General features: G+C 45.5%; 70 protein-coding genes and 1 other annotated feature (2 of these 71 running past the window's edge). Of the genes, 68 read left to right on the top strand and 2 right to left on the bottom strand.

Annotated elements, in window-relative coordinates:
• The 67 genes from clpC to KAI37_RS22675 form a co-directional block, all read left to right on the top strand.
• Positions 1-1,911: the 3' portion of an ATP-dependent protease ATP-binding subunit ClpC gene (gene clpC / locus KAI37_RS23005; protein ID WP_023990572.1), read on the top strand. The gene continues 534 nt to the left of window position 1, outside the view; only the last 1,911 of its 2,445 coding nucleotides appear in the window; its start codon lies beyond the left edge, outside the window; it ends in the stop codon at positions 1,909-1,911.
• Positions 1,912-2,151: 240 nt separating this feature from the next.
• Positions 2,152-3,525: a DNA repair protein RadA gene (gene radA, locus KAI37_RS23000; RefSeq protein ID WP_013312184.1), complete on the top strand. Its 1,374-nt coding sequence runs from the start codon at positions 2,152-2,154 to the stop codon at positions 3,523-3,525.
• Positions 3,526-3,537: 12 nt separating this feature from the next.
• Positions 3,538-4,614 (top strand): DNA integrity scanning diadenylate cyclase DisA, encoded by a 1,077-nt coding sequence (gene disA / locus KAI37_RS22995; protein ID WP_013312183.1) that lies wholly within the window; start codon positions 3,538-3,540, stop codon positions 4,612-4,614.
• 54 nt (positions 4,615-4,668) lie between these two features.
• The gene (gene pssA, locus KAI37_RS22990) at positions 4,669-5,415 is read left to right on the top strand and encodes a CDP-diacylglycerol--serine O-phosphatidyltransferase (RefSeq protein ID WP_013312182.1); all 747 of its coding nucleotides are present in this window, start codon (positions 4,669-4,671) and stop codon (positions 5,413-5,415) included.
• Positions 5,416-5,613: 198 nt separating this feature from the next.
• Entirely contained in the window at positions 5,614-6,699 is a 1,086-nt protein-coding gene (locus tag KAI37_RS22985) for a PIN/TRAM domain-containing protein (protein WP_076294714.1), read from the top strand.
• Between the two features lie 70 nt (positions 6,700-6,769).
• Entirely contained in the window at positions 6,770-7,468 is a 699-nt protein-coding gene (gene ispD, locus KAI37_RS22980) for a 2-C-methyl-D-erythritol 4-phosphate cytidylyltransferase (protein ID WP_053326187.1), read from the top strand.
• A complete protein-coding gene (gene ispF, locus KAI37_RS22975; protein WP_071643188.1) occupies positions 7,465-7,941 on the top strand; it encodes a 2-C-methyl-D-erythritol 2,4-cyclodiphosphate synthase in 477 nt (158 codons plus the stop codon). Before ispD ends, ispF begins: the two co-directional genes overlap by 4 nt.
• A gap of 39 nt (positions 7,942-7,980) precedes the next feature.
• The gene (gene gltX, locus KAI37_RS22970) at positions 7,981-9,441 is read left to right on the top strand and encodes a glutamate--tRNA ligase (protein ID WP_076294715.1); all 1,461 of its coding nucleotides are present in this window, start codon (positions 7,981-7,983) and stop codon (positions 9,439-9,441) included.
• Between the two features lie 486 nt (positions 9,442-9,927).
• A complete protein-coding gene (cysE, locus tag KAI37_RS22965; RefSeq protein WP_076294716.1) occupies positions 9,928-10,608 on the top strand; it encodes a serine O-acetyltransferase in 681 nt (226 codons plus the stop codon).
• Between the two features lie 24 nt (positions 10,609-10,632).
• Entirely contained in the window at positions 10,633-12,036 is a 1,404-nt protein-coding gene (gene cysS, locus KAI37_RS22960) for a cysteine--tRNA ligase (RefSeq protein WP_076294717.1), read from the top strand.
• Positions 12,033-12,491 (top strand): Mini-ribonuclease 3, encoded by a 459-nt coding sequence (locus KAI37_RS22955; protein ID WP_104495561.1) that lies wholly within the window; start codon positions 12,033-12,035, stop codon positions 12,489-12,491. The genes cysS and KAI37_RS22955 overlap by 4 nt, the downstream gene beginning before the upstream one ends.
• Positions 12,492-12,546: 55 nt before the next feature.
• Entirely contained in the window at positions 12,547-13,293 is a 747-nt protein-coding gene (gene rlmB / locus KAI37_RS22950) for a 23S rRNA (guanosine(2251)-2'-O)-methyltransferase RlmB (RefSeq protein ID WP_013312173.1), read from the top strand.
• 4 nt (positions 13,294-13,297) lie between these two features.
• Positions 13,298-13,819, top strand: coding sequence for an NYN domain-containing protein (locus tag KAI37_RS22945; RefSeq protein WP_076294718.1), 522 nt, complete (start codon positions 13,298-13,300; stop codon positions 13,817-13,819).
• A 162-nt stretch (positions 13,820-13,981) separates the two neighbouring features.
• Positions 13,982-14,626 (top strand): RNA polymerase sporulation sigma factor SigH, encoded by a 645-nt coding sequence (sigH, locus tag KAI37_RS22940; RefSeq protein WP_016324748.1) that lies wholly within the window; start codon positions 13,982-13,984, stop codon positions 14,624-14,626.
• Between the two features lie 334 nt (positions 14,627-14,960).
• A complete protein-coding gene (gene rpmG, locus KAI37_RS22935) occupies positions 14,961-15,110 on the top strand; it encodes a 50S ribosomal protein L33 (RefSeq protein WP_023990562.1) in 150 nt (49 codons plus the stop codon).
• 20 nt (positions 15,111-15,130) lie between these two features.
• Positions 15,131-15,322, top strand: coding sequence for a preprotein translocase subunit SecE (gene secE, locus KAI37_RS22930; protein WP_013312170.1), 192 nt, complete (start codon positions 15,131-15,133; stop codon positions 15,320-15,322).
• A gap of 22 nt (positions 15,323-15,344) precedes the next feature.
• On the top strand, positions 15,345-15,878 hold the full coding sequence (gene nusG, locus KAI37_RS22925; protein WP_007432596.1) for a transcription termination/antitermination protein NusG: 534 nt from the start codon (positions 15,345-15,347) through the stop codon (positions 15,876-15,878).
• A gap of 73 nt (positions 15,879-15,951) precedes the next feature.
• A complete protein-coding gene (gene rplK / locus KAI37_RS22920; RefSeq protein WP_007432595.1) occupies positions 15,952-16,377 on the top strand; it encodes a 50S ribosomal protein L11 in 426 nt (141 codons plus the stop codon).
• 87 nt (positions 16,378-16,464) lie between these two features.
• Entirely contained in the window at positions 16,465-17,157 is a 693-nt protein-coding gene (gene rplA / locus KAI37_RS22915) for a 50S ribosomal protein L1 (RefSeq protein WP_013312169.1), read from the top strand.
• A 68-nt stretch (positions 17,158-17,225) separates the two neighbouring features.
• Positions 17,226-17,377, top strand: a sequence feature (ribosomal protein L10 leader region).
• A 74-nt stretch (positions 17,378-17,451) separates the two neighbouring features.
• Positions 17,452-17,955, top strand: coding sequence for a 50S ribosomal protein L10 (gene rplJ, locus KAI37_RS22910; protein ID WP_013312168.1), 504 nt, complete (start codon positions 17,452-17,454; stop codon positions 17,953-17,955).
• 68 nt (positions 17,956-18,023) lie between these two features.
• Positions 18,024-18,389 (top strand): 50S ribosomal protein L7/L12, encoded by a 366-nt coding sequence (gene rplL / locus KAI37_RS22905; RefSeq protein ID WP_010348819.1) that lies wholly within the window; start codon positions 18,024-18,026, stop codon positions 18,387-18,389.
• Positions 18,390-18,537: 148 nt separating this feature from the next.
• Complete coding sequence (locus tag KAI37_RS22900; RefSeq protein WP_220030267.1) at positions 18,538-19,140, top strand: class I SAM-dependent methyltransferase; 603 nt, start codon at positions 18,538-18,540, stop codon at positions 19,138-19,140.
• A 355-nt stretch (positions 19,141-19,495) separates the two neighbouring features.
• Entirely contained in the window at positions 19,496-23,041 is a 3,546-nt protein-coding gene (gene rpoB / locus KAI37_RS22895; protein WP_028542620.1) for a DNA-directed RNA polymerase subunit beta, read from the top strand.
• A 140-nt stretch (positions 23,042-23,181) separates the two neighbouring features.
• Positions 23,182-26,796: a DNA-directed RNA polymerase subunit beta' gene (rpoC, locus tag KAI37_RS22890; protein ID WP_013312165.1), complete on the top strand. Its 3,615-nt coding sequence runs from the start codon at positions 23,182-23,184 to the stop codon at positions 26,794-26,796.
• 216 nt (positions 26,797-27,012) lie between these two features.
• Positions 27,013-27,264: a ribosomal L7Ae/L30e/S12e/Gadd45 family protein gene (locus KAI37_RS22885; protein WP_007432588.1), complete on the top strand. Its 252-nt coding sequence runs from the start codon at positions 27,013-27,015 to the stop codon at positions 27,262-27,264.
• Between the two features lie 144 nt (positions 27,265-27,408).
• On the top strand, positions 27,409-27,831 hold the full coding sequence (gene rpsL, locus KAI37_RS22880) for a 30S ribosomal protein S12 (protein ID WP_007432587.1): 423 nt from the start codon (positions 27,409-27,411) through the stop codon (positions 27,829-27,831).
• Between the two features lie 51 nt (positions 27,832-27,882).
• A complete protein-coding gene (rpsG, locus tag KAI37_RS22875) occupies positions 27,883-28,353 on the top strand; it encodes a 30S ribosomal protein S7 (RefSeq protein ID WP_007432586.1) in 471 nt (156 codons plus the stop codon).
• Positions 28,354-28,400: 47 nt separating this feature from the next.
• Positions 28,401-30,479, top strand: a complete 2,079-nt coding sequence (gene fusA / locus KAI37_RS22870; RefSeq protein WP_023990559.1) for an elongation factor G — start codon at positions 28,401-28,403, stop codon at positions 30,477-30,479.
• A gap of 94 nt (positions 30,480-30,573) precedes the next feature.
• Positions 30,574-31,764: an elongation factor Tu gene (gene tuf / locus KAI37_RS22865; RefSeq protein ID WP_028542619.1), complete on the top strand. Its 1,191-nt coding sequence runs from the start codon at positions 30,574-30,576 to the stop codon at positions 31,762-31,764.
• 338 nt (positions 31,765-32,102) lie between these two features.
• The gene (rpsJ, locus tag KAI37_RS22860) at positions 32,103-32,411 is read left to right on the top strand and encodes a 30S ribosomal protein S10 (RefSeq protein ID WP_005544556.1); all 309 of its coding nucleotides are present in this window, start codon (positions 32,103-32,105) and stop codon (positions 32,409-32,411) included.
• Positions 32,412-32,443: 32 nt separating this feature from the next.
• The gene (gene rplC, locus KAI37_RS22855) at positions 32,444-33,067 is read left to right on the top strand and encodes a 50S ribosomal protein L3 (RefSeq protein WP_013312161.1); all 624 of its coding nucleotides are present in this window, start codon (positions 32,444-32,446) and stop codon (positions 33,065-33,067) included.
• 26 nt (positions 33,068-33,093) lie between these two features.
• The gene (gene rplD / locus KAI37_RS22850) at positions 33,094-33,717 is read left to right on the top strand and encodes a 50S ribosomal protein L4 (protein WP_013312160.1); all 624 of its coding nucleotides are present in this window, start codon (positions 33,094-33,096) and stop codon (positions 33,715-33,717) included.
• Positions 33,717-34,007: a 50S ribosomal protein L23 gene (gene rplW, locus KAI37_RS22845; RefSeq protein ID WP_013312159.1), complete on the top strand. Its 291-nt coding sequence runs from the start codon at positions 33,717-33,719 to the stop codon at positions 34,005-34,007. The genes rplD and rplW overlap by 1 nt, the downstream gene beginning before the upstream one ends.
• A 30-nt stretch (positions 34,008-34,037) precedes the next feature.
• Positions 34,038-34,868, top strand: coding sequence for a 50S ribosomal protein L2 (gene rplB, locus KAI37_RS22840; RefSeq protein WP_013312158.1), 831 nt, complete (start codon positions 34,038-34,040; stop codon positions 34,866-34,868).
• 72 nt (positions 34,869-34,940) lie between these two features.
• Positions 34,941-35,219 carry a 30S ribosomal protein S19 gene (gene rpsS, locus KAI37_RS22835; protein WP_007432579.1) on the top strand — a complete coding sequence of 93 codons (279 nt, stop codon included), beginning with the start codon at positions 34,941-34,943 and terminating at the stop codon, positions 35,217-35,219.
• Between the two features lie 36 nt (positions 35,220-35,255).
• Positions 35,256-35,588, top strand: a complete 333-nt coding sequence (gene rplV / locus KAI37_RS22830; protein WP_013312157.1) for a 50S ribosomal protein L22 — start codon at positions 35,256-35,258, stop codon at positions 35,586-35,588.
• 13 nt (positions 35,589-35,601) lie between these two features.
• Positions 35,602-36,267: a 30S ribosomal protein S3 gene (gene rpsC, locus KAI37_RS22825; RefSeq protein ID WP_013312156.1), complete on the top strand. Its 666-nt coding sequence runs from the start codon at positions 35,602-35,604 to the stop codon at positions 36,265-36,267.
• 2 nt (positions 36,268-36,269) lie between these two features.
• Positions 36,270-36,704, top strand: coding sequence for a 50S ribosomal protein L16 (gene rplP / locus KAI37_RS22820; protein ID WP_007432576.1), 435 nt, complete (start codon positions 36,270-36,272; stop codon positions 36,702-36,704).
• The gene (gene rpmC / locus KAI37_RS22815) at positions 36,694-36,891 is read left to right on the top strand and encodes a 50S ribosomal protein L29 (protein WP_007432575.1); all 198 of its coding nucleotides are present in this window, start codon (positions 36,694-36,696) and stop codon (positions 36,889-36,891) included. The genes rplP and rpmC overlap by 11 nt, the downstream gene beginning before the upstream one ends.
• Positions 36,892-36,941: 50 nt before the next feature.
• Complete coding sequence (rpsQ, locus tag KAI37_RS22810; RefSeq protein WP_007432574.1) at positions 36,942-37,205, top strand: 30S ribosomal protein S17; 264 nt, start codon at positions 36,942-36,944, stop codon at positions 37,203-37,205.
• Between the two features lie 34 nt (positions 37,206-37,239).
• Positions 37,240-37,608: a 50S ribosomal protein L14 gene (gene rplN / locus KAI37_RS22805; RefSeq protein WP_007432573.1), complete on the top strand. Its 369-nt coding sequence runs from the start codon at positions 37,240-37,242 to the stop codon at positions 37,606-37,608.
• Positions 37,609-37,644: 36 nt separating this feature from the next.
• Positions 37,645-37,998, top strand: coding sequence for a 50S ribosomal protein L24 (rplX, locus tag KAI37_RS22800; protein ID WP_013312155.1), 354 nt, complete (start codon positions 37,645-37,647; stop codon positions 37,996-37,998).
• A 31-nt stretch (positions 37,999-38,029) separates the two neighbouring features.
• A complete protein-coding gene (gene rplE / locus KAI37_RS22795) occupies positions 38,030-38,575 on the top strand; it encodes a 50S ribosomal protein L5 (protein ID WP_007432571.1) in 546 nt (181 codons plus the stop codon).
• A 76-nt stretch (positions 38,576-38,651) separates the two neighbouring features.
• Positions 38,652-38,837 carry a type Z 30S ribosomal protein S14 gene (locus KAI37_RS22790; RefSeq protein ID WP_010348808.1) on the top strand — a complete coding sequence of 62 codons (186 nt, stop codon included), beginning with the start codon at positions 38,652-38,654 and terminating at the stop codon, positions 38,835-38,837.
• A gap of 32 nt (positions 38,838-38,869) precedes the next feature.
• Positions 38,870-39,268, top strand: a complete 399-nt coding sequence (gene rpsH, locus KAI37_RS22785; protein WP_007432570.1) for a 30S ribosomal protein S8 — start codon at positions 38,870-38,872, stop codon at positions 39,266-39,268.
• Positions 39,269-39,301: 33 nt separating this feature from the next.
• Positions 39,302-39,844, top strand: coding sequence for a 50S ribosomal protein L6 (gene rplF / locus KAI37_RS22780; RefSeq protein WP_013312152.1), 543 nt, complete (start codon positions 39,302-39,304; stop codon positions 39,842-39,844).
• 115 nt (positions 39,845-39,959) lie between these two features.
• Positions 39,960-40,328, top strand: coding sequence for a 50S ribosomal protein L18 (rplR, locus tag KAI37_RS22775; RefSeq protein WP_007432568.1), 369 nt, complete (start codon positions 39,960-39,962; stop codon positions 40,326-40,328).
• 27 nt (positions 40,329-40,355) lie between these two features.
• A complete protein-coding gene (gene rpsE / locus KAI37_RS22770; protein ID WP_013312151.1) occupies positions 40,356-40,853 on the top strand; it encodes a 30S ribosomal protein S5 in 498 nt (165 codons plus the stop codon).
• Between the two features lie 12 nt (positions 40,854-40,865).
• Positions 40,866-41,051: a 50S ribosomal protein L30 gene (gene rpmD, locus KAI37_RS22765; RefSeq protein ID WP_013312150.1), complete on the top strand. Its 186-nt coding sequence runs from the start codon at positions 40,866-40,868 to the stop codon at positions 41,049-41,051.
• A 43-nt stretch (positions 41,052-41,094) separates the two neighbouring features.
• Entirely contained in the window at positions 41,095-41,535 is a 441-nt protein-coding gene (gene rplO, locus KAI37_RS22760; protein WP_013312149.1) for a 50S ribosomal protein L15, read from the top strand.
• A complete protein-coding gene (gene secY / locus KAI37_RS22755; RefSeq protein WP_061831397.1) occupies positions 41,535-42,833 on the top strand; it encodes a preprotein translocase subunit SecY in 1,299 nt (432 codons plus the stop codon). The genes rplO and secY overlap by 1 nt, the downstream gene beginning before the upstream one ends.
• A 90-nt stretch (positions 42,834-42,923) precedes the next feature.
• Positions 42,924-43,568 (top strand): adenylate kinase, encoded by a 645-nt coding sequence (locus KAI37_RS22750; protein ID WP_013312147.1) that lies wholly within the window; start codon positions 42,924-42,926, stop codon positions 43,566-43,568.
• 5 nt (positions 43,569-43,573) lie between these two features.
• A complete protein-coding gene (locus tag KAI37_RS22745; protein ID WP_049827765.1) occupies positions 43,574-44,113 on the top strand; it encodes a M24 family metallopeptidase in 540 nt (179 codons plus the stop codon).
• A gap of 9 nt (positions 44,114-44,122) precedes the next feature.
• Positions 44,123-44,431: a KOW domain-containing RNA-binding protein gene (locus KAI37_RS22740; RefSeq protein ID WP_013312145.1), complete on the top strand. Its 309-nt coding sequence runs from the start codon at positions 44,123-44,125 to the stop codon at positions 44,429-44,431.
• A 2-nt stretch (positions 44,432-44,433) separates the two neighbouring features.
• A complete protein-coding gene (gene infA, locus KAI37_RS22735; RefSeq protein WP_006212898.1) occupies positions 44,434-44,649 on the top strand; it encodes a translation initiation factor IF-1 in 216 nt (71 codons plus the stop codon).
• A gap of 117 nt (positions 44,650-44,766) precedes the next feature.
• Positions 44,767-44,880: a 50S ribosomal protein L36 gene (gene rpmJ / locus KAI37_RS22730; protein WP_003333770.1), complete on the top strand. Its 114-nt coding sequence runs from the start codon at positions 44,767-44,769 to the stop codon at positions 44,878-44,880.
• A 21-nt stretch (positions 44,881-44,901) separates the two neighbouring features.
• Positions 44,902-45,270 carry a 30S ribosomal protein S13 gene (gene rpsM / locus KAI37_RS22725; protein WP_007432560.1) on the top strand — a complete coding sequence of 123 codons (369 nt, stop codon included), beginning with the start codon at positions 44,902-44,904 and terminating at the stop codon, positions 45,268-45,270.
• A gap of 19 nt (positions 45,271-45,289) precedes the next feature.
• A complete protein-coding gene (gene rpsK, locus KAI37_RS22720) occupies positions 45,290-45,685 on the top strand; it encodes a 30S ribosomal protein S11 (RefSeq protein ID WP_013312144.1) in 396 nt (131 codons plus the stop codon).
• A gap of 135 nt (positions 45,686-45,820) precedes the next feature.
• Positions 45,821-46,765 carry a DNA-directed RNA polymerase subunit alpha gene (locus KAI37_RS22715; RefSeq protein ID WP_007432558.1) on the top strand — a complete coding sequence of 315 codons (945 nt, stop codon included), beginning with the start codon at positions 45,821-45,823 and terminating at the stop codon, positions 46,763-46,765.
• 34 nt (positions 46,766-46,799) lie between these two features.
• Positions 46,800-47,165 (top strand): 50S ribosomal protein L17, encoded by a 366-nt coding sequence (gene rplQ / locus KAI37_RS22710; RefSeq protein ID WP_013312143.1) that lies wholly within the window; start codon positions 46,800-46,802, stop codon positions 47,163-47,165.
• 151 nt (positions 47,166-47,316) lie between these two features.
• Positions 47,317-48,102, top strand: coding sequence for a tRNA pseudouridine(38-40) synthase TruA (gene truA / locus KAI37_RS22705; RefSeq protein ID WP_071643175.1), 786 nt, complete (start codon positions 47,317-47,319; stop codon positions 48,100-48,102).
• Between the two features lie 183 nt (positions 48,103-48,285).
• Positions 48,286-48,723, top strand: a complete 438-nt coding sequence (gene rplM, locus KAI37_RS22700) for a 50S ribosomal protein L13 (protein WP_013312141.1) — start codon at positions 48,286-48,288, stop codon at positions 48,721-48,723.
• Positions 48,724-48,743: 20 nt separating this feature from the next.
• On the top strand, positions 48,744-49,136 hold the full coding sequence (gene rpsI, locus KAI37_RS22695; protein WP_013312140.1) for a 30S ribosomal protein S9: 393 nt from the start codon (positions 48,744-48,746) through the stop codon (positions 49,134-49,136).
• Between the two features lie 1,304 nt (positions 49,137-50,440).
• On the top strand, positions 50,441-51,133 hold the full coding sequence (locus tag KAI37_RS22690) for a phosphoadenylyl-sulfate reductase (RefSeq protein ID WP_068939394.1): 693 nt from the start codon (positions 50,441-50,443) through the stop codon (positions 51,131-51,133).
• 53 nt (positions 51,134-51,186) lie between these two features.
• Entirely contained in the window at positions 51,187-52,356 is a 1,170-nt protein-coding gene (sat, locus tag KAI37_RS22685) for a sulfate adenylyltransferase (protein ID WP_220030266.1), read from the top strand.
• Between the two features lie 68 nt (positions 52,357-52,424).
• Positions 52,425-53,201 (top strand): N-acetylmuramoyl-L-alanine amidase CwlD, encoded by a 777-nt coding sequence (gene cwlD / locus KAI37_RS22680; protein ID WP_069080586.1) that lies wholly within the window; start codon positions 52,425-52,427, stop codon positions 53,199-53,201.
• 60 nt (positions 53,202-53,261) lie between these two features.
• Positions 53,262-54,368 carry an Mrp/NBP35 family ATP-binding protein gene (locus KAI37_RS22675; protein ID WP_076294723.1) on the top strand — a complete coding sequence of 369 codons (1,107 nt, stop codon included), beginning with the start codon at positions 53,262-53,264 and terminating at the stop codon, positions 54,366-54,368.
• Between the two features lie 34 nt (positions 54,369-54,402).
• Here the strand turns inward: KAI37_RS22675 and gerD are convergent, their stop codons facing one another.
• Both gerD and pdaB read right to left on the bottom strand, forming a co-directional pair.
• Positions 54,403-55,137, bottom strand: a complete 735-nt coding sequence (gene gerD, locus KAI37_RS22670) for a spore germination lipoprotein GerD (protein WP_220030263.1) — start codon at positions 55,135-55,137, stop codon at positions 54,403-54,405.
• Between the two features lie 106 nt (positions 55,138-55,243).
• Positions 55,244-56,023: a polysaccharide deacetylase family sporulation protein PdaB gene (gene pdaB / locus KAI37_RS22665; RefSeq protein WP_023990485.1), complete on the bottom strand. Its 780-nt coding sequence runs from the start codon at positions 56,021-56,023 to the stop codon at positions 55,244-55,246.
• 98 nt (positions 56,024-56,121) lie between these two features.
• Here pdaB and KAI37_RS22660 point away from each other — a divergent pair, with 98 nt between their 5' ends.
• On the top strand, positions 56,122-56,239 hold the 5' end (the start) of the coding sequence (locus tag KAI37_RS22660; RefSeq protein WP_220030262.1) for a stage II sporulation protein M. The gene runs 497 nt beyond the window's last position; only the first 118 of its 615 coding nucleotides appear in the window; its start codon is at positions 56,122-56,124; its stop codon lies beyond the right edge, outside the window.

Genomic DNA, 56,239 nt, shown 5'->3' with positions numbered 1-56,239 from the left:
CTGGACCCTGTTATTGGGCGTAGCAAGGAAATTGAACGCGTAATTCAGGTGCTCAGCCGCCGTACAAAGAACAATCCGGTTCTAATCGGTGAGCCTGGGGTAGGTAAAACGGCGATTGCCGAAGGATTGGCCCAAAAAATCATAGCGAATGAGATTCCCGAAACGTTGCGCGACAAGCGCGTAATGACGCTGGATATGGGTTCTGTGGTAGCAGGCACCAAGTATCGTGGTGAATTCGAAGATCGTTTGAAAAAAATTATGGACGAGATTCGTCAAGCGGGTAATATCGTGTTGTTCATTGATGAGCTGCATACGCTGATTGGTGCTGGTGGAGCGGAAGGCGCAATTGATGCGTCCAACATCCTGAAACCTGCTCTGGCACGTGGCGAGCTGCAATGCATCGGTGCGACCACGCTGGATGAATACCGCAAATATATTGAGAAAGATGCTGCTTTGGAACGTCGTTTTCAACCCATTACAGTGGATCAGCCTTCTCCAGAAGAGGCGATTCAAATCTTGTATGGTCTGCGTGACCGTTACGAAGCGCATCACCGTGTAAAGATCACAGATGAGGCTATTGAAGCGGCCGTAAAATTGTCAGATCGTTATATCACCGATCGCTTCCTGCCAGATAAGGCTATTGACCTTATTGATGAAGCGGGCTCCAAAGTAAGGCTGAATTCTTACACTGTACCGCCAAACCTGAAACAGCTGGAAAACCGTCTGGAAGATATCCGTAAGGAAAAGGATTCAGCGGTACAAAGTCAGGAGTTTGAAAAAGCGGCAGCGCTGCGTGATACAGAGCAAAAAATTCGTGAAGAGCTAGACGTGACGAAAAACCAATGGAAAGAACAACAGGGTCGTACAGATTCTGAAGTTACACCAGAGGATATCGCTCAGGTCGTTGCAATCTGGACAGGTGTTCCAGTCAGCAAGCTGAAAGAGGAAGAAACACACCGCTTGTTGAATATGGAAGAGTTGCTGCATGAGCGGGTAATTGGACAGGATGAAGCAGTTAAGGCAGTAAGCCGGGCAATTCGTCGGGCACGTGCCGGACTGAAAGATCCGAAGCGTCCAATCGGTTCCTTTATTTTCCTTGGCCCAACTGGGGTTGGTAAAACAGAGTTGGCACGTGCCTTGGCTGAATCCATGTTTGGAGATGAAAATGCGGTTATCCGTATTGATATGTCCGAATATATGGAGAAGCACTCCACGTCCCGTCTGGTAGGAGCACCTCCAGGGTACGTTGGATACGAAGAAGGCGGTCAACTGACTGAGAAGGTACGTCGTAAGCCATACTCTGTTGTGTTGCTGGATGAAATTGAAAAAGCACACCCAGAAGTATTCAATATTCTTCTACAAGTGCTGGAAGATGGTCGTCTAACAGATTCCAAAGGTCGTGTCGTCGATTTCCGTAACACACTCATCATCCTAACATCTAATGTTGGTGCACAGGCGATTAAACGTAACTCCACGCTTGGTTTTACAGCTGTAGTGGACGCCGGGGCGGATTACGATAATATGAAGGGCAAAGTGATGGATGAACTGAAGAAAAGCTTCCGTCCTGAGTTCTTGAACCGGATTGATGAAATTATCGTTTTCCATTCTCTCGAAGAAAAACATATTGCCGAAATTGTGTCACTCATGTCTGAGGAGCTGCGTAAGCGCCTGAATGAGTATGAGGTGGACTTCGAGTTGACAGACAACGCTAAAAAATTCCTTGCCAAGGAAGGCTTTGATCCAGCGTATGGTGCGCGTCCATTGCGTCGTGCAATCCAGAAGCATATTGAAGATCGCCTGTCCGAGGAACTGTTGACTGGCAATATTACTAAAGGTGACTCTCTCTTCATTGATGAGGAGAATGGCGCATTGACTGTAACGAAAAAGGATAATGTATCTGCCAAGTCCTAAAGCAGTTTACTAAATAAATAGTAGAAAAGGGTGTCTCGCAGGCTGAAAAGCTATTGCGAAGACACCCTTTTTGTGTATAAAACACGGTGAAAAGGTTGGGTAAATGCTTTGGGAAAGTTTGTGATATTGCTTTACGTCCGCCAAGCTTCAATGGTAAACTTTTATTGTTACAGCTCTTTCTGGGCTGTATGAACATAAATTTGACATCATCGTCGTCAATAAGGAGCCAAGGAATAAAGTATGGCTAAAGTGAAAACTAAATTTTCCTGTACGGAATGTGGTTATGAATCGCCCAAATGGTACGGAAAATGTCCTGGATGCCAGGCATGGAATTCCATGGTCGAAGAAACGGAAAGCGTTGTAAAAACTCAAGGAATGGGGTCTTCCCTTCTTACTCATAGCACAAAAGACAAGCCACTCCCTATTATAGAGGTGGAGAGTGGCAAAGAAACACGAATTTTGACGGGAATTGGAGAATTGAATCGAGTACTCGGTGGAGGTGTGGTGCCGGGTTCACTCGTTTTGGTGGGCGGTGATCCGGGAATCGGTAAATCTACGCTTATGCTGCAAACATCTAATGAGCTAGCTTTAACTGGTTTAAAGGTGCTATACGTGTCTGGTGAGGAATCTGTCCGTCAAACGAAACTACGTGCAGATCGGCTCGGTGCCTTGTCCCCCAGCCTATACGTATTATGTGAGACGAATTTGGAGACGATTGAAGAAGCGGTGGACAGCTTGAAGCCGGAGTTTTTGGTCATCGACTCGATACAGACCGTATATTTGCCTGAGGTGACGAGTGCACCAGGTAGTGTGGCTCAGGTGCGGGAGTGTACTTCACGCTTTATGCGAATTGCCAAGGGGCTAGGTATTGCTACAGTATTGGTAGGACATGTGACCAAGGAAGGAGCCATTGCAGGTCCACGTTTGTTGGAACATATGGTTGATTGTGTGCTTTATTTTGAAGGAGAGCGTCATCATACGTATCGGCTTTTGCGTGCAGTTAAAAACCGTTTCGGTTCTACAAATGAAATTGGTATTTTTGAAATGGCTGAAAGCGGTTTGCGTGAGGTGTCAAATCCTTCTGAACTATTCCTGTCTGAACGACCACTGGGGGTGGCGGGTTCTACTGTTGTAGCCAGTATGGAAGGAACCCGACCTGTATTGGTTGAACTGCAAGCATTGATTGCAGCTACGCATTTTCCATCTCCGCGCCGAATGGGCACAGGAGTCGACCATCATCGAATGGGATTAATCATAGCCGTGCTAGAAAAGCGGATGGGCATGTTTTTGCAAAACCAGGACGCTTATCTCAACGTAGCCGGAGGCGTGAAGTTGGATGAACCGGCGGTGGATTTGGCTATCGCTGTGAGCATTGCTTCCAGCTTTAGGGATGCTCCTACCAAGCCGTACGATGTGATTTTTGGCGAGGTGGGACTGACAGGTGAGGTACGTGCGGTATCCCGAGCAGAACAGCGAGTACGGGAAGCGGAGAAACTAGGTTTCAAACGGGTGATCATGCCGGAGAAAAGCTTGAAGGGCTGGACACATCCGAAAGGGATTCAAATTATAGGAGTAGGAACGGTGGCAGATGCACTGGCAGCCGCATTAGATTAGGGGGCATTGAGAATGAAAGAAGCGAGCCAACTGGATAAAATGAACGATTTGCTGCGGCTTGTGGCACCGGGAACTCCCTTTCGCGACGGGTTGGAAAACGTTTTGCGTGCCAAAACGGGTGCTCTTCTGGTCGTTGGCTATAGCCCAGAAGTTATGGAAGTCGTGGATGGCGGTTTCTCCATTAATTGTGATTTTTCGCCTAACTATTTGTATGAGTTGGCTAAAATGGATGGCGCAATCATATTGAGCGAGGATTTAAAACGAATTTTATATGCCAATACGCAACTGATTCCGGACTCCTCCATTTCTTCAATTGAAACAGGAATTCGGCATCGGACAGCAGAACGAGTTGCAAAGCAGACTGGCAAACTAGTGGTGTCTATTTCCCAGCGGCGTAATATTATTACCTTGTATCAGGGGACCTTACGGTATGCGCTCAAGGAAATCGGGGTTATTTTGACGAAAGCCAATCAGGCTATTCAGACGTTAGAAAAATATAGATCCGTGTTGGGGCAAGCCTCTACGAATTTGACAGCTTCTGAATTTGAAGAGCTGGTTACCATGCCGGAGGTCGTTAATGTCATCCAGCGGATCGAAATGGTGCTGCGCATCAAAATGGAGATCAAACGATTTATTAATGAGCTCGGAAATGAGGGCCGTCTGATTAGTATGCAGATGGAAGAGCTTGTCAGCAATATTGAGGAAGAAGCATGGTTGCTGTATAAGGATTATGCCAAAGACGATAGCGACGAGAAGATTCGCGAGATTATATTGGGACTCAAACGTTCTACGGACGACGAACTGTTGGATGTAAATCATATCGTACGTTTACTAGGCTACCCTTCTTCAGCTGCGACATCAGAGGAATATATTGCTGCACGCGGCTATCGGGTGCTTAACAAGATACCACGTTTGCCGAATGTGATTATTCATAATCTGGTGGAGCGGTTTGGACGTTTTCCACATGTCATCACAGCAACGATAGAAGAACTGGATGAAGTGGATGGTATTGGAGAGGTTCGTGCGCGTACGATTAAAGAAGGTCTTAAACGTTTGCAGGAACAAGTTTTCATTGACAGGCAAATGTAAATGTAATACAGTGAAAGGATTATAATGGAACAATTCATACATTGAGGTGAAGAGATGATTACCAAATCAATTCCGAACATGTGTACCTTAGGTAACTTGTTTCTCGGAATGATCGCCATTTTATTGGCTGTAGACGGAAAATACAGTCTTGCCGCTATTATGGTTATTGTCGCCATGTTGTTGGACGGACTGGATGGAAGGATGGCCCGGGTCCTGAATGCCCAAAGCGAATTCGGTAAAGAACTGGACTCCTTATCAGATATGATATCTTTTGGCGTTGCTCCCGCAGTTATTATGTACATGGTTGCTTTTCATGATGCGAATTCTGCTCTCGCTTGGACGGTTACTGCTATTTTCCCGATGTGCGGAGCGTTGCGTTTGGCTCGCTTTAACGTACGGCCTGGTGTACCAGGTTATTTTACGGGTTTGCCAATTCCGGCAGCAGGTGGCGTATTAGCCACTTTGTCCTTATTCCATAACGATATTTCTTTGTTATACATGTCGATTGCCATGTTGCTGGTCTCTTATTTGATGGTCAGCTCCATGAAATATCCGAATTTTAAAAAGGTTGGCCTCCCGAAAAAAGCAATTTGGGTGGCTCCATGGGTCGTAATTGCAGCGGTGGTGTTGGCTGTTAAATTCCCTGATCAGCTGTCGAAGCTGATTTTTGTACCGCTGGTGCTGTATGCATTGTATGGTATGAAGCTGAACATTCGTAAGCTATCACGCAGACGTGGACGTGATCGGGAGCGTTCCAGTCAGGAAGAACAGGACGATCAATATCGTCATTCACAGCGTTAGTATCAAGCAGAAACAAGAATAAGAATAAGCATTTATTTCCTTGAATCATTTCAGGGAGATAAATGCTTTTTTTATGCATAAAAAGTGAAAACACAGGGTTAGTTATGTTGAAAATGGATCATACTGGTAATACAAATGCTATGTATCCAATAAATAGCAGACTATATGAAAAGAAAACAAAGGAGGTATAGAGACTCAATGTGGAGAAAGGCTATTTTAACTTTTACAGGATTGTGCGGAGCATGGTTTGGCTATACGTTATACCAGCGGGTAGGAGGCATTGTATCGTGGATGCCACAATGGTTGAGTGATGGATCTTTACCAGGAATGGTTGTTTGGATGATGGCGGGAGCAGTGCTATTTATGGCTGGATGCTCATTCGCAGGGGCATCTGTGGCGAATCGATTGCAGCAGGGCATTGAAGGCTTGGTGCGAATTCCGATGAACGAAATGATGGCAGGTGTGATCGGCTTAGCGGTGGGATTGATACTTTCCTTAGCAGTTTACCCGCTTTTTTCATGGTTGGGGGCTCCGGGTCAACTTATCCAGACGGCTGTTACCGTGATATGCGGATATGTAGGATTAATGGTTGGACTAGAAAAGCGTGACGAGTTGTCATCCTTTTGGAGTTCTGGTTTTTTTGGTCGGGGAACGGGTGTAGAAGAACGCAAGCTGGAGGAACACAAAATATTGGACACCAGCGTCATTATAGATGGGCGTATTGCGGATATTTGCAAGACGGGTTTTATTGAAGGAACGATTGTAATTCCTGAATTTGTGCTGGAGGAGCTTCAGCATATTGCAGATTCATCAGATTTGCTTAAGCGTAATCGTGGACGGCGGGGTTTGGATATTTTGAATAAAATCCAAAAAGAACTGGATGTGAATGTGCTCATTTACGAAGGTGACTTTGAGGAGATTTCAGAGGTCGACAGTAAGTTGGTCAAGCTGGCAAAGGTGTTACAGGGTAAAGTTGTAACTAATGATTTTAACCTGAATAAAGTATGCGAACTTCAAGGTGTATCGGTGCTGAATATTAACGATTTGGCGAATGCAGTGAAGCCTGTCGTACTGCCCGGTGAGGAAATTATGGTGCAGATTATTAAAGACGGCAAGGAGCATGGGCAGGGTGTAGCCTATCTGGATGATGGCACGATGATTGTTGTAGAAGGCGGGCGTGACTATATTGGCTCTCTGATGGAGGTGCTGGTCACGAGTGTACTTCAGACCTCAGCCGGCCGTATGATCTTTGCCAAACCGAAATTATTGGAAAAAGCTCAATAAACGCGGTATGATGAAGTAGATGTGTTATCATACGGATCGTCCAAGTGCGATCAGGGCAGGAGTTATTTGAATGAACAATCGGGTAGGAGTTGTCATTGTGGCAGCAGGGCGCGGCTCCCGTATGGGGACGCAGGAGAGCAAGCAATTTCTGCTTTTGCGGGACAAGCCCATCTTCATACATACACTTGAAATATTCGCAGCTATGCCCGAAGTGGATGAAATGGTGATGGTGACTGGGACAGGAGATGTGGAACGTTGCCGAGATTGGATTCATCAATACAAAATCGGTAAAAATGTACGGGTGGTGGCTGGTGGCAGTGAACGCCAGCATTCGGTTTATCGCGGTCTGCGCCACTTACAAGCGGATTGGGTGATGGTGCATGATGGTGTGCGTCCACTAATTCAACCTGAGCTTGTACGTTCATGCCTTGAGGCAGCCCAGCGTACTGGTGCTTCTGTAGCGGCAGTACCTGTAAAGGATACAGTCAAGCAAGTGAACGGGGATGGTATCATTACAGCAACGCCGGATCGCCGAAGTCTGTGGAGTATTCAAACGCCACAGACTTTTCGTCTTTCCGATCTGCTGCGAGCCTATGAGGAAGCGGAGCAGTCGGGCTTCTTGGGAACAGATGATTCTATGCTGATAGAGCGGCTAGGAATTCCGGTTACTGTCGTTCAAGGCAGCTACAAGAACATCAAAATTACTACGCCTGAGGATTTGGATATGGCGGCATTATGGGTAAAAACAGAGGGAGAGGATATCAAGTGATCAGAGTGGGACAAGGATTTGACGTCCACCAGCTGGTGGACGGAAGGCCATGCATCATCGGAGGTGTGAATATTCCGTATGAAAAAGGTTTGTTGGGCCATTCCGATGCAGACGTGCTGCTGCATGCCATTAGCGATGCCATCTTGGGCGCGCTTGGCTTGGGAGACATCGGGAAGCATTTTCCGGATAATGACCCAGAATTTAAGGATGCCGACAGTCTTAAGCTACTGGAGCATGTGTGGGGACTAGCTAAAGAGCGAGGATATCGCTTGGGGAATATTGATTCTACGATTATCGCACAAAAGCCCAAAATGGCATCTTATATTCCGCAGATGAATGAAGTCATCGCTCGGGCGCTGGAAGCAGAGGAGCTATCCCAGGTGAACGTCAAGGCGACCACGACAGAGCAACTCGGGTTTCCCGGCCGGGGTGAAGGAATCGCCGCTCAATCGGTTGTCTGTCTTATTAAGTAAATGCTATCATCTTGAGTAATTCAATTTGGAGGAGATTATATGAACACGGAAGTTCGTGTACGTTATGCACCAAGCCCTACAGGGCATCTGCACATTGGAAATGCCAGAACGGCATTATTTAATTATTTGTTTGCCCGCAATCAAGGTGGGAAATTTATTATTCGTATCGAAGACACAGATGTGAAGCGCAATATTGAGGGCGGAGAAGAAAGCCAACTTAAATATTTGAAATGGTTGGGTATGGACTGGGATGAGAGCGTAGACGTGGGAGGCGAGTTTGGACCTTATCGTCAGACTGAACGCTTGGACATATATAAAACGTACTGGCAGGATTTGCTGGACCGTGGTTTGGCTTACCGTTGTTACTGCACTGAAGAAGAGCTGGAGCGCGAGCGTGAAGAGCAGACGGCACGTGGGGAGACACCACGCTATTCTGGGAAACATCGTGATCTAACAGAAGAACAGTGCCAGGCATTTGAAGCAGAGGGCCGTGTACCAAGTATTCGTTTTCGCGTACCGGAAGATCGTGAATATACGTTTGACGATATCGTAAAAGGTCAAATTACGTTCAATTCCAAGGAAAGCGGCGATTTTGTTATCGTCAAAAAGGATGGTATTCCGACATATAACTTCGCAGTAGCAGTTGACGATTATTTAATGAAAATATCGCATGTACTACGGGGCGAAGACCATGTTTCCAATACACCGCGGCAGTTGATGATCTTTGAAGCTCTTGGCTGGGAGCCGCCACGCTTCGGTCATATGACGCTGATTGTAGGCGAGGATCACAAAAAGCTCAGTAAGCGTAACGAATCCATTATTCAGTTCATGGAGCAGTATGACAAGTTGGGCTATTTGCCAGAAGCTATATTCAACTTCATTGCACTGCTGGGCTGGTCCCCGGAAGGCGAAGAAGAAATCTATGATCGGGAACAACTGATTTCGATTTTCGATCCTAATCGTTTGTCCAAAAGTCCAGCTGTGTTTGATACAAATAAGCTTGCTTACCTGAACAATCACTATATTAAAAAGGCTGATCCTGAGCGAATTGCCAGCATGGCGATTCCACATCTCCAGGCAGCGGGACTGTTGCCGACTGAACTGTCTGCGGAACAACTGGATTGGGCTAAGGCCCTTGTTCGCTTATACCAGGAACAGATGACTTCTGCATCCGATATTGTAGCGTTGTCTGAGTTGTTTTTCCGTTCACATCTGGAACTGGATGCTGAAGCAGCAGCTGTATTGGCCGAAGAGCAGGTTCCTGAGGTACTTAGAGCTTTTGCAGGTAAAGTTGAAACGAGCGAGGAATTTACAGCTCCACAAATGGCTAAGCTGATCAAGGAAGTTCAAAAGGAAACTGGTTTTAAGGGAAAACAACTATTCATGCCGATTCGTGTGGCTCTTACAGGGCAAACGCATGGACGGGATCTGAATGAAACTATCTTTTTGCTCGGACGTGACAAGGTACTGGATCGTCTTAAGGCACAAATTAAAGGCTGATATTTCTTGTCAATTTGTTGTCTTTTCGCTATAATGACTCCATTGATATGGATTGATATTTACGTGTAAAGGCTGCGAACAGGAGAAGTACACTGCATATGGGCATCTGCCAGAGAGGACGGTCGAGGGGAAACCCCGGGCTGAGAGCCGTCCAGATGACCTGCGGAGGAAATGCGCCTGGGAGCCGTGCGCCCGAACTCTCATTAGCTCAAATGCTGATGTGACAAGGGCGTGCCGAGTCGTTCCCGTTACAGGACGCCAAAGACGGACTGCTTTGCTTTTTATGCAGCAGATATGTTCGAAGCAGAGTGGGACCACGTTCATGCGTCTCTGCAGCTTAGGCTGCGGAGGCGCTTTTTCTTTTTTATCAGACTCAGACTCATTATAGATAGAAAAATGTCGAAGAGTGCTGGTGGATGCGGAAATTGGCGGAACGTGAAGTGTTGTGATGATGCGGCAAGGATATGAAGGGAATAGGAGGGCGACATGTTCAGACATTTCAGATCCGACATTCAGACTGTTTTGGATAATGATCCGGCCGCCCGGAGTATGCTTGAGGTCATTTTTACGTATTCCGGCGTTCATGCCCTTTGGGCACACCGAATCGCACATTGGTTTTATTTGCGAAACTGGTGTACTCTAGCCCGTGTTATATCCCAGGTATCGAGGTTTATGACAGGCATTGAAATTCATCCTGGCGCTCGTATCGGAGATCGGCTGTTCATTGACCATGGCATGGGAGTTGTCATCGGTGAAACCTGTGAGATTGGCGACGATGTCGTATTGTATCAGGGGGTCACACTCGGCGGGACTGGGAAAGAGAAAGGGAAGCGCCATCCGACCATTGGAAATAATGTTGTTATCGGCTCTGGTGCGAAGATATTGGGCTCTTTTACGATTGGAGCACAGTCCAACATTGGCTCCAACTCGGTTGTGCTCAAAGAAGTCCCACCAAACAGTACGGTGGTAGGAATCCCGGGGCGAGTTGTCAGACAGGATGGTAGGCGTCCAGACCGACTTAGTCATCAGTTGCCTGATCCGGTTGTGGACTCTATGAGAGAACTTCAACGGGAAATAGAACGTTTGCGTGCAGAAATATCTGATTTGAAGGATGGGCCATCCGCTCAGAAACATCAGGTGACCCAAGAGAATAAATTAGAAAAATGATTTTCATGAGGGAGGAACATAACAATGCCGCTTCAAATTTATAATACAATGACGAGGAGTCGGGAGCCTTTTGTGCCACTGGAGCCTGGAAAGGTTAAAATGTATGTATGCGGACCTACCGTGTATGATTACATTCATATTGGCAATGCACGACCTGTAATTGTATTTGACGTGGTGCGCAGCTACCTGGAGTACTTGGGCTATGATGTAAACTATGTGGTGAATTTTACGGATGTTGATGATAAACTAATCCGCAAAGCTCGGGAACTTGATATGGATGTTTCGGCAGTTGCTGAGAAATTTATTGCTGCCTACCATGAGGATCTGGCAGGATTGAATGTTCCTACTGCCAGCATGAACCCTCGTGTAACAGAGAGCATGGACCTGATTATTGATTTTATTAAGGAATTGGTAGACAAAGGCTATGCTTATGAAAATGATGGCGATGTATTCTATCGGACCAAAAAGTTCAAAGATTACGGACAACTATCAGGTCAAAATCTGGAAGAGCTTCAGTTCGGAATTCGCATTAATGTGGATGAACGCAAGGAAAATGCCGAGGACTTTGTACTCTGGAAGGCAGCGAAGCCGGGTGAAATTCACTGGTCGAGCCCTTGGGGAGATGGACGACCAGGCTGGCATATCGAATGCTCTGCTATGGCTCGCCATTATTTGGGGGATACACTGGATATTCATGGGGGCGGACAGGATCTGCAATTTCCGCATCATGAATGTGAATGCGCACAATCTGAAGTGATTACGGGTAAGCCTTTATCTCGCTACTGGATGCATAACGGATATATTCGCATAGATAATGAAAAAATGTCGAAATCACTCGGTAATGGTATTTTGGTTAAAGATTTGCGCGCTCACCACAAGCCGGAGGCTTTACGTTATTTTATGTTGTCGACACATTACCGGAATCCGTTGAACTATAACCAAGAGACTATGAGTCAGGCGGAGAACAGTGTCGAGCGGATCGCCAATGCAGTTGCCAATGTGAAGCATCGTTTAGCTAATGCGCTGGAAGGTAATGGGGGAGTATCGACGGAACTGCAAACGAAGCTCGACGGAATTTTGCAGCAGTTTGGCGAAAAAATGAATGATGATTTTAATACACCTGATGCGATTACTGCTGTATTTGATTGGGTTAGCGAAGCAAACCATTTGTTGCAGCGAGATGTCGTACATCAGGCGGAACTACAAGCTGTATTGCATACCTTTCATTCGATGAATAGCGTACTTCGCATTTATTCGGAACCGAGTGAAGAGTTGCTGGATGACGAAATTGAGCAGTTAATTGCAGAACGTGTCGAAGCTCGTAAGACCAAAAACTGGGGTAGAGCTGACGAAATTCGTGATCTGTTGGCTGCAAAAGGCATTGTGCTTGAAGATACGGCGCAGGGGATGCGGTGGCGGCGAAAATGAGTGATAAGCCACTGAACTCAGGAGCATCGGAAGGTACGGGGAACTGGTTCCCGTACCCTGCATCCAAGCCAGCCCGTTTGATGCCCCCCATTGCACTAGCTTACATTGGTGATGCAGTGTACGAGGTAGCTGTCCGGCAATATTTGTTGGCTCAGCCTAACCTGCGTCCAAATCATCTGCATCGGCGAGCCACAGGGCTAGTCTCCGCCAAGGCGCAGAGTCGCATGTTGGGGCTATTGGAAAAGGTACTGACGGAAGAAGAACGCGATATTGTCCGACAAGGAAGAAATGCTAAATCAGGAAGTTTGCCCAAAAATGCTGATGTGCTTGAGTATCGGCATGCCACTGCACTGGAAGGGTTGATTGGATCTCTTTATTGTGATGGACATTTGGACAGATTAAGAGAGTTGATTACGTTCGGAATTGCACAAATGGAAAATACAGAAAAATTATAAATGGGAACGGACTGGATGGAACAAGCATCGTCCGTTTCCCGGGAGGAAGCTAGAGATGGAAGAAGAATGGATTGCCGGTAAGCATTCGGTAACGGAGGCATTGCGTTCAGGCAGAACGATAAATAAAATATGGATTGCGGATAATGCACAAAAACATTTGACGCTGCCGATTACAGCTGAGGCGAAAAAAGCAGGAATCATTGTCTTGCAGGTGGACAAGCGTAAGCTGGATCAAATGGTTCCGGGCATTCAGCATCAGGGAGTGGTCGCGCAAGCTGCGCCTTTTGCCTATGTTGAAGTGGAAGAATTGCTCGCCACTGCTCGTGATAAGGGAGAAGAGCCGTTTTTAATTTTGCTGGATGAGATTGAAGACCCTCATAATTTGGGCTCCATCCTTCGTACAGCGGACTGTACTGGAGCGCATGGTGTTATTGTGCCGAAAAGGCGTTCTGCAGCTGTAACTGTAACGGTGTCCAAAACATCGGCAGGTGCTGTGGAGTATGTCCCGGTGGCGCGTGTAAACAATCTGGGACAAACCATTGACCGTCTTAAAGAAGAAGGTGTATGGGTAGTTGGTACGGATGTTACAGCGACAGACCCTGTCTTTGGGAATGGAGTATTCACGGGACCAGTAGCCATTGTCATTGGTAACGAAAATAAAGGAATGGGCCGTTTGATCCGTGAGAAATGCGATGTACTCGTCAAGCTGCCAATGGCGGGGCAAATTAATTCCCTTAATGCTTCTGTAGCTGCAGGTGTTGTCATGTACGAAGTATTGCGCGGACGACAGGCGCGGGGCTAACGATATGGCTGACATGCGGGATGTTCTGCTTGTGGACGGTTACAACATGATTGGAGCCTGGCCCGAACTTTCCGCACTGGTACAATCTGGTATGCAGGAAGCGAGGGACAGACTTCTTGAACGGCTGGCGGATCATCAGGCGTATTCCGGCAGAAGAGTCATCGTCGTATTTGATGCTTACAGAGTGCCAGGATTAGGTAAAACCTTTGCCCAGAGCAAAGTCCAAATTTATTTTACCAGAGAAAAAGAAACTGCTGATGAGTGCATCGAGCGATTGGTTCGGGAGCTGAGCAGTAAAAGAAGAAGTATTTACGTAGCCACAAGCGATCAGGTAGAGCAACATGTCGCATTTGGGCAAGGTGCACTCAGGGTGTCGGCGCGGGAATTACTGATCGAGATTGAGGAGTCCGAAAAGGAAGTGCAGAAGCGAATCCAGCAGGATAGTGCCAAATTGTCTCGTAACTCGCTAGATGCCAAACTGAGTCCGGAGCTTCGAAAGTTGTTTGAACGATGGAGAAGAGAATAAACCAATAATTGGACCCTCCTCCATTTTGAAACCATTGACAATTTTGTTAGCGCTCTTCTTTTTTAGGTTGTTGTGGTTGACGGTATCAGGTTACATCGCGTATACTTGTCGTATATTTGAGAGAGTAACGGGTACCTTGCGTTGCAGCCGGAGGGATTGTTAGTGAGTGTGGACCTCAAGGATATCATGTTGTCAAAGTTTGATTACAAAAATGATGAAGACATTGTCGGAGCAGTCCATGAAGGTGATGGGGAAGCGCTGGAGTTTCTGATTAACAAATACCGGAACTTTGTGCGGGCCAAGGCTAGATCCTACTTCCTGATTGGTGCTGATCGCGAGGATATTATTCAGGAGGGCATGATTGGTCTCTACAAATCCATTCGTGATTTTAAGGGAGACAAGCTTGCTTCGTTCAAGGCTTTCGCCGAGTTGTGCATTACACGACAGATTATTACGGCAATTAAGACGGCTACACGACAAAAGCACATTCCTCTGAACTCTTACGTGTCTCTGGACAAGCCCATCTATGATGAAGAGTCAGACCGGACGTTGCTCGATGTGATTTGCGGAACACAAGTAAGTGACCCTGAAGAGCTGATAATCAATCAGGAAGAGTTTGTGGGCCTTGAGGACAAGATGTCCGAGATTCTGAGCGAGCTGGAACGCAAGGTACTTATGTTGTATCTAGACGGACGTTCGTATCAGGAGATTGCAGAGGATCTTGACCGCCATGTGAAATCCATTGATAACGCGCTGCAACGGGTCAAGCGTAAACTTGAAAAGTATCTGGAAGTAAGAGATAGTTGAAAGTAGAGGCTGACAGGGAAAAGGCTCGAGTCCGAGTCTTTTTTTATTCGTTATAGGTAGATTATGCAGGTTTATAAGTGTTACAAATGATTTATACTAAAAAAGATGAATAATAGATATCGCCTTGATTTTTGAAGCAGCTTTTCAGAGAACAGTTTTAAAGGATGCACAGATGTTAAAATGCACCACAGCCGGGACTGCGAATTGTATGCAAACATTCGTTGACATGGAAAACCCCGTGTGATAAAGTGTTTTAGGTAGGCCTAAATTCGCGGTTTTTTTTAGGATCAATTATGAGACTTCCGGTGTTGGATGTCTTCGGGAGGTGCACATCATGCGGGTAATTATTACTTTGGCTTGTACAACATGCAAACAAAGAAATTACACAACGACGAAAAACAAGCGTAATCACCCCGACCGCATGGAGATGAAGAAATTCTGTAAGTCCTGTAACGAACAGACTTCTCATCGGGAAACCAGATAGTTTTTGGAGGTGTAGTCGGCGTGAAACGCAGTTTCAAGTCTCTGTTTTCCTTTTTCTCTGAAAGCTGGGCTGAACTCAAGAAGGTTCGCTGGCCCAATCGTAAAGAACTGACCAACTATACGCTGATTGTCATAGGGACAATTGCGTTCGTCACGATTTATTTTTGGGTTCTCGATATCGGCATTTCCGCTGTGATCGAAGCGATTATCTAGGAAGGGTTCCAGGTGGCTTGATATGGAAAAAAGATGGTACGTCGTTCATACCTATTCAGGGTATGAGAACAAAGTCAAAGCCAATTTGGAAAAACGCGTTGAGTCCATGGGCATGGAAGACAAGATATTCCGTGTTCTTGTTCCTATGGAAGAAGAACTGGTAACCAAGGACGGTAAGAAAAAAACCGTTATGCGTAAAGTCTACCCTGGTTATGTCTTAGTCGAAATGGTCCAAACCGACGACTCTTGGTATGTTGTACGCAACACACCAGGTGTTACGGGATTTGTAGGGTCGACAGGCTCGGGTTCCAAACCGACGCCATTGCTTCCAGAAGAAGTTGAACAGATTCTGAAGCATATGGGCATGGTAGAGCCGAAACCGAAGATTGAATTCGATGTTAAGGAATCCGTGCGAATTAAAGTTGGTCCTTTTGCGAATTTTGTGGGCTCCGTGGAAGAAATTTTGGTTGAGAAGAGCAAGCTTAAGGTTCACGTCAACATGTTTGGACGGGAAACCCCGCTTGAGTTAGATTATACTCAAGTGGAGAAAATATAGATTTTTCTTACAGGTTTCTTGTGGGAGGATCGATAGGTCCGTCTACCACTATTGAGTCAAGGAGGTGTCATCCATGGCAAAAAAGGTAATTAAAATGGTAAAACTGCAGATTCCTGCAGGGAAAGCTAATCCAGCGCCTCCAGTAGGTCCAGCTTTGGGTCAAGCAGGTGTCAACATCATGGCATTCTGTAAAGAGTTCAATGCTCGTACTGCTGATCAAGCAGGCCTGATTATTCCGGTTGAAATTTCGGTATTTGAGGATCGTTCTTTTACGTTCATCACCAAAACTCCACCGGCTGCTGTTCTGTTGAAAGTTGCTGCTAAAATCGAAAAAGGTTCCGGTGAACCGAATAAAACGAAAGTTGCAACTGTAAATCGCGCTGCTGTTCGTCAAATTGCAGAGCAAAAAATGCCTGACCTTAACGCAGCTTCCGTAGAATCGGCAATGCGTATGGTTGAAGGTACTGCTCGCAGCATGGGTATCACCATCGTAGATTAATTTTATTAATCTACGTGTGCCGGCAGTTTGACTGTCCGGCAAGTGTGGGAGGAATATCCGCTAATACCACATAAGGAGGAAAACATTATGGCTAAACATGGTAAGAAGTACCTGGAAGCTGCTAAGCTGATTGACAGCGAAGCAACTTACGAGCCTTTAGAAGCCGTTGAACTGGTAAAAAAGGCAGCGACTGCTAAATTCGACGAAACCGTTGAAGCGGCAGTTCGTCTGGGCGTAGATTCCCGTAAACAAGACCAGGCTGTTCGTGGTGTTGTTGTCCTGCCACATGGTACGGGTAAAACACAACGCGTTCTGGTATTTGCAAAAGGTGACAAAGTGAAAGAAGCGGAAGCGGCTGGCGCTGATTTTGTTGGTGATCAAGATATGATCAACAAAATTCAACAAGGCTGGTTCGAATTCGACGTCTGCGTTGCGACACCTGATATGATGAGTGAGGTTGGTAAACTGGGTCGTTTGCTCGGTGGTAAAGGTTTGATGCCTAACCCTAAAGCAGGCACAGTTACTTTCGACGTTGCCAAGGCTGTTCAAGAAATTAAAGCCGGTAAAATCGAATACCGTCTCGACAAAGCCGGTCAAATTCATGCGCCAATCGGCAAAGCTTCCTTCAGTGCTGAACAGCTGAACGAGAACCTTAAAGCCTTGGTTGAAGCCTTGAACCGTGCGAAGCCAGCGGCTGCTAAAGGTGTATACCTGAAAAACATCGCTATTTCTTCGACTATGGGACCAAGTGCACGTGTGAACGCATCTGTTTACAGATAATATTTTGATTGACACACTCAATCAAATTTGTTATTCTATAAAAGTTGTGAGTCCTTGTGACTGACCAATAAAGTTGAATATGCTTACCGTAGACAGTAGGTGCCTTCGGGCTTAATTTCCTACCGAGGTGTTATGATAGAACGTTTCATGTGACGGGCTTGTCCCGTCCATGTAGATTTATCAAGCCTTCGTACTCTACGGAGGCTTTTTTCATGCTTATGAAAGCAAGCTTTGTAAGATCACCAGATCGGGTGCTTCGAACAAAGCGGATAAATTGATCAGGAGGTGTACAGTTTGGCAAATGCAAAGGTGATTCAAGCAAAACAAGAAGCTGTTGAAGTTGTAGCTGCAAAATTGCGCGAGAGCGTAACAACTGTGGTTGCAGACTATCGCGGTCTGAATGTTGCCCAAGTAACTGAGCTGCGTAAGCAGCTTCGCGAAGCCGGAATCGAATTTCAAGTGCTGAAAAACACACTGCTCCGCCGTGCAACTGCGGCAGCAGAATTAACTGAACTGGACGCAGTATTGACAGGTCCTACTGCAATCGCGTTCGGCAAAGATGATGCAGTGTCTGCAGCTAAAATCTTGAACGATTTCGCTAAGAAGAACAATGCACTGGAACTGAAAGGTGCAGTTGTAGAAGGTCGCGTTATCGGTGTTGAGGAAATCAAAGCACTGGCAGAACTGCCATCCCGCGAAGGTCTCCTTTCCATGCTCCTCAGCGTGCTTCAAGCTCCTGTACGCAACTTCGCGCTTGCAGTTAAAGCTGTTGCAGAAAAAGAAGAGCAAAGCGCATGAGTTAGGGATTAAACCTGCTGTATAGTAGTTGAGAACAAAAAAATACGAATTTAAATGGAGGTTCAACCATGAGTAAAGAGCAAATCTTGGAAGCGATTAAAGGTATGTCCGTATTGGAACTGAACGATCTCGTGAAAGCAATCGAAGAAGAATTCGGCGTAACTGCAGCAGCTCCAGTAGCTGTAGCAGGTGGCGCAGCAGGTGGCGCAGCAGAAGCTGAGCAATCCGAGTTCGACGTAATCTTGACAAGCGCTGGCGCTTCCAAAATCAACGTTATCAAAGCAGTTCGCGAAATCACAGGTCTTGGCCTGAAAGAAGCAAAAGAACTGGTTGACAACGCTCCAAAACCACTGAAAGAAAAAATCGCTAAAGAAGAAGCTGAATCCATTAAAGCAAAATTGGAAGAAGCAGGCGCTTCTGTAGAAGTAAAATAATTGACTGCTTTCTAGCAGACAATGAACTAAAACAAACCCCTTGAGGTGATCTTCAAGGGGTTTGTTGCTGTAAAACGGTAGTACCAGCATGTCTGAAAGGTTATTGTAAAGGCTATGATGGTAGTACAACCGAAAGAGGTGGGCATGAATGGCTGATCATTATTACTCCAAGCGGCCAGAGACGGCGCATGAACGACGGAGCCTGGAAACAGTGCTTCGGGGGCGGTCATACCGTTTTGCCAGCGATTCAGGCGTTTTTTCGAAGCAGGGAATTGATTACGGGAGTCGTGTGCTGATTGAAGCGATGCAGCTTCCTGCACAAGCTTCGGTATTGGATGTAGGATGCGGTTATGGGCCGATCGGTTTGGCGGCAGCCGCGCTTGTCCCCGAGGGACACGTCACAATGGTTGATATTAATGAGCGAGCCGTTCAACTAGCGATAGAGAATGCGGAACGTAATGGGGTTAAGAATGTCACCATTAAGCAAAGCGATTTGTTTGCGGAAGTGAAGAATGAACGTTTTGACGTGATCTTGACGAATCCTCCTATACGCGCAGGAAAAGAAACAGTGCATACCATTTTTGAGTTTGCTTATGAGCATTTAAACGAGGGTGGAGCTTTGTGGGTAGTCATTCAGAAAAAGCAGGGGGCCCCTTCGGCGAGTGCTAAGATAGAGAGCCTTTTCGGTCATGTAGAGGAAGTTACAAAGGATAAAGGTTATCGAATTTTGAAGGCTGAAAAAAGTTTTTAAGAAAATGCAATAGGACCATTGACTTGAATCCTGGTCTGTGATATTATTATAAAATGTCAGTATTAGGATGCCCTCCATGGCTTTAGTTTGTTGAAATGTCAATAGATTTATGCGTAGTAGGTATAGTATTTATCTCTATTACGTATAATACAACCATTTTGGGCAAATCTACAAGTGATGAAGATCTTCCGGTAAGAGGATTCTGCAGATACGTTGCTCTTTTTTCGAATGCATTCGAGTAAGGGCTTTTCTGTATTTGTAAGATTGAATCTTCTGTATGTGTCTTATTATAAGGTCACAAACAGAGGTTCGCAATGTATTTTTAAAGTGAGTAGACATGAGGGGTGAGTTTAAGTTGGCAGGACATCTTGTTCAATATGGTCGACGCACTCGGCGCAGTTATGCACGTATTAATGAGGTACTCGAGGTTCCGAACCTGATTGAGATCCAACAAAAATCCTATGATTGGTTTTTGGAGGAAGGATTACGGGAAATGTTTCGGGATATTTCGCCAATTCAGGATTTCACTGGAAACCTGATTCTGGAGTTTATCGACTATTCTCTCGGAGAACCCAAATATACCGTTGACGACGCAAAGGAACGCGACGTTACGTATGCAGCACCGCTTCGGGTAAAAGTCCGGCTTATTAATAAAGAAACCGGGGAAGTGAAAGAGCAGGAAGTATTCATGGGAGACTTCCCGCTGATGACTGAAACGGGTACGTTTATTATTAACGGTGCGGAACGGGTTATTGTCAGCCAGTTGGTTCGCTCTCCCAGCGTCTATTTCAGCACAAAAGTCGACAAGAATGCGAAAACAACATACACCGCAACGGTAATTCCTAACCGGGGGGCTTGGCTCGAACTGGAGATGGATGCGAAGGATATTATCTATGTCCGGATTGACCGTACCCGTAAAATTCCGGTTACGGTGTTGCTGCGTGCGCTGGGCTTTGGCACTGATGCTGAGATTCTGGATTTGCTCGGCAATGACGAATATATCCGCAACACACTTGATAAAGACAACACGGATTCCACCGAGAAAGCGCTGATTGAAATTTATGAGCGTCTTCGTCCGGGTGAGCCGCCTACACTGGATAACGCAAAGAGCTTGCTGGTTGCGCGCTTCTTTGATCCAAAACGTTATGATCTGGCCAACGTAGGCCGTTACAAAATCAATAAAAAGCTTCACATCAAAAATCGTCTGTTCAATCAACGACTTGCTGAGACTTTGATTGATACAACAACTGGTGAAATCATCGCTGAAGCCGGACAAATGGTAGATCGCCGCCTGTTGGACGAGATTTTGGCCCAACTGGAGGAATCAGTAGGACATCGTACGTATCATGTTGCGAGTGGTGTGCTAGAAAGCAATGATATTCCACTTCAAACGATCGATGTATTCTCACCAATTGAGGATGGTAAAGTAGTAAAACTGATTGCTAACGGAAATATTGATAAATCGGTTAAGAATATTACGCCTGCCGATATTATTTCCTCCATCAGTTATTTTATTAACTTGCTTCACGGAATCGGAAGTACGGACGATATTGACCATTTGGGTAACCGTCGTTTGCGTTCTGTAGGTGAGTTGCTCCAAAACCAGTTCCGTATCGGTTTGTCCCGTATGGAACGCGTAGTGCGTGAAAGAATGTCGATTCAGGATGCTAATGTAATTACGCCACAAGCGCTGATTAACATACGTCCGGTAATTGCTTCGATTAAAGAGTTCTTTGGTAGCTCGCAGCTGTCTCAGTTCATGGATCAGACGAATCCGCTTGCTGAATTAACGCACAAACGTCGTCTGTCTGCACTCGGACCCGGCGGTTTGACGCGCGAACGCGCGGGTATGGAAGTACGTGACGTCCATCCGAGTCACTACGGCCGCATGTGTCCTATCGAGACGCCAGAGGGACCAAACATTGGTTTGATCAACTCTTTGTCCACTTTTGCACGCATCAACGAGTACGGATTTATCGAAGCACCTTATCGTTGGGTAGATCCAAAAACCGGAAAAGTTACAGAGCAGATTGATTACCTGACTGCTGATGAAGAAGATAACTACATCGTAGCTCAGGCGAATGCGGAATTGACGGAGGAAAACACCTTTAAGGATGAGGTCGTCATTGTCCGTTATAACAAACAGTCTGATAACATTATTCCGATGGCTAGTAGCCGTGTCGATTACATGGACGTATCGCCTAAACAGGTCGTATCGGTCGCGACTGCATTGATTCCGTTTCTGGAGAATGATGACTCTAACCGCGCATTGATGGGTTCCAACATGCAGCGTCAGGCTGTCCCACTTCTGATTCCGAAGTCTCCATTGGTCGGAACAGGAATGGAGCACAAGTCTGCAAAAGATTCTGGTGTTTGCGTTGTATCCAAATACAACGGAGTTATCGAACGTTCTTCGGCCAACGAAATTTGGTTGCGTCGTATCGAAACTGTAGATGGCGCTGAAGTGAAGGGCGACATTGTTAAGTATAAATTACACAAATTTATGCGATCTAACCAAGGAACTTGCATCAACCAACGTCCGATTGTGAACAGAGGAGATATTGTCAAAGTTGGCGATATTCTTGCGGATGGTCCATCTACAGAGATGGGTGAGTTGGCGTTGGGACGTAACGTTGTCGTTGCCTTCATGACTTGGGAAGGTTACAACTACGAGGATGCAATCCTGCTGAGTGAGAAACTGGTTAAGGAAGATGTATACACCTCGATCCATATTGAGGAATACGAATCCGAGGCTCGTGACACGAAGCTTGGACCTGAAGAAATCACTCGCGACATTCCAAATGTCGGTGAAGAAGCGCTTCGCAACTTGGATGAGCGTGGAATCATTCGTATTGGTGCCGAAATCGGCGCAGGTGACATTCTCGTTGGTAAAGTAACACCTAAAGGTGTGACTGAATTGACAGCTGAAGAACGTCTCTTACACGCAATCTTTGGTGAGAAGGCACGCGAGGTTCGCGATACTTCTTTGAGAGTTCCTCACGGAACAGACGGGATTGTTGTAGATGTTAAGGTGTTTACACGTGAAAATGGTGATGAACTGCCACCAGGTGTAAATCAGTTGGTTCGTGTATATATTGCTCAAAAACGTAAAATCTCCGAAGGCGATAAAATGGCTGGACGTCACGGTAACAAGGGTGTCGTTGCTCGTATTTTGCCTGAAGAAGATATGCCGTTCCTGCCGGATGGCACACCAGTACAGGTCGTTCTGAACCCGCTGGGCGTACCTTCACGGATGAACATCGGACAGGTGCTTGAAGTCCATTTGGGTATGGCTGCAATGCGTCTTGGTATTCATGTGGCAACTCCAGTATTCGATGGTGCCAAGGAGTATGACGTATTCGATACAATGGAAGAGGCAGGCATGCAGCGTAATGGTAAGACTGTGTTGTATGACGGACGTACGGGTGATCGTTTTGAACGTGAAGTTACTGTCGGTGTCATGCACATGATCAAACTGGCGCACATGGTCGATGATAAAATCCATGCTCGTTCTACAGGTCCTTACTCCCTCGTTACGCAACAACCATTGGGTGGTAAAGCTCAATTCGGTGGACAGCGCTTCGGGGAGATGGAAGTATGGGCATTGGAAGCCTACGGCGCGGCGTACACGCTTCAGGAAATTTTGACTGTGAAATCCGATGATGTGGTTGGACGTGTTAAAACTTACGAATCCATTGTCAAAGGTGAAAATGTACCTGAACCGGGTGTTCCAGAATCATTTAAGGTCCTGATCAAAGAGCTGCAAAGCTTGGGTATGGACGTGAAGATTCTGTCTGAAGACGAACAAGAGATCGAAATGAGAGAGCTTGATGATGAGGATGACACAACTGGCGATAAGCTGAGTTTGAATCTCGAAGGCTCTGAGGTTGGCGTAGAGTAGTTTGACTGCTGACTGACTCATATCAGCTTTGTTATATACCTTGATCCATTCTAGAATGGATCAGGTTTCTTGATACCGCCCGGTGCTGCTGGGCGGTATCAAACCTAAAAACTCAGGATTTGGTTAAGGAGGGTTGCTCCTTGTTGGACGTTAACAATTTCGAATATATGAAAATCGGGCTTGCTTCCCCCGAAAAGATTCGTTCTTGGTCCCGCGGAGAAGTCAAAAAACCGGAGACGATTAACTATCGTACGCTTAAACCGGAAAAAGAAGGACTATTTTGCGAGAAGATTTTCGGACCTACGAAAGACTGGGAATGTCATTGCGGTAAGTACAAACGTGTACGCTATAAAGGTGTTGTCTGTGACCGCTGTGGAGTAGAAGTTACTCGCGCTAAGGTTCGCCGTGAGCGTATGGGCCATATTGAGTTGGCTGCTCCCGTATCGCACATTTGGTACTTTAAAGGCATTCCAAGTCGTATGGGTCTTGCTCTTGATATGTCTCCAAGATCTCTGGAAGAGATCATTTACTTCGCATCTTATGTTGTAACCGATCCAGGAGATACGCCTTTGGAGAAAAAGCAACTCCTGTCCGAGAAAGAATACCGTAGCTATCGTGAGAAATACGGCTATGGCTTCCAGGCAGGTATGGGTGCTGAAGCGGTTAAAAAGCTTCTTCAAGATTTGGACATAGACAAAGAGTTGGAATTCTTGAAAGAAGAGCTGCGTACAGCTCAAGGACAACGTCGTAACCGTGCAATCAAACGCCTTGAAGTTATTGAGGCATTCCGTAACTCCGGCAACCAACCGGATTGGATGATCATGGACGTACTTCCTGTTATTCCTCCTGAGCTTCGTCCAATGGTACAGTTGGATGGTGGTCGTTTCGCTACCTCTGACCTTAACGACTTGTATCGTCGTGTTATTAACCGTAATAACCGTCTGAAACGTCTGTTAGATTTAGGTGCGCCAGATATTATCGTACAAAATGAAAAACGGATGTTGCAGGAAGCTGTTGACGCCTTGATTGATAATGGTCGTCGTGGTCGTCCTGTTACAGGTCCAGGTAACCGTCCTTTGAAATCCCTCAGCCACATGCTGAAAGGTAAACAAGGACGTTTCCGTCAGAACTTGCTCGGAAAACGTGTTGACTACTCTGGTCGTTCCGTTATCGTTGTAGGTCCGTACTTGAAAATGTATCAATGCGGTTTGCCGAAAGAAATGGCACTTGAACTGTTCAAACCTTTTGTTATGAAAGAACTAGTGAACAAAGGTTTGGCGCACAATATCAAGAGCGCGAAGCGTAAAGTAGAACGTGTGAGTGCAGAAGTATGGGATGTGCTGGAAGAAGTAATCAAGGAGCATCCAGTTCTTTTGAACCGTGCCCCTACGTTGCATAGACTCGGTATCCAGGCGTTCGAACCGATTTTGGTTGAGGGTCGTGCGATTCGTCTGCATCCGCTCGTATGTACTGCATATAATGCCGACTTTGACGGTGACCAAATGGCTGTTCACGTTCCGTTGTCTGCGGAAGCTCAAGCTGAAGCTCGTTTGCTTATGCTAGCATCCGGCAACATTTTGAATCCGAAAGACGGCAAGCCAGTTGTTACACCTTCTCAGGATATGGTTCTTGGTTCTTTCTATCTGACTATGGATAACAAAGAAGAAGAAGGAAGCAATATGATCCTTCGCAACATGAATGAAGCTATATCGGCCTACCAACGCGGTACAGCTGGCCTTCATGCTCGTGTAGCTATTCCGGTTAAAGCTTTGAATAAAACGAGTTTTACGGAAAAACAACAGGAAGCGATGTTGATCACAACGGTTGGTAAAATTATCTTTAATGAAATTTTCCCGGCAAGCTTCCCGTACATCAATGATGCGACCCGTGCGAACTTGCTTTATGGTACTGCGGAGGAGTTCTTTGTTTACGAGAAGGGTGTAAATCTTACAGAAGCCATTCAAAACGCTCCGCAAGCTAACGGGGTAGGCAAGGATTACCTTGGTAATATCATTGCCCGTTGTTTTGAGACTTACCATACAACAGAAACAGCTGTAATTCTGGATAAAATCAAGCAGCTTGGCTTTACGTATTCCACTCGTGCAGGGGTAACCGTTGCTGTATCGGACGTAATCGTGCCGGTGGAAAAACAAGAGATTCTTAAGGGATCTGAGGACAAAGCGCAAGTTGTGACGAATCAGTATCGTCGTGGTCTGATTACGAATGAAGAACGCTATGACCGGATTATCGACATTTGGTCTAAAGCAAAAGATGATATTACCGAAGTATTGATGAAGTCCATGGATCGCTACAACTCTATCATGATGATGGTGGACTCCAAAGCGCGGGGGAACAAATCACAGATTACTCAGCTCGGCGGTATGCGTGGTCTGATGGCCAATCCATCCGGACGTATTATCGAACTCCCAATCAAATCAAATTTCCGTGAAGGTCTGACAGTACTCGAGTACTTCATCTCCACTCACGGAGCGCGTAAAGGTTTGGCGGATACAGCCCTCCGTACGGCTGACTCCGGTTACCTGACTCGTCGCCTCGTAGATGTGGCACAGGATGTTATCGTGCGCGAAGAAGACTGCGGAACGGATAAAGGCTTCACAGTAAGTCGTATCCAGGACGGTAAAGAAGTGATTGAGGATCTCTATGACCGTCTGGAAGGTCGCTATTGCTTTGAAACGGTACGTCATCCTGAGACTGGCGAGATTTTGGCTAGACGTAACGAACTGATTGACTCCGACAAAGCTGAAGCGATTGTTAAAGCCGGTGTACACAAAGTTCAGATTCGTTCTGTACTAAGTTGCCGTGCTAAACATGGCGTCTGCAAGAAATGCTACGGTCGCAATCTGGCTACTGGTAAACACGTTGAGATTGGTGAAGCAGTTGGTATTATCGCTGCACAATCCATTGGTGAGCCAGGAACACAGCTTACTATGCGTACGTTCCACACAGGCGGCGTAGCGGGTGACGATATTACACAAGGTTTGCCTCGTATCCAGGAGCTTTTTGAAGCACGTAATCCTAAAGGTCAGGCAACTATTAGTGAAATTGACGGTACAGTTAAAGAAGTTCGTGAAGGTAAAGACCGCCGTGAGATTGACATTCAGGGTGAAGCCGAAACGAAAACATATTCAGTAACGTATGGTTCCCGCCTGCGCGTAAGCGAAGGTATGACTGTTGAAGCTGGGGACGAACTGACGGATGGTTCAATTGATCCTAAAGAAATGCTGCGTATTAAAGGTATTCGCGGGGTACAGAACTATATCCTTCAGGAAGTTCAACGCGTATACCGGAACCAGGGAGTGGAAATCAACGACAAGCACGTAGAAGTTATGATTCGTCAAATGTTGCGTAAAATCCGTATCATTGATGCGGGTGACACGATCTTACTTCCAGGCTCCTTTGTTGATGTCCATGAGTATGAAAATGCAAACAAGATAGCGATTCTCAGCGGTCAGGAACCAGCGGTAGCTAAGCCGGTACTGCTCGGTATTACCAAGGCCTCTCTGGAAACTGACTCCTTCTTGTCAGCAGCATCCTTCCAGGAAACTACTCGTGTCCTGACTGATGCAGCTATTAAAGGCAAGGTCGATCAGTTGCTTGGACTGAAGGAGAACGTAATTATTGGTAAATTGATTCCTGCGGGAACAGGTATGAACCGTTACCGTAGTGTGAAATTTGCCCAACCGGAAGAGGGACAGTCTCCATCTGAGGAGCTCGAACCTATTTCGGCCGAGTAATATAAAAATAGTATGATTGCCGGAACACCGTAGACATAAGCTTTGCATAAAAGCTACAGCAGACGGTGCTCCGGTGTTTTTCAAAAAAGAATCGTACTATTCTGTTTAAATGAATTATAGTTTATAATTGTCTTGACATTACTTATAGTCAATGCTAATATAGCAAAGGTGCGTGAGCAGCCTATATGCTATTGGGTCTTTTCGGAGGAATGAGATATGTCTAAAGAACAGGGACTGCAAGATGCTCATGTCAAAATCGGTACCAAACAAACCATTCGTATGGTAGAATTGGGCTTTGCCTCAGAAGTATATGTGGCAGAAGACGCAGATCAGCGTCTCACTTCCAACATCATTGCTTTGTGCAACAAGCAAGGAGTCAAAGTGACTCTCGTAGACACAATGAAAAATCTCGGAGCTGCATGTGGGATTGAAGTGGGAGCCGCAATGGCTGCTATCGTAAAACAATAGGGTAAGGAACGTTTTTGTCTAAGGAATTGTTATTCTTGGCGGCAAAGACTTTTCATTTGTTCTTTTATGAACCGCCTGGGTCTGTGGGCTTAGATAAGGTTTGTAAAGTAACAGCAAAAATTGAGGAAGGGGGTGGCAACCAACATGCCAACTATTAACCAACTGGTTCGTAAAGGACGTCAAGCCAAAATCGAGAAATCGAAATCACCGGCTTTGCAAAAAGGTTTTAATGCCTTGAAACGTGAAGCTACCGACATCAGTGCCCCGCAAAAACGCGGAGTGTGCACTCGTGTAGGTACTATGACTCCGAAAAAACCAAACTCCGCACTTCGTAAATATGCTCGTGTTCGCTTGACGAACCGTGTAGAGGTGACTGCTTACATTCCAGGTATTGGACATAACCTTCAAGAACACAGCGTAGTGCTGATTCGCGGCGGTCGTGTAAAAGACCTTCCGGGTGTACGTTACCATATCGTTCGCGGTGCTTTGGATACTGCAGGCGTAAACAACCGCATGCAAGCTCGTTCCAAATACGGCGCAAAACGCCCTAAAGCTAAAAAATCCTAATGAGATATAAACCGCGTATGTCGGTTTAACATGTAAGAAAGGGGGATATCCATGCCACGCAAAGGTCCAGTTACCAAAAGAGACGTGTTGCCAGATCCGGTATACAACAGCAAGTTGGTTACCCGCTTGATCAACCGCATCATGCTCGACGGAAAACGAGGCGTTGCTCAAAGCATTCTGTACAATGCGTTCAAGCTTATCCAAGAACGTACGGGGAATGACCCGATGGAAGTTTTTGAAGCAGCTATCAAGAATATCATGCCAGTCCTGGAAGTTAAAGCACGCCGTGTCGGCGGTGCCAACTACCAAGTACCAATCGAGGTAAAACCAGAAAGACGTACGTCCCTGGGATTACGTTGGCTCGTAAACTACTCCCGCAACCGCGGTGAGAAAACCATGGAAGAGCGTTTGGCGGCTGAAATTATCGATGCTTCCAACAACACAGGCGCTTCCGTGAAAAAACGTGAAGACACGCACAAAATGGCTGAAGCGAACAAAGCGTTTGCTCACTATCGTTGGTAGGATTCAGCTCAAAAAAATAACTTCAATTTTGAAGGGAGACCCATTTCATGGCAAGAGAGTTCTCCTTGAAAAATACACGTAATATCGGGATCATGGCTCATATTGACGCGGGTAAAACCACAACAACAGAGCGGATCTTGTTCTACACAGGCCGTACGCACAAAATCGGTGAAGTTCACGAAGGCGCTGCGACAATGGACTGGATGGAACAAGAACAAGAGCGCGGAATCACGATTACTTCCGCTGCGACGACCGCTGCCTGGAAAGGTCACCGCGTCAATATCATCGACACCCCGGGGCACGTTGACTTCACTGTTGAAGTTGAACGTTCCCTTCGTGTATTGGACGGAGCAGTTGGTGTTTTCAGTGCGAAAGAAGGCGTTGAGCCTCAGTCTGAAACCGTATGGAGACAGGCTGATCGCTACGGCGTTCCACGGATCGCATATGTAAACAAAATGGATATCATTGGTGCCGACTTCTTGAATGTTGTCTCCGACATGCGTGATCGCCTTCAAGCGAACGCAGTTGCGATTCAATTGCCAATCGGCGCAGAAAATGATTTTACTGGTATTATCGATATCGTTGAACAAAAAGCTCATATGTACAAAGATGATCTTGGTCAAGATATCGAAGAAGTAGAAATTCCTGCGGAATTCAAAGATCAGGTTGAAGAACTCCGTAATGAATTGATCGAGAAGGTTGCTGAACTGGACGAAGAATTGACAATGAAATACCTGGAAGGCGAAGAAATTTCGGTTGCCGAAATTAAAGCCGCTCTCCGTAAAGGTGTTGTAGAAGTTAAAATCTTCCCAGTTATCTGTGGATCTTCTTACCGCAATAAAGGTGTTCAGCTGATGTTGGATGCTGTTCTAGACTATTTGCCGGCTCCTACTGACGTGCCAAGTATTCAAGGGCATCTGGAAGACGGTACGGAAGTTGAACGTCACTCTTCCGATGAAGAGCCATTCTCCGCATTGGCATTCAAAATTATGACGGACCCTTACGTTGGTAAGTTGACATTTTTCCGCGTATACTCCGGTGTTCTTCAATCCGGTTCTTACGTATTGAATGCAACAAAAGGTAAACGCGAACGTATCGGACGTATTCTTCAAATGCATGCGAACAGTCGTCAAGAAATCACTGTAGTTTACTCTGGTGATATTGCGGCTGCCGTAGGTTTGAAAGATACAGGTACAGGTGATACACTGTGTGATGAGAAGAGTCCTGTTATTCTCGAGTCCATGAATTTCCCTGATCCGGTTATCGAAATCGCGGTTGAGCCTAAAACCAAAGCTGACCAAGATAAAATGTCTGTAGCTCTCGGTAAGTTGACTGAAGAGGATCCAACTCTTCGCGCTCATACTAACGAAGAAACAGGTCAAACCATCTTGGCAGGTATGGGTGAGCTTCACTTGGACATCATCATTGACCGTATGCGTCGTGAGTTCAAGGTAGAAACGAATGTGGGTAAACCACAGGTTGCTTACCGTGAAACGTTCCGTGCTCCAGCACGTGTCGAAGGTAAATTCGTTCGTCAGTCCGGTGGTCGTGGTCAATATGGTCACGTATGGGTTGAGTTCGAACCACTCGAACCAGGTACTGGTAGTCAATTCGAAAGTAAGGTAGTCGGCGGCTCTGTTCCTAGAGAGTACATCGCACCTGCTCTTGCTGGTATTGAGGAACAAATGAAAAACGGCGTTATCGCAGGCTTCCCGCTTGTGGACGTTAAAGCTACAATCGTGGACGGATCATACCATGATGTCGATTCCAATGAAATGGCATTTAAAATTGCCGGATCAATGGCGCTGAAAGCAGCGAAAGACAAATGTAAACCAGTATTGCTTGAGCCGATTATGAAAGTTGAAGTAACGGTTCCTGAGGAATACATGGGTGACGTAATGGGTATGTTGAACTCCCGTCGTGGTCGGATTGAAGGTATGGATTCCCGTAGTGGAGCTCAAATCATTCGTGCGAAGGTGCCTTTGTCCGAAATGTTCGGATACTCGACTACACTTCGCTCCGGTACACAAGGACGCGGCGTGTTCTCTATGGAGCTTTCTCATTATGAAGAAGTGCCGAAGAGCATTGCTGAAGAGATCGTTGCCAAAACCAAAGGCGGCGAGTAATACAATGTATCAGCTGACCGGTATGCTTGAGGTTTTACCAAAAGGGCATCCGGCAGCCTAAAATAAAACAAGTTATTGAGGAGGAATTGTTCAAATGGCAAAGGCTAAGTTTGAACGTAACAAACCGCACGTTAATATCGGTACTATTGGTCACGTCGATCATGGTAAAACTACTTTGACTGCTGCAATCACAACTGTATTGTCCAAAACTTACGGTGGTGCTGCTGTAGCATTCGATCAAATCGATAAAGCTCCAGAAGAGCGCGAACGCGGTATCACAATCTCCACTGCACACGTGGAATATGAAACACCTAACCGTCACTATGCACACGTTGACTGCCCAGGTCACGCCGACTATGTTAAAAACATGATCACTGGCGCTGCACAAATGGACGGAGCGATTCTGGTTGTTTCCGCAGCTGACGGCCCAATGCCGCAAACTCGCGAGCACATCCTGTTGTCCCGCCAAGTTGGTGTTCCTTACATCGTTGTATTCCTGAACAAATGCGACATGGTTGAAGACGAAGAGTTGCTGGAATTGGTTGAAATGGAAGTTCGTGATTTGCTGAGCGAATATGACTTCCCAGGTGACGACACTCCAATCATTCGCGGTTCAGCTCGTGAAGCTCTGCAAAACCCAGAGGGCGACTATGCTAAGAAAATCGTTGAAATGTTCGAAACAATCGACACTTACATCCCGACTCCAGAACGCGATACTGACAAGCCTTTCTTGATGCCTGTCGAGGACGTATTCTCCATCACTGGTCGTGGTACAGTTGCTACAGGCCGTGTAGAGCGTGGTACAGTTAAAGTGGGCGACGAAATCGAAATCATCGGTATTCAAGAAGAATCCCGTAAATCCGTAGTAACAGGCGTAGAAATGTTCCGTAAATTGCTTGACTCTGCTCAAGCTGGCGATAACATCGGCGCATTGCTTCGTGGTGTAGATCGTGCACAAATCGAGCGTGGCCAAGTATTGGCTAAACCAGGTTCTGTTAAACCTCATACAGAATTCTCTGCTCAAATCTACGTTTTGACTAAAGAAGAGGGTGGACGTCACAAACCTTTCTTCACTGGTTACCGTCCACAGTTCTACTTCCGTACAACTGACGTAACTGGTATCATTACTTTGCCAGAAGGTTCCGAAATGGTAATGCCTGGTGATAACATCACGGTTACTGTTCAACTGATCAACCCAATCGCTATCGAAGAAGGAACTAAGTTCTCTATTCGTGAAGGTGGACGTACAGTTGGCGCTGGTGCCGTAGCAACAATCTCCAAATAAGAAGGCTTTAGCCTTTAAATAGAGCAACAGTGTACTGGAACGAGTAACATTGTATTGGAACGAAGCTAAACGAGCCCCTGCCCTGGTGCGGGGGCTTTTCTCTTGAAAAAATCGCAAGCTGCGAGCACAATTGTATCTTTTCAAAATAAGATGCATTGTTTTTTCGTTTTTGCTTGCAATAGGCAGAACTATTCGATATAATAACTAATGTTGTTTGTGACTGTGCGATGATGTGAGAGGTTACTGACACACCCGGCCCCTTTGCCATGGGAGGGCTGTCGGAAAATTTTCACGGAGTATGTCCGATACCAAATTGGGCGATAGAAGGAGGGACTAAAATGGCAAAGCAAAAAATTCGTATTCGTTTGAAAGCTTACGATCATAGAATTCTTGATCAATCCGCTGAGAAAATTGTTGAAACAGCTAAACGTTCGGGCGCAGGTGTATCCGGGCCAATTCCGCTGCCAACTGAAAAACAAATCATTACTATTCTCCGTGCGGTACACAAGTACAAGGATTCCCGGGAGCAGTTCGAAATGCGCACACACAAGCGTTTGATCGACATTGTTAACCCGACTCCACAAACTGTGGATGCCTTGATGCGCTTGGACCTGCCGTCCGGTGTAGATATCGAAATTAAATTGTAATATGTAATTAGGAAAAGAAATGAGGTGTCAACATGAAAGGTATCTTAGGAAAAAAACTCGGAATGACTCAAGTGTTTACCCCTGAAGGTAACGTACTTGCTGTTACGGTTATCGAAGCAGGTCCTTGTGTTGTTCTGCAAAAGAAAGATCTGGAAAACGATGGATACGAAGCTATCCAACTCGGTTTCTCTGATAAAAAAGAAAAAAGATCCAACAAACCTGAAGCAGGACATGCGAAAAAAGCAAATACTGCACCTAAGCGCTACGTTCGTGAACTTCGTGGCATCGACCTTGCTGCGTACGAGGTTGGCCAAGAACTGAAGGCTGATGTCTTCACAGAAGGCGAGTTCGTTGACGTAACAGGTATTTCTAAAGGTAAAGGTTTTGCCGGCGTTATCAAACGTTGGGGACAAAGCCGCGGACCAATGGCACACGGCTCGCGTTACCACAGAGGTCCAGGTTCTATGGGTTCCATTCAAGCTAACCGCGTTCCTAAAGGTAAACACCTTCCAGGACACATGGGGCATGAAACGGTAACGATCCAACGTCTTGAAGTTGTTAAGATCGATACAGAACGTAATGTGTTGCTCGTGAAAGGTTCCATTCCAGGACCTAAAAATAGCTTCGTTAAAGTATTAGAAACGGTGAAAAAATAAACAACTGAAGAAAGGAGGAACACGAAATGCCAAAAGTAGCACTATTTAATATTAGCGGCAGCCAAGTTGGTGAAATTGAATTGAACGACGCAGTGTTCGGTATCGAGCCGAATAAGCACGTTCTTCATGACGCTGTTGTTATGCAATTGGCTTCCCTACGTCAAGGTACTCACAAAGTAAAAGGACGTTCTGAAGTACGTGGTGGCGGACGTAAACCTTGGAAACAAAAAGGTACTGGCCGCGCTCGTCAAGGTTCGATCCGTGCGCCGCAATGGGTTGGTGGCGGTACTGTATTCGGTCCCACTCCACGCAGCTATGCTTACAAATTGCCTAAAAAGGTTCGTCGTCTGGCGATCAAATCGGCGTTGTCATCCAAAGTGATTGAGAATGAAATTATCGTATTGGACGCTCTTACACTGAACGGACCTAAAACGAAAGAATTCGCAGCCATTTTGAATAACCTTAAAGCTGATCGTAAAGCATTGATCGTAGCTCCTAGCTATGATGATAATGTAGCACTGTCCGCTCGTAATATTCCTGGTGTGAAGTTTGTAGCCGCAGACGGCATTAATGTTCTTGATGTGCTCGGACACGACAAACTGATCATTACGAAGGAAGCAGTTCAGAAGGTAGAGGAGGTGCTCGCGTAATGAAGGATCCTCGTGATATTATCAAACGTCCGGTTATCACCGAACGTACGGCTGGTATGATGAATGACTTGAAATACGTTTTCGAGGTTGACATTCGTTCTAACAAAGTCGAAGTTAAAAAAGCAATCGAAGCCATTTTTAACGTGAAAGTAAGTAACGTAAATACGCTTCGTGTTCCTGCAAAACCAAAACGCTACGGACGTCATTCCGGCTATACGAGCGAGTGGAAGAAAGCGTTCGTAACGCTGAGCAAAGACAGTAAGCCGCTTGAGTTTTTTGAAACGGTATAATTGAAACTGTAAAGTAAGGAGGGAAACTCAGTGCCAATTAAAAAGTATAAACCAACGTCCCCGGCCAGACGTGCTATGTCTGTATCTACTTTCGAGGAGATTACAACTAATCAGCCCGAGAAATCGTTGCTGGCACCTCTGAGCAAGCAAGCTGGACGCAATAACCAAGGTAAAATTACAGTTCGTCATCAAGGCGGCGGACACAAACGTAAATACCGTATTATTGACTTCAAACGTAACAAAGATGGAATACCGGGCCGCGTTGCTACGATCGAATATGATCCAAACCGTACGTCCAACATCGCACTTATCCACTATGTGGATGGTGAAAAACGTTACATCATCGCTCCTAAAGGTCTGAAAGTAGGAGACGAAGTGGTATCCGGTGCAGGTTCCGATATCAAAATCGGTAACTCCTTGCCATTGGAAAACATTCCAGTAGGTACGGTTATCCACAACATCGAATTGAAACCGGGTAAAGGTGGCCAACTTGTTCGCGCTGCTGGTACGGAAGCCCAACTTCTTGGTAAAGAAGAAAAGTATGTTACAATTCGTTTGACTTCTGGTGAAGTTCGCCGCATTCTGAAAGTTTGCCGCGCTACAATCGGTTCTGTAGGTAACGAAGACCACGAACTGGTGAAAATCGGTAAAGCCGGTCGTAGTCGCTGGTTGGGACAACGTCCTGAAGTTCGCGGTGTTGTAATGAACCCTAACGATCACCCACACGGTGGTGGTGAAGGTCGCGCTCCAATCGGACGTAAATCTCCAATGTCTCCATGGGGTAAACCAACCCTTGGTTACAAGACACGTAAAAAAGGTAAAGCATCTGATAAGTACATCGTTCGTCGTCGTACTAAGTAATAAAACGTGCGCTTAAGTCGCACGTTAACATATTAAGGAACGACTACGTTTTAACGAAGGGAGGATTCATAAATGGGTCGCAGTCTCAAAAAAGGACCATTCATTGATGGTTACCTGTTGAAAAAAGTAGAGGTTTTGAACGAGTCGGACAAAAAAGTGGTAATCAAAACTTGGTCCCGTCGCTCTACGATTTTCCCGCAATTTATCGGACATACGTTTGGTGTATACGATGGCCGTAAACACGTGCCAGTATACGTAACGGAAGATATGGTCGGACACAAATTGGGCGAATTTGCTCCAACACGTACGTACAAAGGCCATACGGATGACGATAAGAAAACAAGAAGATAATCAACACAGCGTAGTGTTTGAGAGGAGGTAAACTCAATGGAAGCAAAAGCACATGCTAAGTCCGTACGGATTTCTGCTCGCAAAGTGAAACTTGTTATCGATTTGATTCGCGGTAAGCAGGTTGGTGAGGCGATCGCAATTCTTCGTCACACTCCAAAGTCCGCTTCTCCAGTCGTTGAGAAATTGTTGAATTCTGCGATTGCAAATGCAGATCACAACTACTCTTTGGACGTAAATAAATTGGTAGTATCTCAGGTTTTTGTAAACCAAGGTCCTACAATGAAACGATTCCGCCCGCGTGCAATGGGTCGTGCAAGCCGCATCAACAAACGCACCAGTCATATTACTCTGGTGGTATCTGAAAAATAAGGAGGGAAAACGTGTGGGCCAAAAGGTAAATCCCGTCGGACTCCGAATCGGTATTATCCGTGATTGGGAATCCAAATGGTATGCAGGCAAAGATTTCGGTGATCTTTTGCTGGAAGACGTTAGAATTCGTGAACATCTGAAAAAAAGATTGAAAGACTCCGCTGTATCCCGTGTTGAAATCGAGAGAGCAGCTAACCGTGTCAACGTAACGATTCACACTGCGAAACCAGGTATGGTTATCGGTAAGGGTGGTTCCGAAGTTGAAAATCTGCGTAATGAAATTACTAAAATCGCAGGCGGTAAAAAGGTACACATCAATATTTCTGAAATTAAAAATCCTGAACTGGACGCAATTCTGGTTGCTGAAAGCATTGCACAACAATTGGAACGTCGTGTTTCTTTCCGTCGTGCTTTGAAACAAGCGATTCAAAGAACTATGCGTTCCGGAGCAAAAGGAATTAAAACTCAAGTAGGCGGACGTCTTGGCGGTGCCGAAATCGCTCGTTCCGAAGGGTACAGCGAAGGAACTGTTCCACTGCATACACTTCGTGCTGACATTGACTATGGTACAGCGGAAGCTCATACTACTTACGGTCGTCTTGGCGTAAAAGTATGGATCTATCGTGGAGAGGTTCTTCCTCCAGCTAAGAAACAAGCTCCTCAGGAAGGAGGCAACTAATCATGTTGGTACCAAAACGCGTAAAACATCGTAAACAACAACGTGGTCATATGAAGGGTCGTGCAAAAGGCGGTACTACACTGAACTTTGGTGAGTACGGTTTGCAAGCTACTGAACCTGCATGGATTACTAACCGTCAAATCGAAGCTGCTCGTATTGCGATGACTCGTTACATCAAACGTGGTGGTAAGGTTTGGATTAAAATTTTCCCTGACAAACCAATTACTCAGAAGCCTCTTGAGGTTCGTATGGGTAGTGGTAAAGGTAACGTAGAAAAATGGGTTGCAGTAGTGAAACCAGGCAAGATTATGTTTGAACTTGCTGGTGTTCCGGAAGAGATTGCTCGTGAAGCAATGCGTCTTGCCGCTCACAAACTGCCAATCAAAACTAAGTTTGTGAAACGTGAAGAATTGGGTGGTGAAGCAAATGAAGGCTAGTGAATTCCGCAACCTAACCACTGCTGAAATCGAACAAAAGATCTCCGGTTTTAAAGAAGAACTTTTCAACCTTCGTTTTCAACTCGCTACCGGTCAGCTTGATAACCCGACTCGGATCGGCGCTGTGCGTAAGGAAATTGCTCGTGCTAAAACTGTGATCCGTGAAAGAGAACTTGGGATTAGCTAAGATATCAGACCGGGTGGGAAATCCGCCTGTAATTAGGAAGGAGGCCAACAATGAGCGAACGTAATGCCCGTAAAGTATTAGTCGGTAAAGTAGTCAGCGACAAAATGGATAAAACGATTGTGATTGCTGTAGAAACTTACAAAAAACATGATCTCTACCATAAACGCATTAAAGTAACTAAGAAATTCAAAGCTCATGATGAAAACAACACTGCACAAATCGGTGATACTGTTAAAATCATGGAAACTCGCCCTTTGTCCAAAGACAAAAACTGGAGACTGGTCGAAATCGTTGAAAAAGCTGTTATAATCTAATGTAGTGTAGTTTTTCCGAAAGGAGGATAAATAAATGATTCAACCATTTACACGTTTGACTGTAGCTGACAATTCCGGCGCGAAGGAACTGATGTGTATCCGTGTGCTCGGTGGTACGGGACGTCGTACAGCTCAAATTGGTGACCTGATCGTTTGTTCCGTAAAACAAGCAACACCAGGCGGCGTTGTCAAAAAGGGTGATGTAGTAAGAGCGGTTGTTGTTCGTACTAAACGTTCTATCCGCCGTAAAGACGGTTCCTACATCGGATTTGACGAGAACGCAGCAGTGGTCGTTAAAGAAGACAAGAGCCCACGTGGTACTCGTATTTTCGGACCAGTTGCTCGCGAACTTCGTGACAAGGACTTCATGAAAATCGTTTCCTTGGCTCCGGAAGTGATCTAAACTCACCTTAAAATGTGCCCGTAGGAGGTGTACGAAATGCCAAAAGTGAAAAAAGTTCTGGAATCCCATAACAACAAGCTGCACGTCAAAAAAGACGACACTGTTCTGGTGATTACAGGTAAAGATAAAGGTAAAAAAGGTCGCGTTATCGCTGCTTACCCTCGTCAAAACCGTGTGCTTGTGGAAGGTGTTAACATGATTAAAAAACACCAAAAGCCTAATCAGCTGAATCCACAAGGCGGCATCATCGAGAAAGAAGCTCCGATTCACGTTTCCAACGTTATGCACATTGATCCGAAGAGCGGAAAAGTAACCCGTGTTGGTTACAAAGTTTTGGACAACGGAAAAAAAGTGCGCATTGCAAAACGTTCTGGCGAAGTGATCGACTAATTATTTTTTGAAGAAAGGAGGTATATGATTCATGGCTACAACAAGAATGAAAGAACGTTTCTTGAAAGAAATCACTCCTGCTTTGATGCAGAAGTTCAACTATACAACAGTGATGCAAGTGCCTAAAATCGAGAAAGTTGTAATCAACATGGGTGTTGGCGACGCAGTCCAAAACTCCAAAGTACTTGATTCAGCTCTCAACGACATGCAGCTAATTGCTGGTCAAAAACCAGTAATCACTCGCGCAAAAAAATCTATTGCAGGTTTTAAATTGCGTGAAAACATGCCGATCGGTGTAAAGGTAACACTTCGTGGCGAGCGTATGTATTATTTCTTGGACAAATTGTTCAACATTACTCTTCCTCGCGTACGTGACTTCCATGGTGTATCGACAAAAGCTTTCGACGGACGTGGTAACTACACACTTGGTCTGAAAGAACAGTTGATCTTCCCGGAAATCGAGTATGATCAAGTTGATAAAGTTCGTGGTATGGACATCGTTATCGTAACGACTGCCAAAACTGACGAAGAGTCCCGTGAGCTTCTGACTCAGCTGGGCATGCCTTTCGCAAAATAATGTTGGCATAACGTTTCGGGCGTCTGATTTTAAAGACACCCTGTTCTCCGAAACTATTTAGGAGGTGTCAGGCTAAGTGGCAAAAACTTCAATGAAAGTCAAACAACAACGCGCACCAAAGTTTAAAGTTCGTGCTTACACTCGTTGCGAGCGTTGTGGTCGTCCACATTCGGTACTGCAAAAGTTTAAGATCTGCAGAATTTGCTTCCGTGAATTAGCTTATAAAGGCCAGATTCCTGGCGTGAAAAAAGCAAGCTGGTAAAAAGTCCTGTTTGGGAAGGAGGTTTATACACAATGACTATGTCTGATCCAATTGCAGATATGCTTACTCGTATTCGTAACGCGAACACAGTTCGTCACGAAACAGTAGAAATGCCTGCATCTACAATGAAAAAACAAATCGCCGACATCCTGAAACGTGAAGGATTCATTCGTGATGCGGAATTTGTTGAAGATAGCAAACAAGGGATCATCCGTATTTTCTTGAAATACGGTGCGAACAACGAGCGTGTTATTACAGGTTTGAAAAGAATCAGTAAACCAGGTCTTCGCGTTTACACGAAGAGCAATGAGATTCCACGCGTACTGGGTGGACTCGGGATCGCAATCATTTCAACATCCAAAGGTATCATGACCGACAAAGAAGCACGTCAGTCTAAAGCCGGCGGAGAAGTTGTTTGCTACGTTTGGTAAGATAACGTTTAAAAGATAGGAGGTGCAACAGATATGTCCCGTATTGGTCGTAAACCAATCACAGTACCAAGTGGTGTTGACGTGACTTTGAACAACACAGCGATCACAGTTAAAGGTCCTAAAGGAACATTGACTCGTGAGCTTCATAAAGACATGTCCGTTACTGTGGAAAACAATGAAATTAATGTAGTTCGTCCTTCGGACAACAAACTTCACCGCTCTTTGCATGGAACAACCCGCAGCGTTGTCAACAACATGGTAAGTGGTGTAACTGAAGGGTTTTCAAAATCTCTGGAGCTGGTTGGGGTCGGATATCGTGCAAGCAAATCCGGAGATAAAATCGTTTTGAACGTTGGATACTCTCACCCGGTTGAAATCACACCGGAAGCGGGCATCGAATTCGAAGTTCCTTCGAACACTAAAATTATCGTTCGCGGAATTGATAAAGAGCGTGTAGGTGCCTACGCTGCTAAAATCCGTTCCGTTCGTGAACCTGAACCGTACAAAGGTAAAGGGATTAAATACGAAGGCGAGCGCATCATTCGTAAAGAAGGTAAAGCCGGTAAGAAGAAATAAGTTTCTTACCGACTTTGTGCGGTCTTTCTGCTGGAAAGACTTCGTACTTCTTTTTTACCCAGTGCGTCTTAGTATAAAGTTTTAAAAGGCAAACTGAAGGGAGTGAAAACTTGAGATGATTACAAAACAAGATAAAAATAAAGCACGTGTCAGAAGACATCTGCGTGTACGTAAGAAAATCGAAGGTACGGCTGTACGTCCTCGTTTGAACGTATTCCGCTCTTCCAAGCATATCTACGCACAACTGATTGATGATGTAGCTGGTGTAACATTGGTATCTGCATCCACTATGGATAAAGAACTGAGCAGCGAAATCAAAAACGGCGGTAGTGTAGAAGCAGCTCGTAAAGTTGGCGAACTCGTTGCTAAACGTGCGAAAGAAAAAGGTCATGCTAACATCGTATTTGACCGTGGTGGATACTTGTATCATGGACGGATTCAAGCTTTGGCTGATGCAGCTCGCGAAGCAGGCCTTGAATTCTAAGACATTTCTCAAAAGGAGGTTAACGACTTGCGTGTAGATCCGAATACTTTGGAACTGACTGAAAGAGTAGTAAATATTAATCGTGTAGCTAAAGTTGTCAAAGGCGGACGCCGTTTCAGCTTCAGTGCTCTGGTAGTAGTGGGCGACGGCAACGGCTGGGTAGGCGCTGGAATCGGTAAAGCTGGCGAAGTACCTGATGCAATTCGCAAAGGTATTGAAGATGCTAAGAAAAACCTGGTTCACGTTCCACTCGTAGGAACAACAATTCCTCACCTTGTTACAGGTAAGTTCGGTGCTGGCCGGGTTCTGTTGAAACCGGCATCGGAAGGTACTGGAGTTATCGCTGGTGGTCCGGTTCGTGCTGTACTGGAACTTGCTGGTGTAGGTGATATCTTGACAAAATCTTTGGGTTCTTCGAATTCCATGAATATGGTCAATGCGACTTTGGAAGGTTTGTCCCGCTTGAAACGCGCTGAAGAAGTTGCAAAATTGCGCGGCAAATCCATCGAAGAGCTGCTGGGCTAAGGAGGGAATATCATGGCGAAATTAGAAATTACCCTCGTTCGTTCGTTGATCGGCCGTCCTGGTAATCAGAGAACGACTGTTAAAACGCTCGGCTTGCGTAAAATCAACCATAAAGTAGTTCAACCCGACAATGCAGCTATTCGCGGGATGATTAATCAAGTTAGCCATTTGGTTTCTGTTAAAGAAATTGAGGCTTAAGAAATAAAGTATTTTAACAATAATCAAGGAGGTGCAACGAACGATGAAGTTACATGAACTTTCCCCAGCTCCAGGCTCCCGCAAAGAACGTAAACGTTTGGGTCGTGGTCCTAGTAGCGGTACGGGTAAAACTTCTGGTCGTGGTCATAAAGGTCAAAACGCTCGTTCCGGCGGTGGTGTACGTCCGGGCTTCGAGGGTGGTCAAAACCCACTGTATCGTCGCTTGCCTAAACGCGGTTTCGTAAATCCTACTCGTAAAGAGTATGCGGTTTTGAATATCGAAGATTTGAACAGTTTTGCAGCGGGTACTGAAGTAAGCCCTGAGTTTTTGCTGAACAATGGCATTGTGAAAAACGCCAAATCCGGAATTAAAATTCTGGGTAACGGTGAAATCACTGTGAAGTTGACAGTTAAAGCGAACAAGTTCTCTCAATCTGCGGTAGAGAAAATTGAAGCTGCCGGCGGTAAAACCGAGGTGATCTAATGTTCAAGACCCTGAAAAATATATGGCGGGTTGAGGATCTTAGAACCCGAATCCTGTTTACCCTGTTTATACTCTTTGTATATCGTATTGGCTCCTTCGTGCCGGTTCCCGGCGTGAACAAGCAAGTCTTTACTTCTCAGGATCAGGCAGGAAGCGAGTTGTTTGGACTCCTTAACACCTTCTCAGGGGGCGCATTGTATCAGTTTTCGATCTTCGCCCTCGGGATTATGCCATATATTACAGCGTCCATCATTGTACAGTTGCTGTCAATGGACGTGATTCCGAAACTTGCGGAATGGGCTAAACAAGGAGAGCATGGTAAAAAGAAGTTGGCTCAAATTACGCGTTATGGTACGGTAATACTTGGCCTGATTCAAGCATTCGGAACGTCGATTGGCTTTAATCGACTGTACGGTGCAGCGATGATTCCAGGAGCCACTTTTGCAGATTATCTGGTCATTGCCATTGTGCTTACAGCAGGAACTACGTTCCTTATGTGGCTCGGTGAGCAAATTACCGAAAAGGGAATCGGCAACGGTATCTCTATTGTTATCTTCGCAGGGATTGCGGCGGGTATTCCAAGACATATTCGGACGGTTGTAGAATCTCAGTTTATTCAGGCAGATCAGCTGTTTATGAATATTCTGAAGGCAATTATAATTGCCCTGGTGATTGTTCTGATTATTGTTGGTGTTATCTACATCCAGCAAGGTATTCGGAAAATCCCGGTACAATACGCGAAACGTGTAGTTGGCAACAAAATGTACGGTGGCCAGAATACGCATATTCCGATGAAAATTAATGCGGCAGGCGTTATTCCGGTAATCTTTGCGGTATCATTGCTGCAATTCCCGACAATTATTGCGAGTTTCTGGGCAGATCACGCTTGGGCTAAGTGGATTACCACTTACTTGTATTATGACAAGCCGCTGGGCATGGTTTTGTATGTCGTAATGATTATCGGTTTCACATTCTTCTATACCTTTGTACAGATGAATCCGCAGCAAATGGCCGACAACATGAAGAAAAACGGCGGTTATATTCCGGGAATTCGCCCGGGTAAAGCCACGGAGAAATACTTGACACGAGTAATGTCACGTTTGACAATGACAGGAGCTTTGTTTCTGGCAGTCATATCCGTTTTGCCGGTATTCTTCGGTTCGCTTTCGGGCTTGCCTCGGTCCGTGCAAATTGGCGGTACTTCATTGCTCATCATCATTGGTGTAGCATTGGATACAATGAAGCAAATCGAAAGCCAACTGATCAAACGCCATTACAAAGGCTTCATCAACAAATAGGCAATAGGTACCGGCTTAGGATGTTCGCATGCTTACCGGCACCTTTTGTGCTGTTTCTTGTGTAGGGGTCGTCTTGAGGAGTGACAGATTGTGAATATTTTGATCATGGGCCCTCCGGGGGCTGGTAAAGGTACACAAGCAGATGTCATTGTGAAGGAATTCGGCATTCCTCATATCTCGACAGGTGATGCTTTTCGCCTAGCGATGAAACAGGGAACACCTATTGGCATTAAAGCTAAAGAATATATCGACAAGGGTGAACTTGTTCCGGATGACGTAACAATCGGTATCGTTGAAGAACGGCTACAACAGCCAGATTGCAAGAAAGGGTTCTTGCTGGACGGTTTTCCAAGAACTTTGGCTCAAGCTGAAGCCTTGGATCAAATTTTGGGTCGTTTGAATACGAAGCTAGATGACGTCATCAACCTGAAAGTGGATAGTGACAACTTGTTGGCACGAATCACTGGACGGCGGGTTTGTAAAAGCTGCGGAACTAGCTATCATATTGTCTTTAATCCTCCTAAGGTTGAAGGCATTTGCGATAAAGACGGTGGGGAACTCTATCAGCGTCCTGACGATAATGAAGATAGCGTAAGAACACGACTTGACGAATATAGTAATAAAACAGCACCACTCCTCACGTTTTATGAGAACCAGAATCTTCTGCGTCATATTGACGGAGAACAGGATATTGATGTGGTTTCCCAAAATATCGTGTCCTTGTTGCGGGGTTAGCTGTAATGATCATTTGCAAGTCGGGGACGGAATCAAGCTTTATGAGGAAAGCTAAGAGAATAGATACGGAAACGGATCATCTCTTGGCAGGACACATCGAGCCCGGTATTACGACCGGTGAACTTGATCATTTAGCTGATCGGTATATTCGCAGTCAGGGAGCTGTGCCGTCTTTTAAAGGTTATAACGGTTTTCCTGCTAGCATTTGCGCTTCAGTCAACGAACAACTGGTGCACGGATTTCCCGGCAAACGCAAGTTAAACAAAGGCGATATCATCGCGAAAACTCGCCAGTTTACAATGTCGCATGCCATTCGGCAATATATTGAGAATCCAAACCGTGGTATTCCTGAGCAGGGGCCGAGGCTGAAAACCGGCATTGGGCTGGCTATTGAATCAATGATTCAGATAGGTTCTCACCATGTAGGGACGCTGGAAGACAACTGGACGGTCGTTACGATGAACGTAACCTCATGTGCTCATAACGAGCAAGCGGTGACGTGCGAAACGGGCGGCATGGACATTTTCACGAAACTGAGTGCGTAGGTGATTGGAATGATTCAGCAAGGAAACCTGCAAATCGGTCAGCTGGTGAAGATTCTGAAAGGCAGAGGTGCCGGACAGATTGCGGTTGTCGTTTCAGTAGCAGATAGCAGGTTTGTATATATTGCGGATGGGGATAAACGAAAGTTTGATCAAGCGAAGAAGAAAAATGTTCTTCATTTGGTGCCTCAGCCAAAGATTAGTAGCGAGATTGTAAACAGTTTAAACGAAAGCGGTCGGGTGACGAATGGAAAGCTGCGCCATGCAGTGAAAACTTTCCTGGACTCGTCCGAATACCAAGCTGAAGAGAAAGGAGACTGACTTTGGCCAAAGAAGATGTCATTGAGGTTGAAGGTACGGTAATCGAGCCACTGCCGAACGCTACGTTCAAGGTAGAGCTGGAGAACGGTCATCAAATTCTTGCTCATGTTTCCGGAAAGCTGCGGATGCACTTTATCCGTATTTTGACAGGCGACAAGGTGGTTGTACAGTTATCGCCTTACGATTTAACCAAAGGCCGTATAACGTACCGCAAGTAATTCATGCAGGTTTTTATTAAACGTATGTCATTTAAAAAACTTGTTTTGCTCGGCAAAACGATGTGAATGTTCACGAAGCGAGTTTTACCAGGGTAAAGCTTGGAGGAGGTAATCAACATGAAGGTAAGACCTTCTGTAAAACCTATTTGCGAAAAATGCAAAGTCATTCGCCGCAAAGGGAACGTAATGGTTATTTGCGAAAATCCGAAACACAAACAAAAACAAGGTTAATAGAAGGGGGTGTAGCGTAAAATGGCTCGTATAGCTGGTGTGGATTTGCCACGTGACAAACGCGTTGAGATCGCCTTGACTTACATTTTCGGAATCGGTAAAACGACTTCTCAGAAAATCTTGAAGGAAACAGGCATCAGTGCAAACACGCGTGTTCGTGATTTGACTGAAGATGAAGTGAGCAAATTACGTGAAACGATCGACAAAGAAGTTAAAGTAGAAGGCGATCTGCGTCGTGAAATTTCCTTGAATATTAAACGTCTGACTGAGATTGGCTGCTACCGTGGTGTTCGTCACCGTCGTGGGTTGCCTGTTCGCGGACAACGTACTAAAACCAATGCTCGTACCCGTAAAGGTCCTCGTCGGACTGTAGCGAACAAAAAGAAATAAGAAGGGAGGATAACATTCAATGGCTAAACCGAAAAAAGTTGTACGTACAAAACGCCGTGACCGTAAAAATATCGAGACTGGCGTGGCACACATCCGTTCCACGTTCAACAACACGATCGTTACGATCACAGATCCACACGGTAACGCAATCTCTTGGGCCAGCTCAGGCGGCATGGGATTCCGTGGTTCCCGTAAATCTACTCCATTCGCAGCGCAAATGGCCGCAGAAACTGCTGCTAAAGCTGCTATGGAACACGGCATGAAAACTGTCGAAGTCATGGTTAAAGGACCTGGTGCAGGTCGCGAAGCAGCAATCCGCTCTTTGCAAGCTGCTGGTTTGGAAGTTAACCTGATCAAAGACGTAACTCCGGTACCTCATAACGGATGCCGTCCTCCAAAACGTCGTCGCGTCTAATGAGATTTCTCCTCTGCGTGTAGTATAGATCCGGCACAAACTGCCAAGAATGGATGTTTAGGTATACTGCATGATAGACTATGGATAAGGTGAATGTTTCATATAGGAGCGACGTTTTGAAGGAGGGATATTGCAGTGATAGAAATCGAAAAGCCGAAAATTGAGACGGTTGACGTCAATGATGATGGCACCTATGGAAAATTCGTAGTAGAACCGCTGGAACGCGGATACGGTACGACGCTGGGAAACTCGCTTCGCCGTATTCTGTTATCCTCGTTACCGGGGGCAGCAGTCACATCGGTTCAGATCGATGGGGTTCTGCACGAGTTTGCAACGGTTCCCGGTGTGAAGGAAGACGTAACGGAGATCATTCTGAACTTGAAAGCTTTATCGCTTAAAATCCACTCGGATGAAGAGAAAGTACTCGAAATCGATGCGGAAGGCGAAGGAGTTGTAACGGCAGGAGATATCCGTGCGGATAGTGATGTGGAAATTCTTAATCCGGATCTTCACATTGCTACGCTCGGACCGGGTTCGAGACTTCACATGCGTATTTTTGCCAATCGCGGTCGCGGTTACGTTAAGCAGGATCGGAACAAACGTGATGACCAGCCGATCGGCGTCATTCCCGTCGACTCCATCTACACTCCGATTGCACGCGTGAACTACGGCGTAGAAAATACGCGTGTCGGCCAGGTTACGAATTATGACAAGCTGACACTTGAGGTTTGGACTGACGGAAGTATTCGTCCCGAGGAAGCAGTGAGCCTTGGAGCCAAAATTTTGACCGAGCATGTGATGTTGTTCGTGGGTCTCACGGACGAGGCAAAAGATGCTGAAATTATGGTTGAAAAAGAAGAAGACAAGAAAGAAAAAGTTCTTGAAATGACGATCGAAGAGCTGGATCTCTCCGTCCGTTCCTATAACTGCCTTAAGCGCGCTGGTATCAATACGGTACAAGAACTCACGACTAAATCTGAAGAAGATATGATGAAGGTCCGTAACTTGGGTCGCAAATCTTTGGAAGAAGTACAAGAGAAGCTCGAGGAACTTGGTTTAGGACTTCGTACGGAAGAATAGTACAGCAACGTTTTTGTGAAGGAGGGGAAATTACATGGCATACCAAAAATTGGGCCGTAACTCCAGTGCCCGTAAAGCTTTGTTTCGTGATTTGGTAACCGATCTGTTCTTGTATGAGCGTATCCAAACTACTGAGGCTAAAGCGAAAGAAGTTCGTTCTATTGCTGAAAAACTGATCACCAAAGCGAAAAAAGGAGATCTGCACGCACGTCGTCAAGTGGCTGCGTTCGTTCGCCGTGAAACTTTGGATGGTGAGCAGGATGCAATCCAAAAGCTGTTTAGCGAATTGGCTACACGTTACACTGAGCGTCCAGGTGGATACACTCGTATCCTGAAATTGGGACCTCGTCGTGGCGACGCCGCTCCAATGGTATATCTGGAATTGGTTGACCGCGCGTAAACAGGCGAAGATGAGGGAAGGGTGGACAGAATCGGCTTGATTCTGAACAACCCTTTTTTTCTCTTGGAGGAGTCCTTGAGGGGCTTCTCCTTTGTTATGTTCGGTTATTCCTTGTGAGGCCAGAGACTACCCCTACAAAGGTGTGAGAAGCATGCGGAACTTGTGCATGAAGGTGAACTATGACGGAACCCACTATGATGGCTTTCAGACGCAGCCTAACGGTAACACCATTCAGGACTGCCTTGAACATGCTATTTACTCATTGACGGGCGAGCGTCTTAAAATTACAGGCTCAGGCCGTACAGATGCAGGTGTACATGCATACGGGCAGGTATTCAATTTTCACACTGAATCCCCGATTCCGTTACAGCGCTGGTGTCTGGCACTTAATGCCTGGTTGCCTCGTGATATCATCGTTACGGATGCGAGAGAGGTGCCACTGTCCTTTCATGCACGCCGCATGGCGAAGCGGAAGACATATCGGTACAGTATTAATGCGAACCGGTTTCCGGACATCTTTCACCGTCGTACACAGGCCCATCATCCAACGAGTCTGGATGTAAGAGCGATGGAGGAAGGGTTAGCTCATTTAGTTGGCACCTTTGACTTTACTTCGTTCGCATCTCGACGTTCCCAAAAGACGAATCATGTTCGCACTATTTACGAAGCCTATATGACAGTAGACCATTCCTTTTCACGTCCGGACTCGGATGATCAGGGAATTATCCATACTTATATTACAGGTAGCGGATTTTTGCAGCACATGGTTCGGATTATTATGGGTACTTTGCTGGAAGTGGGAGAAGGCAAAAAATCGTCGGATGATATTCCTTCCATTTTGGAGGCGAAAAATCGTTCAAAGGCCGGACCTACGGCCGTTGGACATGCTTTAACGCTCTGGAATGTAGAGTACGACGAAAACATCAAAAAACATTGATTTTACCCTTGCGGAATTGATGGTTATCCTGTAATATAAAAGTTGTGTTTTCTTAATGGCTTTCCCACAGCCCCAATTAAGATAATCACTTTAAATTAACATCTAATCCATCAATAATGCAGCAACTTAACGAACGAAGATAAATGATGATTTCTGTTAACGAACTTAAGGAGGATACTTTTCATGCGTACTACGTATATGGCGAAGCCAAATGAAGTTGAGCGCAACTGGCACATCATTGATGCCGAAGGCAAAACGCTCGGCCGTCTGGCAAGCGAAGCGGCTGCGTTGATTCGCGGCAAACACAAGCCACAATTTACACCACATGTGGACACAGGTGATTTTGTTGTTGTAATCAATGCGGAAAAAATCGTATTGACCGGTAAAAAAATGGAGAACAAGAAATACTACCGTCACTCCCTGCATCCGGGTGGTCTGAAAGTAACGGTTGCACAAGAAATGGTTAAGAACAAGCCTGAGCGTATGTTGGAATTGGCTGTTCACGGTATGCTTCCTAAAACTCGTCAAGGCGAGAAAATGAAGCTGAGACTTAAAGCTTACAGAGGCACTGAGCATCCACATGCAGCACAAAAACCTGAAGTTTACGAACTTCGCGGATAATTAAAAGGGAGGACAGTTTCATGGCACAAGTACAATACTATGGGACAGGTCGTCGTAAACATTCGGTAGCTCGTGTTCGTCTCGTACCGGGTGAAGGACGCATTGTCATCAATAAGCGTGATATTAATGAATATTTCGGTTTGGAAACTCTCAAACTGATCGTAAAACAACCACTGAACCTGACAGAAACAGTTGGCAGCTATGACGTACTCGTTATCGCTCATGGTGGTGGTATCTCTGGTCAAGCCGGCGCAATTCGCCACGGTATTTCCCGTGCTCTGTTGAAAGCAGATCCGGAATTCCGTCCAGCTTTGAAAAAAGCAGGCTTCTTGACTCGTGACCCACGTATGAAAGAACGTAAAAAATACGGCCTCAAAGCCGCTCGTCGTGCACCACAGTTCTCGAAACGTTAATATTTCGAATACAGAAGAACCTTTTCCTTATGGAAAGGGTTCTTTTTTATTTAGTCATTTCCTGATCATTATCCACATGTGGATAAGTAGACCTACTCTAAAATTCCATGGGCTTCAGTATGTTTCTGCGATTACATAAATAACCGCATGCAAATGCATGGAACACGAAAAGTTATCCACGATGTAATTGAAGGCGATATTGTTATACACAGATACAGTTTGTTATTTCAACGGAGTTTATTCTGTAATGTTTATAACCTGTGACTAAAATATAATGTTCGACTATTCAATATAGCCTCATCTTAATATTCTCTGCAAAGTGCTGTTTTACGAGATACTTTGCTTTCACTTGTTTATGTAAAGTTCCTTGATATGTTCTGGCTGATACTGTCTATGCCTCTTGTGCAGCTGTTTTGAGCGTAGCTAGGGATACGGCAAGGACTACCTCTTTTTATTTGTGTGCACTGAGAGAAGGACGCTCCTTAGTCTAGCAATGTCTGCTTCCTACGCTACTGCAATTGCAACGGCGATGTACAGGTTACTGGTAATGGAAATAGTCTACACAGCAATCGCTCCAAACTATAACCGGGAGTACCATGTATTGTCCGACTGTGTCTACCCTCACAAAATTGCTCCCCCTTGATGCAGGCTTTAAATAGGCTTCCAGTAGCGATAAGAGTCTTGCTTGTGTCCAGTGGACCAATTCCTCGGGAATTGCCTCTACAAGCTCTTTAGGATGGGATAGAGGCAGAATAAGAGTTCAGCACGCAGTTATTTCTTTTATAATTTCCACAATGAAAGCATCGCTGACGCCAGAGCTGCAGAATAGTGTAGTGGATTTTATCTGGCTAAAAATTTGAGTAAAGGCTATTTTGCCCTCATCTGAACTCGTCCACATACGGACTTCATCTTTGGAATGCAAAATAAGAGCTCTGAAATCTAAATTTACTTTTATTCCCTAGCTTAACATCCCACGATAATTTTAAATCCAAAAACAACGTTTGCTTTCTTCTACAAAATAGTTCTTGCTTGATCCAAGAAGGAACCTAAGATCCTTTTTCAAGTGTTTGGTATAAGAATATTTTATATAAAGCCAATGAACTTGGTTGGATACGCAAGAAAGCATTAAAGAATGCTGACAGAGCAACATTCCTGCAAATTTGGGTGGATAAATGCTTACATCAGGACATTTTGCCTTGGATTGACAATGATTGTGAAAGTTTTATACTGTATTTAATCTTATTAGTTTAGTTGGTATTGAAATGACACTTATTTATGAATCTTCATATGGAGGCGCATTGATAATGAATTTATTGGAGAAAGAAGCGTTGATTAGAGTCAAGGCAATTGAACTGGAAGAGGCTACGCCAGAGGAAGTTATCCAGTATGCTGTTCTTACATTTCCCAATCTTACCTTTGCTTGTAGCTTCGGAGCAGAAGATGTAGTACTAGTAGATATGCTTCAAAAAATTAGTCCTTCCACCGACATTTTTTACTTGGACACCGACTTTCATTTTCAAGAAACTTACGATACGCGAGATCAGATGAAAGCCAGATATAATTTGGATTTTGTCAGGGTCTCTCCCTTAATTACTCCTGAAGAGCAAGCGGCTGAGCATGGAGAGGAACTGTGGAAAACAGATCCTAACACATGTTGTGGTATACGCAAAGTTGAGCCGCTGACACGCATTTTGTCACAATACGATGCATGGATTACTGGTATTCGCCGGGATCAGGCCCCTACCCGTGCGAATTCAAAAAAGGTAGAGTATGATGAAAAGTTTGGACTCGTTAAATTTAATCCTCTGGCAAGCTGGACATCCGAGGATGTATGGAACTATATCCGTACTCATGAAGTGCTGTATAATCCATTGCATGACCGCAATTATCCCAGTATCGGTTGTGAGCAATGTACCCGTGAAGTTCTACCAGGTGAAGACCCTCGTGCAGGTCGCTGGTCAGGCAATGAGAAAACAGAGTGTGGGCTCCATCAATAAAATGGTATTCAGGTAACTATGAGTCGTATTTATGAAGAGAAGGGAAGTGCATTATGACTGCAATTCTTCCGCATGGCGGAACACTTGTTGATAAAATCATTACAGGACCGGAGCAAAAAGCACTTTTGCAGGCCGCAGGAGAATTGTTTCCTATTCGTGTAAACTCATGGACCATTTCTGATCTGGATTTGATTGGAGTGGGAGCTTTCTCTCCTTTGACGGGGTTTATGAATGAACCTGATTATCGGTCGGTGGTAACAGATATGCGTCTTGCCGATGGTACAGTCTGGAGTATTCCTATTACTCTTGCGGTTGTAGAAAGTGTAGCCAGTGAACTGAAATTAGGTCAGCAGGTGGCTTTGGTGGGTGAAACAGACGGTACTATCTATGCTGTACTTGATATTGAAAGTATTTATCAGGTAGATCAGGTTGAGGAAGCCAGACGAGTATTCAAGACCGATGACCCGGCTCATCCTGGCGTAAACAAACTGTTAGATCGACCTGCTACGTATGTTGGTGGATCTGTGCAAGTGCTGAATCGGCCGGAGCCCACACAATTTAGTGAGTTTTACTATACACCATCACAGACACGCGACTATTTTGCAGAAAAAGGCTGGAAAACAGTGGTCGGTTTTCAAACACGAAATCCGGTACATCGGGCACATGAGTACATCCAAAAAAGTGCGATGGAGATTGTGGATGCTTTGTTTCTAAACCCACTCGTTGGTGAAACCAAGTCAGATGACGTTCCGGCAGATGTGCGTATGAAGAGCTATCTGGTGCTGCTGGACAATTATTATCCGGCTGATCGGACTTTTCTGGGGGTATTTCCTGCTGCCATGCGATACGCGGGTCCTAGAGAGGCCATTTTCCATGCTATTGTGCGAAAAAACTATGGCTGCACCCATTTTATTGTTGGAAGGGATCATGCCGGGGTAGGAGACTATTATGGTACCTACGAAGCACAGGAAATTTTCAGGCACTTTACACCTGAAGAGCTGGGGATTACTCCATTGTTCTTTGAACACAGCTTTTATTGCACCCGATGTGGAAATATGGCCTCAAGTAAAACATGCCCACATCCCAAGGAGCATCATTTGACGCTCTCAGGCACCAAGGTACGGGAATTGTTGCGCTCTGGGGTTTGCCCGCCACCTGAATTTACACGACCGGAAGTCGCTCAAGTGCTGATTGAAGGTATGAAAGAATTTGTTCATGCCTGAGTTGTACTATCTACACGCCTCGTCCCATATAGATTATTAGTATCTGTATAGGACGGAGGCGTTTTGTTATGCAAAAAAATAATCGTAAACACGAGGTTACACTGTGGATTCGCTATCGGACGTTGCAAAAAATGCTGTTGGGCTGTTGTCTCGCCGTTCTGTTTATTACATTGGCATTGTATGAGATACCTGCTTCGAGAGCTTGGACCCATTGGAGTTTACCCCTTACTGGTAAAGTAATTGCTATAGATGCTGGACACGGAGGGCCTGATGGAGGGGCGGTCAGCAAAGAAGGAATTATTGAAAAGGATATTAATCTGGCAATCGCTTTTTATTTGCGGGATTATTTGCAGCAAGCAGGTGCTGTTGTTGTCATGACACGTGAGGATGACCGCGACCTGGCGCAGCAAGAAACGAAAGGTTATTCCAGAAGAAAAACGGAGGATTTGAAGCAGCGTGTGCGTATAATTGAGGAGCAGAAAGCGGACCTCTTTCTAAGTATTCATATGAACAGTATTCCGTCAAGCCGTTGGAGTGGAGCCCAGACCTTTTACGTACCTAACCATGCAGATAACGAGAATTTGGCGTCTTTAATTCAGGAAGAGATCAAACGCAACTTGGAAAATACAGATAGAGTGGCTAAGACCGTGAACACAGTTTATTTATTGAAAGCTCTCAAAATGCCATCAGCCCTTGTAGAAGTCGGATTTTTGTCCCATCCAGAGGAAGCCAGACGACTAAGTGATGTGAACTATCAAAGGCAGGTGGCGGCGTCCATATATAAGGGGATTTTGCGTTACAGTGCCGGGGAAAAGGGGATCTCACCAGCACCTGAGGCCAGATAGTGGTATACTGTAAGTGTTTACCACTCCGTAAATTCATTAAAGCAGAGGTGCTGATAATTCATGCAATCAAGAGAGCAAGTTATAGAGCTACTTCAACAAGTGCGGGAGCCTCAAACAGGACGCCGTCTAGTCGATCTCCATTTTATTCGGGATGTGGTTGTTAAAGAGGATCGGGTATCCTTGACCGCTATTAGTCTGAATAGCCAGGAAGAGACGTGTGCAGAACTGGAGCGGGAAATCCGGCAGACGTTAGAAGAGGCGGGATTAAGCCACGTCCATATTCGTATTCGTGAGGCATCTGAGCATGAAAAGTCCGCAATTCAAGCTGTGGAGAATACCGAGGAAGCCGCTGACCCGGTTTTGACCAAAGGACATGCTGTTGGTATGGAAGAACATGAGCTGCTTAGCCCAGCATCTGGCGTCCGGTTTATTGCCATTGCAAGCGGAAAAGGTGGTGTCGGAAAATCGACAGTAGCTGTAAATTTGGCTGCTGCTTTAGCTAGACAGGGGAAGCGTGTGGGTTTAATTGATGCGGATATCTATGGATTTAGCGTGCCGGATATGATCGGAGTGGAGGATGTCCCTTCTGTCGAAGATGGTATCATTCAGCCGGTGGAGCGATTCGGTATCAAAATCATGTCTATGGGCTTCTTTGTCAGAGAAAACAATCCGGTGATTTGGAGAGGTCCCATGCTGGGGAGAATGCTCAGACAGTTTTTTAGTGATGTTAAATGGGGACAACTGGATTATATGATACTCGATTTACCACCAGGAACTGGCGATGTAGCGCTTGACGTACATCAAATGATTCCGCAGAGTGAAGAAATCATTGTCACTACCCCACATGCAACTGCAGCTTTTGTAGCTGCACGTGCAGGGGCTATGGCGCTCCAAACGGATCATAAGGTCATTGGTGTTGTGGAGAACATGTCCTATTATGTATCCTCCACCGGAGAAAAGGACTATGTTTTTGGACGTGGTGGCGGGGCTATGCTGGCAGATACCCTTCATACGAAACTGCTGGCGCAAATTCCGCTGGGTATCCCAGACAATCACCCTTCAGAAGCCGACTTTTCTCCATCCGTATATAAATCCGAGTCGGCGACGGGGGCAATTTACAATGATATTGCTGCTCAAATTACGACGTTGCACGCGGAATTTGAATAAGAAAAAAAGGCTGGTTGTTGAACCAGCCTTTTTATTATTGGCCTCCACCTTGTTCTCCTTCGCCTCCACCACCACCATCTTGCTTTTGATCAGCAGAGCCACCTTGCTCACCGCTTTTTTTCTCAACCTTAGGTTGGAGTTCCTCTTGTACGACAGTTTTAAGTAAATTCATGACTTCAAGCCGAAAAATCGGATTCTGCATGGCATCATGCATGACTGTCATAGATTGTTTGCGATATTCAGGAGTTTTAGTTAAGTCCATATACATCTTGGTCAGTTCTGGCGACTTAAGCATCGCTTCAATTGATTTTTGATAAGAAGGGTCTTTAATAAGTTGCATATGAAGCTGTTTGCTTTGGCTGTTGATGGCTTTGGCAAATTCTCCTGCAAAACGCGGATCAGTCATAATCTTTTCGATTTCTTTTTTATATTCAGGTGATACTAAAGTATCTTTGACTGCGATCTTCATTTGTTCAGCCGATTGCATGGGCATAAGCATTTTCATTCCCAGGCTGCCACCAGATCCACCACCAGCTCCACCCTCTTCACTGCTTTGACCGGATTGTCCTTCTTTTGAAGTGCTTTCCCCGGTTAAAGCCTCCTCTACGGCTTTTTTTCCGTCATCGCTTTTCAAGATATCGACAACCATCGTTTTCATCTCTTTATAACTGTTCTGAGGGGGCGCAGAACCCTGATCCGAGCCGCAGCCACTCAGTGCAACGCCCAGTACGCATACCATGCTAACAAATCGCAAACGAGTCCAATTCATGGCCGTATTCCTCCTTCATCATGAATGTGGATAGTATGCGGATGAATGCGGAGAAATATGTCGATTTGCTTTTGGTTTTTAGCTGAGAACGTTGTAAAATAACTCCTTAAAGACCCAGTGCCTGATCGCGTACTTCTTTGCCTTTTACTGTACCCTGTTGAAGCAGTTCAGATACAGTCACGAATTCATAGCCTTGTGCGCGCAACTTGTCGATAATGACGGGCAAGGCTTCATGCGTTTGTTTACAGGAATCACTGGCATGCAGAAGGACGATATCGCCAGGATGCGCTTTATTTACAACACGGTCGATTATGACCTGAGTACCAGGGTTTTTCCAGTCTAGGGAATCTGTATCCCACTGAATGGTTTTGTAGCCTAAAGTGCCAGCAACCTGAAGAACCCTTTTATCAAAGTCGCCATTAGGCATACGGATCAACTTCGGGGACTGTCCCGTCAGTTCGGTTAATGTGGTATGAGCAATTGAAATCTGCTTACGAATATCTTCATCGCTTAAGCTACTGTAATTTTCGTGTTTATGGCCATGACTGCCGATCTCAAATCCACTTTCTTTAATCTGATTCACAAGCTCTGGATGTGTTTTACTCCAAGGGGCAGAAAGAAAAAAGGTGGACTTGGTCACTTTTTTATCCTCAAGGACTTTTAAGATGGGAGCAGTGCGCTTATCACCCCAACTAATATCAAAGGTGAGAGCGATCAGCTTTTTGTCCGTGGGTACACTATAAATAGCGGTTGGTGCTTCCTCGGAAAAAACCGTAACATTATCGGTTTCTACATAAATGACTCCAACGGTAAAGACGGCTGCAGCCATTACGATTAAGAATCGTTTGATTTTTTTACCGTTCAATACATAGAAAAAAGAATTCATGGTTAATAACGCCCCTTTCATCCTAGAAGTGCTTGTTTACTTAAAGCTATGCCGGGGGTTGTCAATTATTCCATTGAGCTAATAGGAGGAATTATCAAATGGGACTAAAAGCATTTTTTCACGATTTACACACGACAAGACGGTTAATTTTAATCTCTGCACTTCTTTTCTGCACAAGTATTATGGTGGGATGGTTAAGTACAGGCACTATTCAAT

Source organism: Paenibacillus sp. S25 (assembly GCF_019454085.1).
GTDB classification, from domain to species: domain Bacteria; phylum Bacillota; class Bacilli; order Paenibacillales; family Paenibacillaceae; genus Paenibacillus; species Paenibacillus polymyxa_B.
This window is presented reverse-complemented; position numbering and strand designations above follow the sequence as displayed.

Bases quoted from the DNA above. Each gene is read 5' to 3' on its own strand.
- radA (WP_013312184.1), top strand. From the start codon at position 2,152: ATGGCTAAAGTGAAAACTAAATTTTCCTGTACGGAATGTGGTTATGAA.
- disA (WP_013312183.1), top strand. From the start codon at position 3,538: ATGAAAGAAGCGAGCCAACTGGATAAAATGAACGATTTGCTGCGGCTT.
- pssA (WP_013312182.1), top strand. From the start codon at position 4,669: ATGATTACCAAATCAATTCCGAACATGTGTACCTTAGGTAACTTGTTT.
- KAI37_RS22985 (WP_076294714.1), top strand. From the start codon at position 5,614: ATGTGGAGAAAGGCTATTTTAACTTTTACAGGATTGTGCGGAGCATGG.
- ispD (WP_053326187.1), top strand. From the start codon at position 6,770: ATGAACAATCGGGTAGGAGTTGTCATTGTGGCAGCAGGGCGCGGCTCC.
- gltX (WP_076294715.1), top strand. From the start codon at position 7,981: ATGAACACGGAAGTTCGTGTACGTTATGCACCAAGCCCTACAGGGCAT.
- cysE (WP_076294716.1), top strand. From the start codon at position 9,928: ATGTTCAGACATTTCAGATCCGACATTCAGACTGTTTTGGATAATGAT.
- cysS (WP_076294717.1), top strand. From the start codon at position 10,633: ATGCCGCTTCAAATTTATAATACAATGACGAGGAGTCGGGAGCCTTTT.
- KAI37_RS22955 (WP_104495561.1), top strand. From the start codon at position 12,033: ATGAGTGATAAGCCACTGAACTCAGGAGCATCGGAAGGTACGGGGAAC.
- rlmB (WP_013312173.1), top strand. From the start codon at position 12,547: ATGGAAGAAGAATGGATTGCCGGTAAGCATTCGGTAACGGAGGCATTG.
- KAI37_RS22945 (WP_076294718.1), top strand. From the start codon at position 13,298: ATGGCTGACATGCGGGATGTTCTGCTTGTGGACGGTTACAACATGATT.
- rpmG (WP_023990562.1), top strand. From the start codon at position 14,961: ATGCGGGTAATTATTACTTTGGCTTGTACAACATGCAAACAAAGAAAT.
- nusG (WP_007432596.1), top strand. From the start codon at position 15,345: ATGGAAAAAAGATGGTACGTCGTTCATACCTATTCAGGGTATGAGAAC.
- rplK (WP_007432595.1), top strand. From the start codon at position 15,952: ATGGCAAAAAAGGTAATTAAAATGGTAAAACTGCAGATTCCTGCAGGG.
- rplA (WP_013312169.1), top strand. From the start codon at position 16,465: ATGGCTAAACATGGTAAGAAGTACCTGGAAGCTGCTAAGCTGATTGAC.
- rplL (WP_010348819.1), top strand. From the start codon at position 18,024: ATGAGTAAAGAGCAAATCTTGGAAGCGATTAAAGGTATGTCCGTATTG.
- KAI37_RS22900 (WP_220030267.1), top strand. From the start codon at position 18,538: ATGGCTGATCATTATTACTCCAAGCGGCCAGAGACGGCGCATGAACGA.
- KAI37_RS22885 (WP_007432588.1), top strand. From the start codon at position 27,013: ATGTCTAAAGAACAGGGACTGCAAGATGCTCATGTCAAAATCGGTACC.
- rpsL (WP_007432587.1), top strand. From the start codon at position 27,409: ATGCCAACTATTAACCAACTGGTTCGTAAAGGACGTCAAGCCAAAATC.
- rpsG (WP_007432586.1), top strand. From the start codon at position 27,883: ATGCCACGCAAAGGTCCAGTTACCAAAAGAGACGTGTTGCCAGATCCG.
- fusA (WP_023990559.1), top strand. From the start codon at position 28,401: ATGGCAAGAGAGTTCTCCTTGAAAAATACACGTAATATCGGGATCATG.
- tuf (WP_028542619.1), top strand. From the start codon at position 30,574: ATGGCAAAGGCTAAGTTTGAACGTAACAAACCGCACGTTAATATCGGT.
- rpsJ (WP_005544556.1), top strand. From the start codon at position 32,103: ATGGCAAAGCAAAAAATTCGTATTCGTTTGAAAGCTTACGATCATAGA.
- rplC (WP_013312161.1), top strand. From the start codon at position 32,444: ATGAAAGGTATCTTAGGAAAAAAACTCGGAATGACTCAAGTGTTTACC.
- rplD (WP_013312160.1), top strand. From the start codon at position 33,094: ATGCCAAAAGTAGCACTATTTAATATTAGCGGCAGCCAAGTTGGTGAA.
- rplW (WP_013312159.1), top strand. From the start codon at position 33,717: ATGAAGGATCCTCGTGATATTATCAAACGTCCGGTTATCACCGAACGT.
- rpsS (WP_007432579.1), top strand. From the start codon at position 34,941: ATGGGTCGCAGTCTCAAAAAAGGACCATTCATTGATGGTTACCTGTTG.
- rplV (WP_013312157.1), top strand. From the start codon at position 35,256: ATGGAAGCAAAAGCACATGCTAAGTCCGTACGGATTTCTGCTCGCAAA.
- rplP (WP_007432576.1), top strand. From the start codon at position 36,270: ATGTTGGTACCAAAACGCGTAAAACATCGTAAACAACAACGTGGTCAT.
- rpmC (WP_007432575.1), top strand. From the start codon at position 36,694: ATGAAGGCTAGTGAATTCCGCAACCTAACCACTGCTGAAATCGAACAA.
- rpsQ (WP_007432574.1), top strand. From the start codon at position 36,942: ATGAGCGAACGTAATGCCCGTAAAGTATTAGTCGGTAAAGTAGTCAGC.
- rplN (WP_007432573.1), top strand. From the start codon at position 37,240: ATGATTCAACCATTTACACGTTTGACTGTAGCTGACAATTCCGGCGCG.
- rplX (WP_013312155.1), top strand. From the start codon at position 37,645: ATGCCAAAAGTGAAAAAAGTTCTGGAATCCCATAACAACAAGCTGCAC.
- rplE (WP_007432571.1), top strand. From the start codon at position 38,030: ATGGCTACAACAAGAATGAAAGAACGTTTCTTGAAAGAAATCACTCCT.
- rpsH (WP_007432570.1), top strand. From the start codon at position 38,870: ATGACTATGTCTGATCCAATTGCAGATATGCTTACTCGTATTCGTAAC.
- rplF (WP_013312152.1), top strand. From the start codon at position 39,302: ATGTCCCGTATTGGTCGTAAACCAATCACAGTACCAAGTGGTGTTGAC.
- rplR (WP_007432568.1), top strand. From the start codon at position 39,960: ATGATTACAAAACAAGATAAAAATAAAGCACGTGTCAGAAGACATCTG.
- rpmD (WP_013312150.1), top strand. From the start codon at position 40,866: ATGGCGAAATTAGAAATTACCCTCGTTCGTTCGTTGATCGGCCGTCCT.
- rplO (WP_013312149.1), top strand. From the start codon at position 41,095: ATGAAGTTACATGAACTTTCCCCAGCTCCAGGCTCCCGCAAAGAACGT.
- secY (WP_061831397.1), top strand. From the start codon at position 41,535: ATGTTCAAGACCCTGAAAAATATATGGCGGGTTGAGGATCTTAGAACC.
- KAI37_RS22745 (WP_049827765.1), top strand. From the start codon at position 43,574: ATGATCATTTGCAAGTCGGGGACGGAATCAAGCTTTATGAGGAAAGCT.
- KAI37_RS22740 (WP_013312145.1), top strand. From the start codon at position 44,123: ATGATTCAGCAAGGAAACCTGCAAATCGGTCAGCTGGTGAAGATTCTG.
- rpmJ (WP_003333770.1), top strand. From the start codon at position 44,767: ATGAAGGTAAGACCTTCTGTAAAACCTATTTGCGAAAAATGCAAAGTC.
- rpsM (WP_007432560.1), top strand. From the start codon at position 44,902: ATGGCTCGTATAGCTGGTGTGGATTTGCCACGTGACAAACGCGTTGAG.
- rpsK (WP_013312144.1), top strand. From the start codon at position 45,290: ATGGCTAAACCGAAAAAAGTTGTACGTACAAAACGCCGTGACCGTAAA.
- rplQ (WP_013312143.1), top strand. From the start codon at position 46,800: ATGGCATACCAAAAATTGGGCCGTAACTCCAGTGCCCGTAAAGCTTTG.
- truA (WP_071643175.1), top strand. From the start codon at position 47,317: ATGCGGAACTTGTGCATGAAGGTGAACTATGACGGAACCCACTATGAT.
- rplM (WP_013312141.1), top strand. From the start codon at position 48,286: ATGCGTACTACGTATATGGCGAAGCCAAATGAAGTTGAGCGCAACTGG.
- rpsI (WP_013312140.1), top strand. From the start codon at position 48,744: ATGGCACAAGTACAATACTATGGGACAGGTCGTCGTAAACATTCGGTA.
- KAI37_RS22690 (WP_068939394.1), top strand. From the start codon at position 50,441: ATGAATTTATTGGAGAAAGAAGCGTTGATTAGAGTCAAGGCAATTGAA.
- sat (WP_220030266.1), top strand. From the start codon at position 51,187: ATGACTGCAATTCTTCCGCATGGCGGAACACTTGTTGATAAAATCATT.
- cwlD (WP_069080586.1), top strand. From the start codon at position 52,425: ATGCAAAAAAATAATCGTAAACACGAGGTTACACTGTGGATTCGCTAT.
- KAI37_RS22675 (WP_076294723.1), top strand. From the start codon at position 53,262: ATGCAATCAAGAGAGCAAGTTATAGAGCTACTTCAACAAGTGCGGGAG.
- gerD (WP_220030263.1), bottom strand. From the start codon at position 55,137: ATGAATTGGACTCGTTTGCGATTTGTTAGCATGGTATGCGTACTGGGC.
- pdaB (WP_023990485.1), bottom strand. From the start codon at position 56,023: ATGAATTCTTTTTTCTATGTATTGAACGGTAAAAAAATCAAACGATTC.